Source organism: Streptomyces erythrochromogenes (assembly GCF_036170895.1).
Taxonomy (GTDB): Bacteria; Actinomycetota; Actinomycetes; order Streptomycetales; family Streptomycetaceae; genus Streptomyces; species Streptomyces erythrochromogenes.
Genome location: NZ_CP108036.1, coordinates 7,991,325 through 8,046,156, shown reverse-complemented (window position 1 = coordinate 8,046,156; position 54,832 = coordinate 7,991,325). Strand labels below are relative to the sequence as shown.

The 54,832-nt window shown below is 71.8% G+C and carries 57 protein-coding genes and 3 pseudogenes (2 of these 60 only partly in view); 33 read left to right on the top strand and 27 right to left on the bottom strand.

Features of this window, described 5'->3' with window-relative positions:
• Positions 1-297, top strand: partial view of a hypothetical protein gene (locus tag OHA91_RS37005; protein WP_031151758.1) — the end only. 714 nt of this gene lie to the left of the window's left edge; 297 of the gene's 1,011 nt are visible here — the last part of the coding sequence; its start codon lies off the left edge, out of view; the stop codon is at positions 295-297.
• A 14-nt stretch (positions 298-311) separates the two neighbouring features.
• On the opposite strand, the gene OHA91_RS37000 is transcribed toward OHA91_RS37005, so the two are convergent.
• Together OHA91_RS37000 and OHA91_RS36995 are read right to left on the bottom strand one after the other, a co-directional pair.
• Positions 312-956: an MASE1 domain-containing protein gene (locus OHA91_RS37000; protein WP_328740848.1), complete on the bottom strand. Its 645-nt coding sequence runs from the start codon at positions 954-956 to the stop codon at positions 312-314.
• Positions 957-1,084: 128 nt separating this feature from the next.
• A complete protein-coding gene (locus OHA91_RS36995; RefSeq protein ID WP_266504817.1) occupies positions 1,085-1,930 on the bottom strand; it encodes an SDR family oxidoreductase in 846 nt (281 codons plus the stop codon).
• Between the two features lie 91 nt (positions 1,931-2,021).
• On the opposite strand from OHA91_RS36995, the gene OHA91_RS36990 reads away from it, so the two are divergent.
• Positions 2,022-2,393: a winged helix-turn-helix transcriptional regulator gene (locus OHA91_RS36990; RefSeq protein WP_031151755.1), complete on the top strand. Its 372-nt coding sequence runs from the start codon at positions 2,022-2,024 to the stop codon at positions 2,391-2,393.
• Positions 2,394-2,487: 94 nt separating this feature from the next.
• Here the strand turns inward: OHA91_RS36990 and OHA91_RS36985 are convergent, their stop codons facing one another.
• Positions 2,488-2,895 carry a RidA family protein gene (locus tag OHA91_RS36985; protein WP_266504820.1) on the bottom strand — a complete coding sequence of 136 codons (408 nt, stop codon included), beginning with the start codon at positions 2,893-2,895 and terminating at the stop codon, positions 2,488-2,490.
• Positions 2,896-3,036: 141 nt separating this feature from the next.
• On the opposite strand from OHA91_RS36985, the gene OHA91_RS36980 reads away from it, so the two are divergent.
• Complete coding sequence (locus OHA91_RS36980; RefSeq protein WP_031151753.1) at positions 3,037-3,417, top strand: winged helix-turn-helix transcriptional regulator; 381 nt, start codon at positions 3,037-3,039, stop codon at positions 3,415-3,417.
• A 617-nt stretch (positions 3,418-4,034) separates the two neighbouring features.
• Complete coding sequence (locus OHA91_RS36975; RefSeq protein ID WP_308289122.1) at positions 4,035-4,808, top strand: tetratricopeptide repeat protein; 774 nt, start codon at positions 4,035-4,037, stop codon at positions 4,806-4,808.
• 217 nt (positions 4,809-5,025) lie between these two features.
• On the opposite strand, the gene OHA91_RS36970 is transcribed toward OHA91_RS36975, so the two are convergent.
• Positions 5,026-6,018, bottom strand: coding sequence for a helix-turn-helix domain-containing protein (locus OHA91_RS36970; protein WP_037632553.1), 993 nt, complete (start codon positions 6,016-6,018; stop codon positions 5,026-5,028).
• 510 nt (positions 6,019-6,528) lie between these two features.
• Here OHA91_RS36970 and OHA91_RS36965 point away from each other — a divergent pair.
• The 3 genes from OHA91_RS36965 (at position 6,529) to OHA91_RS36955 (ending at position 10,245) form a co-directional block, all read left to right on the top strand.
• Complete coding sequence (locus OHA91_RS36965) at positions 6,529-7,035, top strand: DoxX family protein (protein ID WP_328740847.1); 507 nt, start codon at positions 6,529-6,531, stop codon at positions 7,033-7,035.
• 381 nt (positions 7,036-7,416) lie between these two features.
• Entirely contained in the window at positions 7,417-7,908 is a 492-nt protein-coding gene (locus tag OHA91_RS36960; protein WP_328740846.1) for an SRPBCC family protein, read from the top strand.
• 1,605 nt (positions 7,909-9,513) lie between these two features.
• A complete protein-coding gene (locus OHA91_RS36955) occupies positions 9,514-10,245 on the top strand; it encodes a DUF1775 domain-containing protein (protein ID WP_328740845.1) in 732 nt (243 codons plus the stop codon).
• A gap of 78 nt (positions 10,246-10,323) precedes the next feature.
• Here OHA91_RS36955 and OHA91_RS36950 read toward each other — a convergent pair whose 3' ends face one another.
• Complete coding sequence (locus OHA91_RS36950; protein WP_328740844.1) at positions 10,324-12,231, bottom strand: copper resistance CopC/CopD family protein; 1,908 nt, start codon at positions 12,229-12,231, stop codon at positions 10,324-10,326.
• A gap of 330 nt (positions 12,232-12,561) precedes the next feature.
• Here OHA91_RS36950 and OHA91_RS36945 point away from each other — a divergent pair.
• Together OHA91_RS36945 and OHA91_RS36940 are read left to right on the top strand one after the other, a co-directional pair.
• Positions 12,562-13,195 (top strand): annotated as a pseudogene (locus OHA91_RS36945) (FAD-dependent oxidoreductase); the annotation flags it as partial.
• A gap of 44 nt (positions 13,196-13,239) precedes the next feature.
• Positions 13,240-14,241, top strand: coding sequence for a cytochrome P450 (locus tag OHA91_RS36940; protein ID WP_328740842.1), 1,002 nt, complete (start codon positions 13,240-13,242; stop codon positions 14,239-14,241).
• 6 nt (positions 14,242-14,247) lie between these two features.
• Here OHA91_RS36940 and OHA91_RS36935 read toward each other — a convergent pair whose 3' ends face one another.
• Positions 14,248-14,817, bottom strand: coding sequence for a TerD family protein (locus OHA91_RS36935; RefSeq protein WP_031151744.1), 570 nt, complete (start codon positions 14,815-14,817; stop codon positions 14,248-14,250).
• A 220-nt stretch (positions 14,818-15,037) separates the two neighbouring features.
• On the opposite strand from OHA91_RS36935, the gene OHA91_RS36930 reads away from it, so the two are divergent.
• Together OHA91_RS36930 and OHA91_RS36925 are read left to right on the top strand one after the other, a co-directional pair.
• Entirely contained in the window at positions 15,038-15,442 is a 405-nt protein-coding gene (locus OHA91_RS36930; RefSeq protein WP_031151743.1) for a BlaI/MecI/CopY family transcriptional regulator, read from the top strand.
• A gap of 1 nt (position 15,443) precedes the next feature.
• Positions 15,444-15,585 (top strand): annotated as a pseudogene (locus OHA91_RS36925) (M56 family peptidase); the annotation flags it as partial.
• A gap of 55 nt (positions 15,586-15,640) precedes the next feature.
• Here the strand turns inward: OHA91_RS36925 and OHA91_RS36920 are convergent.
• A complete protein-coding gene (locus tag OHA91_RS36920; RefSeq protein ID WP_328740841.1) occupies positions 15,641-16,285 on the bottom strand; it encodes a CatB-related O-acetyltransferase in 645 nt (214 codons plus the stop codon).
• Between the two features lie 345 nt (positions 16,286-16,630).
• Here OHA91_RS36920 and OHA91_RS36915 point away from each other — a divergent pair, with 345 nt between their 5' ends.
• The 3 genes from OHA91_RS36915 (at position 16,631) to dhaK (ending at position 20,273) form a co-directional block, all read left to right on the top strand.
• On the top strand, positions 16,631-17,962 hold the full coding sequence (locus OHA91_RS36915) for a hemolysin family protein (protein WP_266504849.1): 1,332 nt from the start codon (positions 16,631-16,633) through the stop codon (positions 17,960-17,962).
• The gene (locus OHA91_RS36910; RefSeq protein WP_031151740.1) at positions 17,959-18,984 is read left to right on the top strand and encodes a hemolysin family protein; all 1,026 of its coding nucleotides are present in this window, start codon (positions 17,959-17,961) and stop codon (positions 18,982-18,984) included. Before OHA91_RS36915 ends, OHA91_RS36910 begins: the two co-directional genes overlap by 4 nt.
• Positions 18,985-19,268: 284 nt before the next feature.
• Entirely contained in the window at positions 19,269-20,273 is a 1,005-nt protein-coding gene (dhaK, locus tag OHA91_RS36905; protein ID WP_328740840.1) for a dihydroxyacetone kinase subunit DhaK, read from the top strand.
• Between the two features lie 6 nt (positions 20,274-20,279).
• Here dhaK and OHA91_RS36900 read toward each other — a convergent pair whose 3' ends face one another.
• A complete protein-coding gene (locus OHA91_RS36900) occupies positions 20,280-20,837 on the bottom strand; it encodes a DUF2231 domain-containing protein (RefSeq protein ID WP_328740839.1) in 558 nt (185 codons plus the stop codon).
• A gap of 217 nt (positions 20,838-21,054) precedes the next feature.
• On the opposite strand from OHA91_RS36900, the gene OHA91_RS36895 reads away from it, so the two are divergent.
• The 3 genes from OHA91_RS36895 (at position 21,055) to OHA91_RS36885 (ending at position 23,031) form a co-directional block, all read left to right on the top strand.
• Positions 21,055-21,762, top strand: a complete 708-nt coding sequence (locus tag OHA91_RS36895; protein WP_037632551.1) for a scabin-related ADP-ribosyltransferase — start codon at positions 21,055-21,057, stop codon at positions 21,760-21,762.
• Positions 21,763-21,963: 201 nt separating this feature from the next.
• Positions 21,964-22,437 carry a hypothetical protein gene (locus OHA91_RS36890; protein ID WP_031151736.1) on the top strand — a complete coding sequence of 158 codons (474 nt, stop codon included), beginning with the start codon at positions 21,964-21,966 and terminating at the stop codon, positions 22,435-22,437.
• Between the two features lie 87 nt (positions 22,438-22,524).
• Positions 22,525-23,031, top strand: a complete 507-nt coding sequence (locus OHA91_RS36885; protein WP_328740838.1) for a hypothetical protein — start codon at positions 22,525-22,527, stop codon at positions 23,029-23,031.
• 21 nt (positions 23,032-23,052) lie between these two features.
• Here OHA91_RS36885 and OHA91_RS36880 read toward each other — a convergent pair whose 3' ends face one another.
• Entirely contained in the window at positions 23,053-23,493 is a 441-nt protein-coding gene (locus OHA91_RS36880) for a hypothetical protein (RefSeq protein ID WP_328740837.1), read from the bottom strand.
• 275 nt (positions 23,494-23,768) lie between these two features.
• On the opposite strand from OHA91_RS36880, the gene OHA91_RS36875 reads away from it, so the two are divergent.
• The 3 genes and pseudogenes from OHA91_RS36875 (at position 23,769) to OHA91_RS36865 (ending at position 26,648) form a co-directional block, all read left to right on the top strand.
• Positions 23,769-25,283, top strand: coding sequence for a hypothetical protein (locus tag OHA91_RS36875; protein WP_245240127.1), 1,515 nt, complete (start codon positions 23,769-23,771; stop codon positions 25,281-25,283).
• A gap of 180 nt (positions 25,284-25,463) precedes the next feature.
• Positions 25,464-25,823: pseudogene (locus OHA91_RS36870) on the top strand (nuclear transport factor 2 family protein); the annotation flags it as partial.
• Positions 25,824-26,084: 261 nt separating this feature from the next.
• Complete coding sequence (locus tag OHA91_RS36865) at positions 26,085-26,648, top strand: ribosome-inactivating family protein (protein ID WP_031151731.1); 564 nt, start codon at positions 26,085-26,087, stop codon at positions 26,646-26,648.
• 68 nt (positions 26,649-26,716) lie between these two features.
• Here OHA91_RS36865 and OHA91_RS36860 read toward each other — a convergent pair whose 3' ends face one another.
• Genes OHA91_RS36860 through OHA91_RS36850 form a run of 3 tightly spaced genes read right to left on the bottom strand, consistent with a single transcriptional unit; the run spans position 26,717 to position 30,356 of the window.
• Positions 26,717-29,059 (bottom strand): FtsX-like permease family protein, encoded by a 2,343-nt coding sequence (locus OHA91_RS36860; protein ID WP_031151730.1) that lies wholly within the window; start codon positions 29,057-29,059, stop codon positions 26,717-26,719.
• A gap of 2 nt (positions 29,060-29,061) precedes the next feature.
• Positions 29,062-29,853: an ABC transporter ATP-binding protein gene (locus OHA91_RS36855; RefSeq protein ID WP_266504864.1), complete on the bottom strand. Its 792-nt coding sequence runs from the start codon at positions 29,851-29,853 to the stop codon at positions 29,062-29,064.
• On the bottom strand, positions 29,850-30,356 hold the full coding sequence (locus tag OHA91_RS36850) for a PadR family transcriptional regulator (protein WP_031151728.1): 507 nt from the start codon (positions 30,354-30,356) through the stop codon (positions 29,850-29,852). The genes OHA91_RS36855 and OHA91_RS36850 overlap by 4 nt, the downstream gene beginning before the upstream one ends.
• 167 nt (positions 30,357-30,523) lie before the next feature.
• Here OHA91_RS36850 and OHA91_RS36845 point away from each other — a divergent pair, with 167 nt between their 5' ends.
• The 6 genes from OHA91_RS36845 to OHA91_RS36820 all read left to right on the top strand — a co-directional run bounded on the left by OHA91_RS36845 (position 30,524) and on the right by OHA91_RS36820 (position 37,749).
• On the top strand, positions 30,524-31,801 hold the full coding sequence (locus OHA91_RS36845) for an ABC transporter substrate-binding protein (protein ID WP_266504867.1): 1,278 nt from the start codon (positions 30,524-30,526) through the stop codon (positions 31,799-31,801).
• 210 nt (positions 31,802-32,011) lie between these two features.
• On the top strand, positions 32,012-33,715 hold the full coding sequence (locus tag OHA91_RS36840) for a glycoside hydrolase family 13 protein (RefSeq protein ID WP_078959343.1): 1,704 nt from the start codon (positions 32,012-32,014) through the stop codon (positions 33,713-33,715).
• Between the two features lie 90 nt (positions 33,716-33,805).
• Positions 33,806-35,137, top strand: coding sequence for an ABC transporter substrate-binding protein (locus tag OHA91_RS36835; RefSeq protein ID WP_031151725.1), 1,332 nt, complete (start codon positions 33,806-33,808; stop codon positions 35,135-35,137).
• 22 nt (positions 35,138-35,159) lie between these two features.
• Positions 35,160-36,542: an ABC transporter permease gene (locus OHA91_RS36830; RefSeq protein WP_328741215.1), complete on the top strand. Its 1,383-nt coding sequence runs from the start codon at positions 35,160-35,162 to the stop codon at positions 36,540-36,542.
• On the top strand, positions 36,539-37,519 hold the full coding sequence (locus OHA91_RS36825; protein WP_078959342.1) for a carbohydrate ABC transporter permease: 981 nt from the start codon (positions 36,539-36,541) through the stop codon (positions 37,517-37,519). The genes OHA91_RS36830 and OHA91_RS36825 overlap by 4 nt, the downstream gene beginning before the upstream one ends.
• Before the next feature lie 86 nt (positions 37,520-37,605).
• The gene (locus OHA91_RS36820; protein WP_158714789.1) at positions 37,606-37,749 is read left to right on the top strand and encodes a hypothetical protein; all 144 of its coding nucleotides are present in this window, start codon (positions 37,606-37,608) and stop codon (positions 37,747-37,749) included.
• 9 nt (positions 37,750-37,758) lie between these two features.
• Here OHA91_RS36820 and OHA91_RS36815 read toward each other — a convergent pair whose 3' ends face one another.
• Entirely contained in the window at positions 37,759-39,174 is a 1,416-nt protein-coding gene (locus OHA91_RS36815; RefSeq protein ID WP_031151722.1) for an amidase, read from the bottom strand.
• Positions 39,175-39,250: 76 nt separating this feature from the next.
• Positions 39,251-39,688, bottom strand: a complete 438-nt coding sequence (locus tag OHA91_RS36810) for a DUF4259 domain-containing protein (protein WP_266504882.1) — start codon at positions 39,686-39,688, stop codon at positions 39,251-39,253.
• A 220-nt stretch (positions 39,689-39,908) separates the two neighbouring features.
• On the opposite strand from OHA91_RS36810, the gene OHA91_RS36805 reads away from it, so the two are divergent.
• Complete coding sequence (locus OHA91_RS36805) at positions 39,909-40,370, top strand: isoprenoid biosynthesis enzyme family protein (RefSeq protein ID WP_266504885.1); 462 nt, start codon at positions 39,909-39,911, stop codon at positions 40,368-40,370.
• On the opposite strand, the gene ppk2 is transcribed toward OHA91_RS36805, so the two are convergent.
• Positions 40,360-41,151, bottom strand: coding sequence for a polyphosphate kinase 2 (gene ppk2 / locus OHA91_RS36800; RefSeq protein ID WP_031151719.1), 792 nt, complete (start codon positions 41,149-41,151; stop codon positions 40,360-40,362). The two genes, OHA91_RS36805 and ppk2, sit on opposite strands and share 11 nt — an antisense overlap.
• A gap of 119 nt (positions 41,152-41,270) precedes the next feature.
• On the opposite strand from ppk2, the gene OHA91_RS36795 reads away from it, so the two are divergent.
• Together OHA91_RS36795 and OHA91_RS36790 are read left to right on the top strand one after the other, a co-directional pair.
• On the top strand, positions 41,271-41,555 hold the full coding sequence (locus OHA91_RS36795) for a hypothetical protein (protein ID WP_209441505.1): 285 nt from the start codon (positions 41,271-41,273) through the stop codon (positions 41,553-41,555).
• A 266-nt stretch (positions 41,556-41,821) separates the two neighbouring features.
• Positions 41,822-42,640, top strand: coding sequence for a YwqG family protein (locus tag OHA91_RS36790; protein WP_031151717.1), 819 nt, complete (start codon positions 41,822-41,824; stop codon positions 42,638-42,640).
• Between the two features lie 21 nt (positions 42,641-42,661).
• On the opposite strand, the gene OHA91_RS36785 is transcribed toward OHA91_RS36790, so the two are convergent.
• From OHA91_RS36785 to OHA91_RS36775, 3 genes are read right to left on the bottom strand one after another with little or no spacing between them, the layout of a single operon-like run.
• Positions 42,662-43,120 carry a DUF5990 family protein gene (locus OHA91_RS36785; protein WP_031151716.1) on the bottom strand — a complete coding sequence of 153 codons (459 nt, stop codon included), beginning with the start codon at positions 43,118-43,120 and terminating at the stop codon, positions 42,662-42,664.
• Between the two features lie 34 nt (positions 43,121-43,154).
• Positions 43,155-43,871 carry a hypothetical protein gene (locus OHA91_RS36780; protein WP_266504893.1) on the bottom strand — a complete coding sequence of 239 codons (717 nt, stop codon included), beginning with the start codon at positions 43,869-43,871 and terminating at the stop codon, positions 43,155-43,157.
• Positions 43,868-44,395 (bottom strand): hypothetical protein, encoded by a 528-nt coding sequence (locus tag OHA91_RS36775; RefSeq protein WP_158714787.1) that lies wholly within the window; start codon positions 44,393-44,395, stop codon positions 43,868-43,870. Before OHA91_RS36775 ends, OHA91_RS36780 begins: the two co-directional genes overlap by 4 nt.
• 193 nt (positions 44,396-44,588) lie before the next feature.
• Between OHA91_RS36775 and OHA91_RS36770 the strand changes: the two genes are divergently transcribed.
• Entirely contained in the window at positions 44,589-45,092 is a 504-nt protein-coding gene (locus tag OHA91_RS36770) for an NUDIX hydrolase (RefSeq protein ID WP_266504896.1), read from the top strand.
• 160 nt (positions 45,093-45,252) lie between these two features.
• Here the strand turns inward: OHA91_RS36770 and OHA91_RS36765 are convergent, their stop codons facing one another.
• From OHA91_RS36765 to OHA91_RS36745, 5 genes are all read right to left on the bottom strand, one after another.
• Positions 45,253-45,699, bottom strand: coding sequence for a MarR family winged helix-turn-helix transcriptional regulator (locus OHA91_RS36765; RefSeq protein WP_031151712.1), 447 nt, complete (start codon positions 45,697-45,699; stop codon positions 45,253-45,255).
• Positions 45,700-45,749: 50 nt separating this feature from the next.
• A complete protein-coding gene (locus tag OHA91_RS36760) occupies positions 45,750-46,379 on the bottom strand; it encodes a hypothetical protein (RefSeq protein ID WP_266504899.1) in 630 nt (209 codons plus the stop codon).
• Positions 46,380-46,428: 49 nt separating this feature from the next.
• Positions 46,429-46,935: a hypothetical protein gene (locus OHA91_RS36755; protein WP_031151710.1), complete on the bottom strand. Its 507-nt coding sequence runs from the start codon at positions 46,933-46,935 to the stop codon at positions 46,429-46,431.
• 117 nt (positions 46,936-47,052) lie between these two features.
• The gene (locus OHA91_RS36750; protein WP_031151709.1) at positions 47,053-47,244 is read right to left on the bottom strand and encodes a hypothetical protein; all 192 of its coding nucleotides are present in this window, start codon (positions 47,242-47,244) and stop codon (positions 47,053-47,055) included.
• 139 nt (positions 47,245-47,383) lie between these two features.
• On the bottom strand, positions 47,384-48,622 hold the full coding sequence (locus tag OHA91_RS36745; protein ID WP_328740835.1) for a tryptophan 2,3-dioxygenase family protein: 1,239 nt from the start codon (positions 48,620-48,622) through the stop codon (positions 47,384-47,386).
• Positions 48,623-49,024: 402 nt separating this feature from the next.
• Here OHA91_RS36745 and OHA91_RS36740 point away from each other — a divergent pair, with 402 nt between their 5' ends.
• A complete protein-coding gene (locus OHA91_RS36740; protein WP_381732926.1) occupies positions 49,025-49,549 on the top strand; it encodes a GNAT family N-acetyltransferase in 525 nt (174 codons plus the stop codon).
• Here OHA91_RS36740 and OHA91_RS36735 read toward each other — a convergent pair.
• The 3 genes from OHA91_RS36735 to OHA91_RS36725 all read right to left on the bottom strand — a co-directional run bounded on the left by OHA91_RS36735 (position 49,506) and on the right by OHA91_RS36725 (position 51,970).
• The gene (locus tag OHA91_RS36735) at positions 49,506-50,534 is read right to left on the bottom strand and encodes an AraC family transcriptional regulator (RefSeq protein WP_051893207.1); all 1,029 of its coding nucleotides are present in this window, start codon (positions 50,532-50,534) and stop codon (positions 49,506-49,508) included. The two genes, OHA91_RS36740 and OHA91_RS36735, sit on opposite strands and share 44 nt — an antisense overlap.
• 43 nt (positions 50,535-50,577) lie before the next feature.
• Positions 50,578-51,432 (bottom strand): NAD(P)H-binding protein, encoded by an 855-nt coding sequence (locus OHA91_RS36730; RefSeq protein ID WP_266504906.1) that lies wholly within the window; start codon positions 51,430-51,432, stop codon positions 50,578-50,580.
• Positions 51,433-51,499: 67 nt separating this feature from the next.
• The gene (locus OHA91_RS36725) at positions 51,500-51,970 is read right to left on the bottom strand and encodes a barstar family protein (protein WP_051893205.1); all 471 of its coding nucleotides are present in this window, start codon (positions 51,968-51,970) and stop codon (positions 51,500-51,502) included.
• A gap of 247 nt (positions 51,971-52,217) precedes the next feature.
• Here OHA91_RS36725 and OHA91_RS36720 point away from each other — a divergent pair, with 247 nt between their 5' ends.
• Together OHA91_RS36720 and OHA91_RS36715 are read left to right on the top strand one after the other, a co-directional pair.
• Positions 52,218-52,724 carry a nuclear transport factor 2 family protein gene (locus tag OHA91_RS36720; RefSeq protein ID WP_328740834.1) on the top strand — a complete coding sequence of 169 codons (507 nt, stop codon included), beginning with the start codon at positions 52,218-52,220 and terminating at the stop codon, positions 52,722-52,724.
• Between the two features lie 123 nt (positions 52,725-52,847).
• Positions 52,848-53,441, top strand: a complete 594-nt coding sequence (locus OHA91_RS36715; RefSeq protein WP_031151702.1) for an NAD(P)H-dependent oxidoreductase — start codon at positions 52,848-52,850, stop codon at positions 53,439-53,441.
• Positions 53,442-53,447: 6 nt separating this feature from the next.
• On the opposite strand, the gene OHA91_RS36710 is transcribed toward OHA91_RS36715, so the two are convergent.
• Positions 53,448-54,832: the 3' portion of a glycoside hydrolase family 2 protein gene (locus OHA91_RS36710; protein ID WP_328740833.1), read on the bottom strand. Its footprint extends 1,366 nt past the window's final position; 1,385 of the gene's 2,751 nt are visible here — the last part of the coding sequence; the start codon falls outside the window, past its right edge — the gene reads right to left on this strand; its stop codon occupies positions 53,448-53,450.

The following is a 54,832-nucleotide window of genomic DNA, read 5'->3' as shown; positions in this document are numbered from 1 at the left end:
GGACAGCACCTGCGCGTGGCCTTCGACCTGTACCGCGGGCACCTGCTGGAGGCGGTGGGGCGCCCCGTCGGCGACGGCGACGAACGAGCGCACTGGGAGCGCCTGTGCCTCTTCTGGCACCGCGGCATCCTCCCGCACCACGTCGCCGCACCCGACCGACCCGCACCACCCAGCCCCGACACCCCGCCCGACCCCGCCGCCCAAGCCCGACCCGGCTTCTCCCCGTCGATCTCCCACCTGATGGCGGCCGCCTTCGTAGCCGCGGGCCTGGCGGGCGCGCTCACCGGCGCGGGCTGATGCCCCGCCGGGTGTCATGGCGGTGTGTCGTTCTCGGGCGGGTGCTCGTACGACTCGGGTCCCGGCTCCATACGGGACACCATCTCCGCGAGCCGCGCGCGGACCCGTTTGATCTCCTCGTGCGTCGTGTCGCGTTCGGTGATGACGGCCGCGAGGAGGAGTGCCGTCAGCGCCGTCGTACCGTTGAAGGCCTGCAGCGTGACCGTGTTCTCGAAGACGTCGGCACTGGCGAACGGGCCTCTTTCGGCGGCCGCAGCCATGATCGCCAGCGTCGACACCACGAGCGCGCACGGCGCCGCGCCCGCCAGCCGGAAGCGGAACGCCGCCCAGATCGGGAACGGCGACACGAGGAAGAGCAGGTTCGCCTCGGGCGCGCGCGTCGCCAGCAGTGTGACGAAGACCGTACCGAACGCCGGCGCCACCGCTTCGAGCCACCGGCCGGGCCCCGCCCGCGACGGCCACCGGGCCCTGCGCAGCACGAGCAGGAACGGGGTGACGATGCCGGGCCACGGGATGGGGAGAGCGCCGACCCGACCGAGATCCGCAACATGGCTCTCGTCGAGGCAGTCGTCCGGCTCGACCACCCGCAAAGCGCTGTCCCCAGCCCGGGATCGCCGGCCGCCGTGACGTGACGCAACCGCATCGAGCCCCTCCTCCATGGCGGTTGCGTCATGCCGGCCGGGTGCCAGGCGGCCATGGGTTCAGCCGGTGTGTGTCGCCGGGCCGGTGTCTCCAGCCCTGGTCACGACGGTCGAGGCTGCCGCAACTGCCACTTCGGCAACGCTGGTCAGTCTCGGCGGAACGCGGCGGCATTGCGGGCAGCCCAGTCGGCGAAGGGGCGCGGGGCGCGGTCGAGGACCCGCTGGACGTCCGGGCTGACGCGCGTTTCGGCCGGGGTCGGGGAACCGAGGATGTCCAGGGTGTCGTCGGCGAGCTCTGCCGGCATGCTCTGGCTCATGGCGGCCTTGGCTTCGTCCCGGGTGAGCTCGTGGAACGTCACCGGTGAGCCCAGCGCGGCGGCGATGGCCCGCGCCTGCTGGCGGGGAGTGATGACCTCCGGGCCGGTCAGCTCGTACACGCTGCCGCTGTGCCGGTCGTCCAGCAGGCAGGCCGCCGCGACTGCGGCGATGTCCGCCGGGTCGATGATCGGCACACCGACGTCGCCGAAGGGCGCGGCAACGGTCTGCCGCGCGCGGACGGACTCGGCCCACCACAGAGCGTTGGAGGCGAAGCCGCCGGGCCGCAGGACGGCCCACTCCAGGCCGGACCCGCGCAGTGTGTCCTCCAGCGCGCGCATGGCGATCCTCGTCGGGCCGAAGGGCCTGGTCGCCACGCCCAGCGTGGAGAGCAGGACGACCCGGCGGACCCCGCCGGCCGCGGCTTCGCCGATGATGTCGGCAGGGCCGGCTCCGGCGGAGTGCACATCGCCGGACAGCAGCAGGAACAGCGACTGCGCCCCGGTCAGCACAGGCCTGAGGCCGGCCGGCTCGGTGAGGTCGGCCACCACGTGGCGGACGCCGTCCGGCACCGGCGCCGTATGCCGCGAGACAGCCGTCACCTTCTGGCCCGCCTCCGCCAGCGCCTGCGTCAACGGTCGGCCGATGTTCCCGGTAGCCCCGGTCACCACGATCATGATCAGCTCCTCGTCGGAAGTCCTCTTCGGCCTTGACGCTAGGAGTCGGGCTAACCATTGGTAAGGACATACCTCCGGGTAAGCTCATCCCATGGTGGAAAGCGCGCAGCTCAACCAAACCGGGCCGGTGCAGCGGTATGACGTGTTTCACACGGACTGCCCCGCGCGCAATGTGGTCGACCACGTGACCAGCAGGTGGGGCATCTGGGTGCTGATCTCCTTGCGCAGCAACGACCTCCGCTTCTACGAGCTGCGCGAGAGCATCAACGGCATCAGCGAGAAGATGCTCGCCCAGACCCTGCGCACGCTGGTCCAGGACGGCCTGGTCTGGCGGGAGGTCGAGCCGACGACGCCGCCCCAAGTCACTTACGGGCTGACCGAGTTCGGCCGGGACCTCGGCGAGCCTCTGACCGAGCTGTTCGACCGGATCACCCGGCGGCTGCCGCCGCGCGGCGCGCAATAGCGGGGACGGCCGACGGTCCGTGTCGCCGCCCACGGCCGGCGCCGCGGTTCCGGCGTGCGTCTGTACGGCGGCGGCCAGGCGTGGGAGCACCCGTTCAGTCGATGACGGCGGTGACTTCGACCTCGACCAGGTGCTCGGGTACGTCCAGGGCCGCCACGCCCAGGAGCGTGGCCGGAGGGACCGGTACGGTCCCCAGTTTCGCGGCCGCCCGGGCGATTCCCTCCATCAGCAGGGGCATCTTGTCGGGGGTCCAGTCGACGACGTAGACGTTCAGTTTGGCCACGTCGTCGAGGGTTGCGCCGGCGTCGGCGAGGGCGGTGGAGACGTTCAGGTAGCACTGCTCGACCTGAGCGGCGAGGTCGCCTTCGCCGACGGTGACGCCGCCGACGTCCCAGGCGACCTGCCCGGCGACGAAGACCAGCTTCGACCCGGTCGCGATCGACACCTGCCTGTACGCGTCGATCTGCGGCAGTCCGTCGGGGTTTACCAGGGTGATGGCCATGATGTGTCTCCCTTTGCGATGAGCTCCCGCGTGCTCGTTTCCATGGAGCACGCCGCTTTCGCTCTCTTGTGGTTACTCAGGAACCGTAGGAGAGTGGCCGCTGACATGGAAGAACGCACTTTTCAGTGACTGGGGAACCTCATGGTGACCAAGCAGTACACAGGCCTGCCCGACGAAGCGGACCTGCGGCGCGCGGACTCTCTGGCGCGGGAGATCTTCTCGGACGTCGCCAACAAGTGGGCACTCCTGATCATCGAGACCCTGGGGGACCACACCCTGCGCTTCGGCGAACTGCGCGATCAGGTCGAGGGCATCAGCCACAAGATGCTCACCCAGAACCTGCGCATGCTGGAGCGCTACGGCCTGGTCGAGCGGACGGTGCACCCCGTCGTGCCGCCACGGGTCGAATACACCCTCACCGAGCCGGGCCAGGCCCTGCGGGTGACGATCGACGGGCTGTGCGGCTGGACCCACCGCTACATCGGGCACATCGAGGCCTCCCGGCAGCGCTTCGACGCCTGACGGATGGAGCACGCCCGCGCGTCGAACGTCTCCGTCCGGTCCGGTTCCTCGGGCCGGTCCGGACCGACTGTGAACGGGGCCATGCGGGTGGCATCGCTACAGGTCACACGTCCGCGACGGCATCGGCTGCGAATAAGGGCAAGGCCGGCGTGTGGGCGATCGGTCTGACGGCGACCGAGAGCTTGCGGGTCGGCGACCGCCTCGGCTTCGTCAAGCAAGGCCCCGGCTGAGCTGCTTGGAGCTCCTCGCCTGCGATAGTGCGGGCCGGTCGGTGCCGGGCCCGGCTGGAGCCGGCGTCCCGCGCAGTGCCGCACGGCCCGCGAAGACTGCACGGGTGACGCGACGGCAGCAGGTCCTGCCCGCGATCGGCAGCGCCACGGGGCTGCGAGCAGCCTGTCAGAAGGCGGCTCTGCGCGGTGACTATTGCATCCGCCCACCGGATAGTGCCTGGCGTGAGTGTCCGTGTGGCCGGGGTCGGTCTCTGAGTTGGCCCCCGTGGGCTCGAACCCACGCACCAGCCCTTGCCGCGCGGGGGTTCGCAGCCTTCGTATGCTCCGGGCATGAAACTCTTTCGGTGGCGTGGCCGACATGAAGCCGGTCAGACGACGAACAACCCTTTGGCCCAGGCCACGGCCCTGTACCAGGCGGGGCGCTATGCCGAGGCGGAGGCCGAGGCACGCTCCGTGGCCGCGGCTCGGTCCCGGCCGCGCGACGACACGTACGCGCCGCTGGCACTGGGCATCGCCGCGCTCGCTGCGGGCGCTCAAGGCCGCCATGCCGATGCCGTCACCACATACGACGCACTGCTGCCGGTCTTCGGAAAGACCTTCGGCCCCGAACACCCGCAGACCCTGAAACTGCGCTCGGACCGCGCTCAGGCGCTGAGCTCACTGGCCCGGCACACCGAATGCGAGGCAGAGTGCGCGGCCGTCGCCCGGGTCGCAGCCCGCGGCACAGGACCGGACATGCTCCTCATAGCAACGGCCGCCCGCAACGGGCAGGTCTACGCCCTCACCTCGCTGGGCCGCCACCCGGAAGCGGAGGCGCTGGCGCGCGAGGCACTTGCCGCCCGTCGCGCACCGGACCGCTTCACCTTGGTCCTGCGTCTGGGTCTGGCCCGCAGCCTCAATGGCCAGGACCGCCACGAGGAGGCTCTCGTCGAGGCGGAGCGCGCCGACGACCTGCGCCGTCGTCTGCCCCAGGAGCAGCTCCGCCCGGAAACCGGCGCCGTCGAGCTGGCCACGGCCACCGCCCTCCTCGGCCTGGGGCGTGCCGGCGAGGCCCGGCCGCTGGTCGCGGCCGCCCGAGACGCCTGCCTGGCCGCCTTCGGCCCGGACCACCGCCGCACCGCCGAGGCCGAGGCGTTGCTCGGCCGCATCGACGGCGCTTGAGCAGGCGCGCTGCACCGAGGGGCGGGACGCTCACCCGTGGCTGCGCACGCCAGTTGGCCGGTCGGGCCGACCCAGCCCACTCCTGCCCGTGCTCGGCATCCTCGTCGGCACCGGCATCCTCACCTGCCTCGCACGACACGACGCCGCCTGCTCCGTCGCCTTCTTTCCCCAGCGTCATCGCCAGTGGGAACTGGACCAGGCGCCGCACCGCACCCGGTCATGCGGGGGCCGCGTCGGAGCCCCGCGTGCGCGTTCCCGACGCCTCGTGCCGGAAGGAGCGGCGATAGGCGGCGGGCGTGGTGTGCACCAGCGCGTGGAAGCGCCGGCGGAGATTGGCGGCCGAGGACAGGCCGGTCCTGGCCGCGATCGCCTCGACGGCTAGATCCGTCTCCTCCAGGAGGGCCCGGGCCGCCATCACCCGCTGCCGCAGCAGCCAGTTGCCCGGGCTCGTACCCAGCTGCTCGGCGAACCTGCGGGCGAGCGTGCGCGTGGAGACGGCCCCGAACGCGGCCAGGTCGTCGACGGACAGCGGCTCGTGCAGACGCTCCGCGGCCCAGTCCAGGACCGGGGCCAGGGAGTCGGGGGTGCGGTCGGTGAGGGGGTGCGTGGCGTATTGCAGCTGGCCGCCTTCACGATGGGGCGGCATGACCATGTGCCGGGCGACCTGGTTCGCGTAGGCGGCGCCCTGGTCGGTGCGGATCAGGTGCAGGCACAGGTCGATGCCCGCGGCCGTGCCCGCACTCGTGGCGATGTCGCCCAGGTCGACGTAGAGCACGTCCGGCTCGACCTGGATCCCGGGATGCCGCGCGGCGAGTTCGTCGGCCAAGCGCCAGTGAGTGGTCGCCCTGCGACCCTCCAGCAGTCCGGCCTCGGCGAGCAGGAAGGCGGCGGAGCACAACGCGGCGATACGGGCGCCACGGCGATGCGCCCGCCGTAGCGCGTCCACGACGCCGGGCGAGGGAGCGCTCGCGCGCTGCACCCAGCCGGGGATGAGAACCGTCTGCGCGCGCTGCAAGGCCGACAACCCGTGCGTGACCGCCATGTCGTAGCCGGCCAGCGTCGGCAGGGGTCCGGGCCGCTCGGTGCAGACGTCGAACGTGTAACGGGCGGGCAGGCCGGGCCGGTTCAGGCCGAAGACCTCGGCTGCGCAGGCCAGCTCGAACGTGGACTGCGGCGGCAGGAGAAGACACACCACGCGGTGAAGACTCATGGCAGAAAAGTATCTCCGCATGTCAATCCTGACTCTGGGGCGGAGGCGGATCGGCCGCGAGCATGATCTTCGTGACTCAAGAACCCGACGTCGTACAGATCGTCCGCAGGCGCTCGCCCGGCACGGAGTGGGCGCGTGGGTGCGTGTACGCCCTCGCCCCGGGTGCGCAAGGGTCCGAGCGGACGTGCACGAGGCCGAGGACGCCACTACGTGCTGTCCGCGAGTTCATCGACTGCGGCCGACGCCCCGCGGCGGGTAGCCACGTGGTGTTCGCGCCGGGCGGCGCGCAACGCCCGCGCACGGAGATCGGAGCGCGCATGATCGGGATCACCGTCCTCCGGTGACGGCTCGGCCGCGCCCGGCGGGCGGGCGCGGTGTTGAGCCGGTCAGGTCGGGTCGGCGTCAGCCGGAGACGGCGGAACGCTTCTGTCCGTGCACATGCCCGGCATGGCACCTGCACCCCGCCCGAACGCGACCGGCAGACCCACCCAGTGAAGGGATTCTCCTCCCATGTTCGGCACACTCATGCTCATCGCCGTACCCAGCGTGCTGTTCCGGCTGCTCGGCGCGTTCGGCGTCGAGCGGTTCGCGACCTGGCGGGTGTCCGTCCTGCACGGCCTCGCAGTCATGCTGGTGTTCACGGCGAGCGCGCACTTCGTCCCGTCCTCCCTCGGCCCCGTGCCCGGCCACCACGACCTGGTCGCGATGGTCCCGACTTTCGTGCCGTTCCCCCGCCTCGCGGTCTACGCGACCGGCGTCCTGGAACTCCTCGGCGCCGCCGGACTCGTCCGGGAGGCCACCCGGCCGGCGGCCGGGCTCGGCCTCGCCGCGCTGTTCGTCCTGATGCTCCCGGCCAACATCCACGCGGCCGTCGAGCACATCCCGTTCAACGGAGAGCCGGCGACACCGCTGTGGTTCAGGGTCCCCGAGCAGGCGATCTTCATCGGCGTCGCGCTGTGGGCCTACGTGCCGAAGCGCGCCGCGGCCGCCCACCGGGCCGGCGGGGTCCCGGCCTAGAGGACCGTATCCTCCTGCGCGCCCGGACGACCGTCACAGGGCGCACCGTCCGAGCATGCAACACACACATCGACTACTCGTACAAGGTGATCGCCGACCCGGACCCCAAGGTTCCTGCGTGGCGCCGCCGCCTGGGAGCACTGTCGATGCCGTCGCCCAGCGGCCGCCGTTCACTGCGTTCTGAGCCCACCATGGGGAGTGGTTGCGCGCGCGGGAGTGAACACAACTACTCGGCGAACGGGGCCGACAGGCAGAGGCACTGGAGATACTCGCCCCGTACCTCGCTACCCTTTACTTTACGGGCAGGAATGCAGTGCCCTCAGCCGAGGAACACGACGAGCAGCACAAAAGCACGTTTTCTCAAAGGAAATGATGCGCACCATGAAATACACCGTCTCCATCGAGATCGTCCGGCGGCGGGAGGAGGTGGTCCAGTTGCTCGCCGACCCGGCCCAGCTGCCGAAATGGCTGCGGGGCCTGGTTCTGCACGAACCGCTGAGCGGGGAGCACGGGCAGGTCGGCACCACGTCGCGGATCGTGATGCAGATGGGCCAGCGAAAGCTCGAGTGCACCGAGACCATCACACGCCGGGAACCGGCAGACCTGCGCGAGATCCCGAAAACGACCGTCGTTCACTTCGACCGCGAGATCGTCGGCGAGGGCATGTGGAGCGCCGTGCGCGACCGGCTGACCGAATCCGGCCCGGAAACGACGCTCTGGGAGAGCGAGAACGAATACCGGTTCAGCGGCTTCATGATGAAGCTGGTGGCACTTCTGATGCCCGGCGCCTTCCGCAAGCAGTCGCAACAGCACATGCAGGACTTCAAGGCGTTCGCCGAACGGGGAGAGGACGTCCGCGAGGCGACGGACTGATCTGCCGTAACCGGTCAGGCGCCTGACGGCGCGCCGTGTTGCTCTTCTCCTCGTCCGTGGATGAGGCGTGCCGAAGGCGGCGAGGCCGGCGCTGCGGCGCGCGAAACGCTCCGCAGCCATCCAGGTGCCACCTGCCAGGAGCGCTCGCAGCCCAGCCGTGCCGGGGCCGTTCCTCTGTGAGCCGATGAAGAGGGCCAGAACGTCCCCCTGTGGCAGCCGGCCGCCGAGGGTGGCGTGGACCCCGCCGATTACCACACGTGAGTCACCGCCGAGCAGCTGCCCGGTGTCGACCTGTGCGGTATCGGCCCGCCCTCGCACCCGCGCTTCGGCGCCGGCCCGATGGGCGTGGCTGCTCGCGGCCGCACCTGCGGACGCCCGTCCACCGTCCACACCGAGGTCTGCCTGAACGACGCCGGCGGCGCGCACCCGCTGGGCGCGATGCGGCGCTCGCCGGTACAGCACCTGGCTGATGCTCCGGTAGCGGTGTCCACGAGGCCTGTGCCACACCCGCGGGCCCGGGCCGAGGCCTCGTCGGCGAACTGGACCACCCGGAGCTGGAAAAGTGCTCCGCAATTGACAGTTGGGGTCTGGCCGAACCTGCGTGCGATGGATGATGACCACGACATGGCCGGAGCCCGTGCAGGGATGCGCTCGCGTCCACAGCCCACGTGGCGGGGCGGACGCCTGCTGCGGGCTGTCGTGTTCGCACTGCTCAGCTCGGCGTTGGCCGTGGTGGGCCATCACCTCGCCTCGCAGGACTCGGTTTCCTGGCGGCGGACGACGGTCGGGGCACTGGCCGTCTTCGCTCTTTCATGGCCGGCGGTCCGTCCGTCCGTGCCTGCTCTGCACGTACTTGCGGCTACCGGAACGGCTCAGCTCCTCCTGCACGGGACCCTGTCCCTGTCCCTGTCCCTGCACGGGCACGTGCACGACGGTGCACTGGAGATCTGGCACACCTCACACCGCGCGGCGTGGGCCATGACAGCCACTCACGGCGTGGCCGCATGCGTGATGGCCCTGCTCATGCGCCAGGCGGATCAGGCATGGAGCCGTCTGCCCGCGACCTTGGGTCAATGGCGCAGGCGGCAGTTGCGGCTGCCGTCGTGGCATTCGGTGTCTGCTGCCGACCACGGGTTCCGCCTGACCTGCGGAGCGTGCGCGTCGCGCTCGGCGGGGTTGCCGTGGGGCCGACGGTGATGACGATGCTCTGGCACGCAGTGGTGCGTCGGGGGCCTCCCGCCGGACCTGACGGGCTCTCCACCTGCAGGGTGAGGTCCGGCCCTCGTACCGAGAGGGTTCCTCCATCTTGACACCCTCCCTGCCTCGAAGGGGGGATTCCGTCCGGCTACCGGTGGTCACCGAGTGGGTTCCCCGTACAACGGGCCGTACCCGGCGGGGGACTCCGTACCAGGACTTGCCGGCCCTCCAGGGCGTTCGGCCTCCCGGCGAAGCTCACGAACCAGCGGCCGGACGGGGCCTTGAAGGAGAACCGCAGATGCACGCAATCGCTCTACGAGCCCCCGCTGACAGCGCCGTTCGCCCGGTCGGCGAACCGGCTTTCCCCACCCCGCTACGCGGGCGCTTCGTTGCCTCCAAGGAGTCCCGATGAACAGGTCACACACCCGCCTCCAGCTCTCCAGGCCGGCCTTCACGGCCGCGTGCGCCGTGATGGTCGTGGGCATGGCTGCCGGGCCGGCCGCTGCGCACGCCGAGGTCACCGCCTCCGACCCGCGCGCGCTCGCCGAGAACGTCACGCTGTCCTTCACCTCAGAGGCGGAGTCGGACACCGCGGGCATCGCAGAGTTGCGCGTCGTGCTCCCGAAGGGCATCGCTCCGGACGCCGTGACGCTCAAGGACGCCCCCAAGGAGTGGAAGCTGGCGGCCACGCCGGACGGATACGCGATCGGTGGCCCGGCGCTGGCCACCGGCACGGATGCCCAGTACAGCATCACCGTGCGCCAGCTGCCCGATGAGAAGACCCTGGCGTTCAAGACTCTGGAGACCTACAGCGACGGAAAGATCTCCCGATGGATCGAAGTGCCCACCGACGGCGAGAAGGTCGACAACCCTGCCCCCGTGCTGGAGTTGAAGGCGGCGGCTCCCGGAGCCAAGCTCGTCGCCCCGAGCCCCTCGCCGTCCGGGACCCCGAGCAGCGCCCCGTCTCCCGAGCAGTCAGCGGCCCCGTCGGCTCCCGTCGCGTCCGCGAGCGCGCAGGCGACGAGCGCGGAGGAAACCGGCAGCAGTACCGGCGCCACCGTCGGCGTGGTCGCGGCCGCGCTTCTGCTCGTCGCTGCCGGCACCTTCTGGTGGGTGCGCCGCAGCCGTAGCCGGGCCTGACAGGAACGGCCGGGGCTGCCGCACCGCACGGCATGTGCAGTCGGCAGCCCCGGCCGCGAACCCAAGGTGCATGGAGGACTACGTGATGCGGATGGTCTCGCGCACGGTGACCTGATCGATGTCGGTGGTGCGCACGGTGATGTTCAGGGTCCAGGCACCGGCCATGGGCAGCTGCAGGTCGTAGGTGGCCCAGTACCCCTTCTGGTTCTTGAGCTTGGCGTCCAGCGGGCCGATCCCGAGGGCGTCCTGGGTCAGGGTGAGGCGGAGTTCGGGAACGGTGGCGAAGCCGCCGTCCGCCGTGTACACGACGGCTTCGACCGTGTTCTCGCCGACGCGACCCGGCTCCAGCGTGATCTGCACGGCGCCCTTCTGGTTGGCCGTCCCCATGTCGAACGGGACCGTGACCACCTTCGCCTGTGGCTCCGAGGCGGTCGCCGCGGCCGTCGGTGCCCCGTTGGCGGCGCGGCTGGGCTGGGTTCCGGTGAGCAGGGTCGTGATCGCCAGGACCACGACACCGAGTACGGCTTCGACGGCCACCGTGCGGCGCAGCCTGCGCCGGTGCACTTCGGTCCCAAGGGCGGGCGGCTCGGTGCCGTCTCCCGGCTCACCCCCGGCGGGTCCGTCCGGCGTACTGTCGGCGACCGATGCCAGGGGTGCAGACGGCGCACCGACCGTTTCCACGACCCTCACCCGCGCAGGCTCGGGCACCGCCTGCCGTTCTTCAGCGGCCGGCAGCGCCTCGTGATCGAGGCGGTCCGCCCAACGGCGGGAGAAGAACGCCACCGCCAGCACGAGAACGACTGCGGCGAGCTTCACGGCGAGGATCCTGCCGTACGACGTGGTGGACAGCGCCTCCCACGAGCCGACCTGCCGCCAGGACTGGTACATTCCCGTACCGACCAGAACGGCAATGGCCGTGAAGGCCACGGTGGAGAAGCGCCCGATCGCGGACGCGGGGACGTCACCGCCGCCGGGGGCTCGCCGCCGCAGGACGATCGCCAGCGTGATCAGGCCGCCCAGCCAGACTCCCATCGCCAACAGGTGCAGCACGGCGACGGGAACGGCCAGCGGCACCTGGATGCCCGCGGAGGCGTGCTCCGCGCCGGCCCAGGTGAACGCCAGGGCCAGGGCGAGCGCCGCCCCGACGACACGGACACGGGTACCGAGGTCACCCGGCGTCGTTCCGTCCTCGTGACGGTCCAGTCGCAGGGCCTGCCGTCTCAGCAGCACCGCGGCACTCGCGAGCAGGCCGAGCCGTACGACCAGTGCGATCCCGGGCCTCCCGGTGACGGTTCGACCCAGCTGGGACAGGTCGAACGCCGATGTCAGCGATCCGGCCGTCTCGTAGGGGCCGCGGAGCAACAGGAGGGCCACGGTGGACACCACCAGTGCCGCCCAGCCGACTGTCAGCAGCCTGCGCACCGGGCGGACCGCCGCGGCGGTGGGCCAGCACAGGAGGACGAAGGCGGCAGCCCCGACCAGCAGGGCCAGTCCGCTGTAGGCGACATGGCGGAGGAAGCCGTACAGGCGCGCGGCCGCCGTGTCCTCGAGGGAGTCCGTCGCCACCACGGCGGCGGTGCCGGACGGTTTGCCGATGGAGAAGATGAACGCGCCCGAGATCGGGTGGCCATCGGCGGAGACGACGCGCCAGGCCACCGTGTAGGTGCCCTGGGCGAGCTTGTCCGACAGCTCCACCCGTGCGGTGTTGTCCTTGCCGTCCACGTGCTGGGCCGGGCGTGGGTTCACACGCGCGTTCTCCGGAGACAGCACTCTGAGTGAGTCGTCGGAGAAGCCGACCGACTCCGTGAAAGTGAGCGTGACCTGCTTCGGAGCAGTCGCCAGGACGGAGCCTTCTGCAGGGTCGGAGCCCCTGAGGCCGGCGTGCGCGAAGGCCGAGCCTGCGCCGCCGAGGACCAGGGCGAGTATGGCGGCGACCAGCGCGAGGACCGTCAGGGAGGTCCTCGCGGGAGGCGATCCAAGGTGCATGAACAGTCAGTCTCCGAAGTGGCGGTCGTCAGCGGCGGCACCGCCGCCCGGAAATCGATCGTCTCGAGGTCATGACGGGATGTGGACGATAGTGCTGCCGGCCCCGGGACGGAGCTGGTTGAGCAACTTCGGCTAAAGGGCGGAACGGACGGCTCGGCTCGGGGCGTATTCCTGTATGGAGCGGGCAGCGGGCTGTGTCCGGGGGCCTCGCGGGCCGGCCCGGCGGGTTTGCGATGAGCGGCGCCTGCAGGTCGAGCGAGCTGCTGTGGCGTGTCCGGTGCAGGCGATCGTGATCGACCGCTTGGACGGCGCGGGGCGGGGCAAGACGTCATGGGCCTGCCGGCCACGGTGGCAGAGCTGGTGCGCGAGTTCAGGGCCAACGGCCGGATCGTCGCCGTCGGGGCATCTCTGGCCGGGCTGCGGGCCGCGGAGGCGCTGCGCGAGGAGGGCTTCACCGGTTCCTTGACCATCATCGGGAACGAGCCGTACGAGCTCTACGACCGTCCCCCACTGTCCAAACAAGTACTCAAAGGCTGGGTGGCGGCCGACCACACCAAGCTCCCCCGCATGCGAGAGGTGGATGCGGACTGGCGGCTGGGGGTGGCTGCCACCGGTCGGGATCGGGCCGGCAAGCATGTGCGCCTGGCCGACGGCGAGCAGGGCGGGTACGACCGGTTGCTCATCGCCACGGGCACCCGCGCTCGGCAGCGGCCGAACCCGACCGAGGCCGCCCTTCACGGGGTCCACACGATTCGCACGCGTGACGATGCCGCACAGTTGCGGAAGGCGCTGGCCGAGCCGCCGTCACGGGTCTTGGTGATCGGCGCGGGTTTCATCGGCTCGGAAGTGGCCTCCGTGTGCCGGGAGCTCGACGTCCGGTGACCGTCGTCGAGGGGGGTTCGGCCCGTTGAGCGGTGCGCTCGGCGGGGTGATCGGGGAGATCGCCGCGCGGATGCAGCGCGACGACTCCGCCTATCCTGCCGGTGACGGTGATCTGCAAGGTTCTGGGTGCCGCTGGAGGACGAGCCACGCTTCCACCACTGGTTCGAGACCGCCCTGAACGCTTGGGAGTACCGTCCCGAGACCGCCTCCGAAGAGTTCCAGAGCCGGCTGGCCACGGGCAATCAGGCCGTGCAGGACTTCGGACGGTTCGCAGCAGAGCTGTACGACAGGTACGCCGAACAGCCAGGACCGGGCATGCTCTGGGCGATGGTGAACGAGGACGGCCCCGAGGGACGGATGTCCAAGGGCCTGCTCACGGGCAATGCCCTGCTGCGGCACCCCGATGCGCTCGAGCAGTTGCGCCGCCGACCGGAGCTGACCGTGCCCGGGGTGGAGGAGTTGCTGCGCTTCGAGTCGTCGGTGCAGTTCTGGCCCACCCGCTCCGCCGCGGAAGGCATCGACATCGCCGGCACCACCGTCCCCAAGGGAGCGCCGATCTTCCTGGCGTACGGCTCGGCGAACCGCGACCCGGAACAGTTCACCGAACCCGACGAGTTGGACCTCGAGCGCCGCGACAACCAGCACCTCGGATTCAGTCAGGGCATCCACTTCTGCTTCGGCGCTCCGCTCGCGCGGCTCGAAGTCCAGAACCCGGTCGGCGAGTTCGTCCGCCGGGTGGAGAACCCCCGGCTCGTCGAGGACCCGCCGCCGTACCGGCGCAACCAGATCTTCCGCGGACCGCGGCACGTCCTGGTCGACATCGACGGCATCCGCAACTGCCCGATTCGTCGGGGGGGTTCCGGCAGGCCGGGATCCGAGCGCGGGGAGACGAGGCGGCCGGACCGTTCAAGCCCGCGCCCGTGCCCGCCCCCACGCCGTGGAGCCCGGCACCGTACGAGCACCCCCGGCCGTCACTGTCGAGCAGCACCACACCGCGGCCTCCCGTGCCGTCGGCCCCCGACCCGGCGGGCCCCTGAGGTCTTCGGGGCCGTGCGCCGCCCCCGGGTACGGCGGCTCGGGCGGGGTGCATACCGGCCCGCCCAGCCGCCCGTCCCCTTACACGCCTGACACGCCTTACACGCCGAAGTCGGCGGTGATGCCGGCCAGGCCGGAGGCGTAACCCTGGCCGACCGCGCGGAACTTCCACTCCGCGCCGTTGCGGTAGAGCTCACCGAAGATCATCGCGGTCTCTGTCGCGGCGTCCTCGGAGAGGTCGTAGCGGGCGAGTTCGGTGCCGCCCGCCTGGTTGACGACGCGGATGAAGGCGTTGCGGACCTGGCCGAAGCTGTGCCCGCGGCTCTCGGCCTCGTGGATGGAGACCGGAAAGACGATCTTCGTGACGTCCGCGGGGACGGCGGCGAGGTCGACCTTGATGACCTCGTCGTCGCCCTCACCCTCGCCCGTGAGGTTGTCACCGGTGTGCTCGACCGACCCGTCGGGGCTCTTGAGGTTGTTGTAGAAGACGAAGTTGCCGCTGGAAGCGACCTTCCCCGACTCCCCCACGAGCAGCGCACTGGCGTCGAGGTCGTAGTCGGTGCCCGTGGTCGTGCGGACGTCCCAGCCCAGGCCGACCAGTACGGCGGTCAGGCCCGGGGCCTCCTTGCTCAGCGATACATTGCCGCCCTTGGAAAGGCTCACACCCATGTCGCATCCCTCTCGTGTCCGGGCGCCGGAACGCGGTGGTTCCGGGCGCCAGTGCCGGAGCCTGAAATCTACATTGGTGTAGAAATATTGTGGGAGACCCACGCTGACGGCCGCGGACGCCGACAGCACACGGACACCGCACGACGGCGAGGGTTACCGATCAGTACGATGAACCGCTCCGCGACGGTCGGCGGAGCCGAGGGGCGGGGAGGGTGAAGGCATGACGGACCGGATCGCAGGCGGCAGCGCCCGGCCTTCCCGCCGCCGCGGCCAGGGTGAGCTGGAGGCGCAGGCATTGGCCGCCCTCCACGCCGCGCCCGGGCCGGCCAACGCGGCCTGGGTGCAGGAGCACCTCGGCGGCGGCCTCGCGTACACGACCGTGATGACCATCCTGACCCGACTGCACGCCAAGGGCGCCGTCGCCCGCCGGCGCACGGGCCGTTCCTTCGAGTGGACACCGGTCGCGGACGAGTCGGGACTGGCCGCGCTGCGGATGCGGAAGGTACTGGACGCCGAGGCGGACCGGGAGGCGGTGCTGGCCAGCTTCATCACCGCACTGCCGCCCGGCGACGAGCGCGTCCTGAGGGACCTGCTGGCCCGGACCCCCGGCGAAGGAGAAGACTGACCGCTTTCACCCGCGCGCCGCCGCCCGGCTCCGGACCTACGTCGCCACCGTACTGGCCAGTATGCAGCACGCCGTGCCTGGCGCTGCTGATGGTGGTCGGTACGGCCCAGTCGCCCGGGAACCCGCTGCCGGACGGCTGCTCTTGCAGGCGCCGACCGGGCCGCCCGCCGCACCGGATCGTGGACGCGACGGGAATGCTCAGCCTCGGGGGGCGACCTCTTCGAGGTCTGCGATCGTGCCGGACATGAGGGTCCGGACGTGTTCCGTGAGGTGCTCCGCGGGCCAGTCCCACCACGCCAGCGAAAGCAGGCGGGCGATGTCGTCCTCGCTGTAGCGGGTGCGGATGAGCCTGGCCGGGTTCCCGCCCACGATGCCGTAGTCGGGGACGTCGTCCACGACGACGGCACCGGAGGCGACGATCGCGCCGTGCCCGATGCGCACTCCGGGCATGACCATGGCGTGGTGGCCGAACCAGACGTCGTTGCCGACCACCGTGTCTCCCCTGACCGGCAGGCCGGTGAGCAGGTCGAAGTGCTCCGCCCAGGAGCCGCCCATGACGGGGAAGGGAAAGGTGGAGGGGCCGTCCATACGGTGGTTGGCGCCGTTCATGATGAACCTCGCCCCGGTACCCAGCGCGCAGTACTTCCCGATGACCAGCCTCTCCGGCCCGTAGTGGTAGAGCACGTTCCGGGTCTCGAACGCAGTCGGGTCGTCGGGATCGTCGTAGTAGGAGTACTCCCCGACATCGATCAGATCGGACGTCACCAGCGGCTTCAGCAAGACCACACGCGGCTGGTCCGGGAAGGGGTGGAGCACCGTCGGGTCCGGGGGGAGTCGGTTCACGGCAGTCGCTTTCGGTTCGACGATGACAGCGGCGCCCTCGGCGTCTCGGTTCCGCCGACGACTCCGGCCGCCGGGCCGGCCGCACCGGCGGCGCTCGGGCACTATCCACCCACATGTAGAAGCACAGGAGCGGCGGGGAGGGGCTCGGCCACCCGGACCAGCCAGGAGTTTTGCCCGCCCTTTACCATGGTCGGGCGGATACTGTCCCGCCGCGCGCAGCAGACCGGACCCGGCTGGGTCCGCCGATGGAAGAAGGAGCAGCAGACCCGCAATGGGTGAACCTCCCAGTACGAGCCGTGCCACGCCCTGCCCGCAGATTCCGAGCCGGGAAGCAGGGGTGGCACGGTGACCGAAGTCCTCCTGCTGCTTCTCGCGCTGGGCCTGACGCTGGCGTGCGCGGTGTTCGTCGCCGCCGAGTTCTCTCTCACCACGGTCGAGCGCAGCGAGCTCGAACGAGCCGCCGCGGCCGGCGAGCGGGGCGCCGAGGGCGCGCTGAAGGCCGCCAAGCGCCTCACGTTCCAGTTGTCCGGTGCCCAGCTGGGCATCACGCTGACCTCGCTGGTGATCGGCATGCTGTCCGAGCCGTCCGTCTCCGCCCTCCTACGAGGCCCGCTGGAGGCCGCCGGACTGCCCGCCGGGGCCGTCTCCGCCACCGCGACCCTGCTGGGCGTGGCCCTGTCCACGGTCGTCCTGATGGTGGTCGGCGAGCTGGTGCCGAAGAACTGGGCCATCTCGCACCCGCTGGCCGTGGCGAAGGTCGTCGCGGGCCCGCAGCGCGGCTTCACCGCCGCTTTCGCGCCGCTGATCCGGCACCTGAACAACACCGCGAACCGGCTGGTGCGCCGTTTCGGGCTGGAGCCCGCCGAGGAGCTGGCCTCCGCCCGTACGCCGGCGGAGCTGGTCGCGCTCGTCCAGCACTCCGCCCGCCAGGGTGCGATCGAGGCGGACTCGGCCGAGCTGTTCGTCAGGACCGTTCACCTGGCGGAGCTGACGGCGGAGAACGTGATGACCCCGCGGGTGGACGTACAGGCCCTGGAGGCCCGCGCCACCGCGGCCGACGCCGCGAAACTGACGCTGGCCACCGGCATCTCGCGCTTCCCGGTCTACCGCGACGCCCTGGACAACGTGATCGGCACCCTCCACATCCGCGACGTGCTCGCCCTGGAAGAGGAGAAGCGCGACGGCACCCCCGTCACGGACCTGATCACCGAGCCCCTGCTCGTGCCGCACTCCCTGACCGTGGACCGCCTGCTCGGACGGCTGCGCAGGGCCCGCACCATGGCCGTGGTCATCGACGAGTACGGCGGCACCGCGGGAGTCGCCACCGTCGAGGACATCATCGAAGAGGTCGTCGGTGAGGTCCGCGACGAACACGACCCGATGGAGGTCCCCGACCTCATCGAGGGCCCTGAGCAGGACGGCCGGAAGGTGTGGGAGGCGGAGGGGAGTGTCCGCCTCGACGAGCTGGCGGAGATCGGCCTGGCTGCGCCCGAGGGCCCGTACGAGACACTGGCCGGCCTGATCGCCACCCGCCTGGAGCGCATCCCCGTCGAGGGCGACACCGTGAGCGTCCACGGCTGGGAGCTGTCCGTACTGGACATAGAGCACCACCGCGCAGACCGGGTGTCGATCACCGCCCCCGCCGGTTCCCCCATCACCGAGGAGCAGGGCCGATGACCGCGATCCAGTTGCTGATCGGCGCCTTCACCCTGATCACCAATGCCTTCTTCGTCGGTGCCGAGTTCGCCCTGATCTCCGTACGGCGCAGCCAGATCGAACCGGCGGCGCTGAAGGGCGACCGGCGGGCGAAGACCACGCTGTGGGGGCTTGAGCACCTCTCCGCGATGATGGCGACCGCCCAGCTCGGTATCACCGTGTCCTCCCTCGTCCTCGGCGCGGTCGCCGAACCGGCCATCGCGCATCTGCTGGAGCCCCCGTTCCAGGCCATCGGCGTCCCCGAGTCGCTGATCCACCCGATCGCGTTCGTCATAGCGCTCACCCTGGCGACGTACCTGCACATGCTGGTCGGCGAGATGGTGCCGAAGAACATCGCGCTCGCCGCCCCGGCGCCGACCGCACTGCTCCTCGGCCCGCCCCTCGTGGCCCTCACCCGCACGCTGCGCCCGTTCGTCTTCGGCATCAACGCCTTCGCCAACGCCATGCTGCGCCTGTTGAAGGTCGACCCGAAGGACGAAGTCGGATCCGTGTTCACGGACGACGAACTCGCCCGCCTGATCAAGGACTCCAGCGCCGCCGGCCTCCTCGCTCCCGAGGACGGCGAACGCCTTCAGGACGCCCTGGAGCTCGGCACCCGGCCCGTCGGCGACATCATGACCCCCCTCGACCGGGTCGTCACCGTCGCCCACGACATCACCCCCCAGGGCCTGGAACGGGCGGCCGCCGCCCACGGCTTCTCCCGCCTGCCGGTCACCGGACCCGGCGACGAGATCCTGGGCTACCTCCACATCAAGGACGCCCTCGGCGCCGCCGACCGCACCGCTCCGTTCCCGCGCGGCGCCCTGCACACCGTCACCGAGGTCGCCCTCGACACCCCGCTCGACGACACCATGACCGCCATGCGCGCGGCCGGGACCCACCTCGCCGCCGTCACCGGCGCCCAGGGCACCGTCCTCGGCTTCGTCACCATGGAAGACCTGCTCGAAGAACTCGTCGGCGCCGCCCACGACGCCGACGCCTGACCCCGACCCGAGCAGCACGATGGCCGGCACCCCCACGGGGCGCCGGCCATCGGCCTGTCCCGCCTGCGACCGGGGCAAGTGGTGCCGCGTCAGGCGTGTGCCACGCCCGGATACTCGTCTGCCTGCATCTGCGGGGCGGACTCCCCTACCGTCGGAGTGCGCGGCACGCGGTCGGCGCGCCGGACGAAAGAGCGGAGGACCGCCCGGGTCAATATCGATCGTCGTTCATTCCGACCTGCAAAAACGCTGCTCAGAGAGTCACCTGTCACCCCCGGGAGATACACGTGAGAATGCTGATCAACAATCCCCAGACCGTGGTCGCCGACGCCCTGCGCGGGCTGGCCGCCGCCCACCCGGAGCTGGACGTGGATCCGGAGGCCCGGGTCGTCGTGCGCAAGGGCGCGCGCGAGGGCGGGCGGGTCGGCCTGGTGTCCGGCGGCGGCTCCGGTCACGAGCCCCTGCACGCCGGCTTCGTCGGCCCCGGCATGCTGTCCGCCGCCTGTCCGGGCGAGGTGTTCACCTCCCCCGTGCCCGACCAGGTCCTGCGGGCGGCCAAGGCCGTGGACTCCGGCCAGGGGGTGCTGTTCATCGTCAAGAACTACACCGGGGACGTTCTGAACTTCGACATGGCCGCCGAACTCGCCGAGGAGGACGGCATCCGGGTCGAGCGCGTGCTCGTCGACGACGACGTGGCCGTCACCGACAGCCTCTACACCGCCGGCCGGCGCGGCACCGGAGCCACCCTCTTCGTCGAGAAGATCGCCGGGGCCGCCGCCGAGGAGGGCGCTCCGCTGGAGCAGGTCGCGACGGTGGCCAAGCGGGTCAACGAGGCCTCCCGCAGCTTCGGCGTGGCCCTGAGCGCCTGCACCACGCCCGCCAAGGGCAGCCCCACCTTCGACCTGCCGGACGGCGAGCTCGAACTCGGCATCGGCATCCACGGCGAGCCCGGCCGTGAGCGCCGCCCGATGATGTCGGCCCGCGAGATCGCGGATTTCGCGGTGGGCGCCGTACTGGACGACCTGGCGAACGTGGCCCCGGCCGACGGACCGGTCCTGGCCCTGGTGAACGGGATGGGCGCGACGCCGCTGTTGGAGCTGTACGGGTTCCACGCGGAGGTGGCGCGGGTGCTCGCGGACCGCGGCGTACCGGTGGCGCGGACCCTCGTCGGGAACTACGTCACGTCGCTGGACATGGCGGGGTGCTCGGTGACCCTGTGCCGGGCCGACGAGGAATTCCTGCGGCTGTGGGACGCGCCGGTGCAGACGCCGGCCCTGCGCTGGGGCCGCTGACCGCCTCTAGGGAGTGTCCTGCCGGAAGGCGATGTGGCCGCCCAGAGCCCCGGTGACGGCCACCGCCGCCAGCCCGGCCCATCCCCACATCCTGCCCTTCATCGGGCGTCCGCCCAGGCGCGCCGCGAGGGAGACCGCGTAGCAGCTGACGGCGACCGCGTTGGAGGCCGCGTGGGCCAGGCCGACCCGGGCCTGCTCGGGCGGCTGGTCGGCCCAGTCCGCCCAGCCGGCGATCGCGGCGGGGGCCACACCCGCCAGGCCGACGGCCGTCAGGGTCGTGGCCCCGCGGCGCTCGCCGGGTACGACGTCCAGTACCGCGGCGGAGAGCCAGCATCCGATGGGCACCTGGACGAGGACGGGATGGAGGGGATGGCCCAGCGGCCTTCCCTTCAGCAGGTCCCTCACCTCGCCCAACGGGAGCGAGCGGATCCCCCGCTGGAGGACGCGGATCGCCGGGTCGGCCACTGTGGTCCGTTCGATGCGGCCCAGGGTCGTCAGCCACCGCCCGGAAGCGGCGTTCAGGGCGGGGGCGGCCTTCGCGGGGTCGAGCGTTTTCGTGTTCATGGATGGCGCCTACCCGGCTTCGGGCCTCCGCCCCACGTCGGTGTCGGCCGAGAGAGTGGACCGGGCCCTCGAACGTCACGCCCAGCCTGCTCGCAGCGTTGCCGGAACTCCCGATATGACTGATCCACCCATGCGAGTGGATCATCCGCCCGACCATGCCCGGCGGCCCGCGGCCCCTCTATATACAGGGGATGTCGCTCACCCCACCATTTGACTGATGGGTCGTCATGCCATGCTGAAGGTCGCTCTCCGAGTCCTCGCCGCCACGTTCCTGCTCTCCGCCGCCATCACACCGTCCGCCGCAGCGGCACCCGCCGCAGAGGACGAGACCACCGCCCCCTGTGGACCGGTCGTCGAATACCGCGCCATCGACTGGTGGCGCACCACCACCATTCCGCAGATCGCCCGCTCGGTCGCGGCCAAGGCCTCCAGCGAGCGCTGGCAGTGGCGCAACGACGTCAACACCCTGTGGCGCGGTGACACCCGGGAAACGGTCGAGGAGATCTTCCGGACGGGCTTCACCCCCCGCGGGGACCAGCTCACCCCGTTGGCGGAGTACATCGTCAAGGGCGGGGGCCAGCTCAGTGCCCACCTCAGCACCAGCTGCGACGTTTCGGTGGCGAAGAGGTTCGCCACGTACGGTGCGGAGCAGACCGGCTGGGTGTACGAGATCTACGCGCCCGGCGGCATCGACGTGAACGCGACGGCGCGGGTGAACAACTACCAGTCGCCGTACCTGTGGAACAAGGAGATCGACTTCCCCGGCGGCGTCGACGGCAACTTCATCAAGGGGGCGTGCAAGTACCGGCTGACCGGCACCGACCCGGTCACCAACGAGAAGACCTGGGAACAGCTCGGCTGCAAGGAGAACTCCGGCTTCGCTCCCTACAAGTCCGAGCCTGCCGGCTACACCTTGGCGCGCTGAACCCAGCAGCAACCCGTTGTGCCGCAAAGGCGCCACGGGAACACAGAAGGCCCCGCGACGCGGGGCCTTCTGCCGTGAACGCGAGGCTGCTGCCCGGGGCGGCAGGTGGCGGCGGGCCCGCTCCTGCTCACGTGTGCCGGGCGGCTGCTCGGGGCAAGTGATCATGGAGTGTGCTCCCTGCCCGAGAGGACCCAACACCCCATGTCCATATGGCCTTCGATCGTCGCCGTGCTCGGTACCCTCGCCGGCGCCCTGACCGCCGGACTTCTCCAGCACCGCTCGGCGCGCAGCGCACGCGCCGAGGAGCGCGCCGCCAGCCACCGTCAGGACCAGCTCGGCGCCGTCACCGAGTTCGCGGCCGCCTTGGACGCGCACCGATCGGCGATGTTCCACCGGGAGCGCCTGACCCTGACCGGGACCACCGGCACCGAGCACGAGCTGGAAGCCCAGACGAGGTCCCACGACACCCGGGCGGCAGTCACCGCGCCCCACATCCGCCTTCAGGTCCTGGTCCCCGAACTGGCAGTCGCCGCCCAGCAGGCCGCAGACGCCACGTACGCGCTGCGCAAGGCGGCAGACCGCACCGAGCTGGACGCACGGCGGCATGCTGCCAAGGAAGCGTCCGTCGCCTTCATCGCCGCAGCCGCCTCTCTGCTGAGCCCGGCCGACCGCTGACGTACCCCGTCCGTCACGTCCCCGGCAGCCCGAGCCCGCCCCGAACGGTTGGACAGTCCGTCCCGGCAGATGACAGGCTCGCGCACCATGGAGCCACTCGACGTCCTGACAGAACTCGCACGATCGGGACGGCTGGGCCCCGTCGCGAACGGCGCAGCCTGGGACACGGTCACCGCGATGCTCGGCGAGCCCTGGGAAGTGACCATCGGCAACCGTCGGTCGTGGCCGCGTCTGTTCGCCTACGGGGACCTCGAGCTCAGTGTCTGCCGCTGCCGGAGGATCGTTCTGATCTGCCTCCAGACCTGGCGCGATGTCATCGAACTCCCTGCCGGCCTGGCCGGCGGGGACACCGCCCCGGGCAAGCCCACGTACGCCGACGTGATCGACGCTCTTGACCGCGCACCCTGCGCCTGGGAGCCCTACGAACCGCTGACCTTCAGCGACCAGTGTTCGATCCTGGCGACGTCCTCCGGTGTCGTTTTCGTCTTCGAGATCCCGGACGGGGAGGAGCCCGTCCTCAACGTCGTGGGTCCTCCGCCGCACCGCCACGACTGCCCCGCGACAGCCGCAACGCCCGCGACACCGGGCGCCTGAAGCCACAGCGTGTGCGCCCTGCTATGCGGGGTGAAGTACGCACGTGATCCCGGCCAGGCTTGTGCGCAGTTCGCGAGCCCCCGAGGCGACCCGCTCGTCAGGTTCCCCCGCCAATTCCTCGCAGATCCGCATCGCGTCGTCACGTTCGTCGGCGTAGACGGCGAAAGCATCAAGAACCGCGGTGCGGATCCAATCGCCATGGTTCGGATCCGCGATCGCCAGGGCGGACGCGACCACTCTCAACCCGGACCTGTCCTGGCGTCGAAGCAAGGCTTCTGCGGTCGCTCGTGTGACGAAGGTGTTCTCGCGATCGAGCACCAGCGCCAGCAGCGGACCGACGGCCTCGTCCATCTCGGCGAACCCCGCCAGACCACGACCGGCGTCCGCCCGGTCCCCGGCTTCGCCTCTTCGACCGAGCTCGCCGAGCGCCAGGACGGCAGCACGCCGCAGGGTACTGTCCACCTGCTCACCAGACCCTTCAGCGGATTTCGGCCAAGGTAGCACCGACGTCACCACACCACGGACGATCGGGGTCTTCCCAGCGGCTGCAACCTCGTCAACTTCTTCATGCGGGTCAGGCCGACCGGGGTGGAGCCGGTCGATCGCGCCTGCGCCCTGGCCGGTGACACGGCCCGCCCGTGGGTGCAGAATCGAGCCTGCGACACCGGGCGGGGGCCCGGTCCGGGGGCGGGGGTACACCGATGGGGCGGGCATGGCGTTGGGGAATGAGCCTGCTGGTGGCAGGATTCGTGCTGTGGTACGCCTCCTACTACACGACGGTCGTGGTCTGGGAGCTGCGTAAGCTCCTCGCGTGGTTCGCCCTGCCCCTGCTGGCCGTGGCGTGCTGCGTCGCGACCGGGCTGGTGCTGCGGCAGATCCGACGGCGCACGGGGCGTTCGGTCGGCGGGGCGAACACGACCGCCGTCCTGGCGTGGCTCGGCGGTGTCTTCGGACTGGTGCTCGCCGTCGGCTGGCTGGTGTACGGGGCCTACCTCCAGGACCGCGCGTACATGGCCACCGCGCAGATCGTGACCGATCCGGTCCCCACGCTCTCCGCCCGCTCCCCGTACCTGGTCGGCAAGGCACAGGCCGCCCCGCACCTCGGCGATGTCACCGGCGAGATCGCCGACATCACCTACCTGCCCGACTCCGACCGCTTCGGCACTCTCGTCGAGCGGCGCGGCTGGCTCGCCGGGTACGAGGTGGGTCTCGTGCAGGAGGTTCCGCTGGGCGGCAGCGGTCGGAGCCAGGAGCGCTGTCCGTTCGACGTGGAGAAGGCCGACGCCCGCATCAGCGGCTGGTTCGGCCACAACCTCGGCCGGAAGATCTCTGCCGAGAAGCGGTGGGTCCGCTTCGAGGCCGACGACGCCTACGTGACCTGCTCGAACGGCACACCGGTCGTGGTGGTCCCCCTCAAGCGCCAGACCGGCCTCCTCGTCGTGACCGAACGCCCCGCCGGCGTGGCCCTCTACGACGGCAGGACCGGGAAGCTGACGGTCACCACCGACACGTCCGCGGTCCCCGGCCCCTCCTACCCGTTGAGTCTTGCCGCCCGCCAGCGGGAAGGCACGGCGGCGGTGGGCAGCTTCAGCGATTGGTGGTTCGAGCGCAGCGGCTGGGACGCGTCCGAGGACGGCGCCAACGAGGGCAACGAGGCCGAGTTCACCCTGCGCTACGGCGGCGCTGACGCGGGCGCCGCGGGCAGTGCCTACGTCACCCCCCTCACTCCCCAGGGCGAGGCCAGCTCGGTGGTGGCCGTCTCCAGGGTGCCCACCCGTCACCGGGGCGGCGCTCTCGCGCCGATGACCGTCCACCGCCTCGATCCGGCCTGGTCGTCTCCGAAGGCGCTGGTGGCGCTCATCAAGGCCGAGTACCGGGACGTCTGCTGCTACAACGACGACCAGGTGTTCGAGGTCGTCCCCACCGGGGGCAGCACGTGGACGGCCACCATCGGCAGCGAGCAGAACATCCGCTACCGCGTGGAGGGCAGGGGGCCGGTCGAAGGGCGCGAAGCCACCTGCCTCAAGGCCGCCGACGGCGCCCTCATCCGGTGCGCGTACGCGGCGCCCGGCTCTCCCGAAGATCAGGAGCTCAAACGCAGGGAGCAGCAGAAGCAGCAGGACGAGGCCGCGAAAGGCTCGGGAAGCGGCGGAGGAGCCCCGGGCGACCTCAAGGGCCTGACGGACGATCAACTGGCCGACCTTCAGCGCAGCTTGGGTGACGAGTTCCTCCGTCGCCTGAAGAGCGGCTGAGCCGACCGTCCGGAACGGGACGTGCGCAGCGACCAGCCGGTATGCGCATCACGCAGAGCCGGCCTGCGACATCTGCGCTTGTCGCAGCCCTCGCCGTGCACCAACGTGGCGGGCATGACCTCACCTCACACTCACGACACGGACCGAACTCACGTGCGTGGCGCAGCCGGTCCGGTCGGCAGCCCCGCCGTGCCCGACGCCGCGCTCGAACCGCTGCGCGCCTACGTCCGCGGACACGCCACCGGCGACCCCGCTCATTTCCGGGACGCATTCCTGCCCACCGCCCACATCGAAGGAATCCGGGACGGCGCATTCGTCTCGTGGCCCCTGGACGAGTACTGCGGCCTCTTCCCGGGCCGGCCGGCTCCCGACGAGCCGACCCGGTCCCGCCGGATCGACGCCGTCGATGTCCACGGCACCGTCGCGACCGCGACCATGACGCTTTCGCACGGCGCGGACACCTTCACCGACGTCTTCCTGCTGGTCCTCGTCGACGACGGCTGGCGCATCGCCAACAAGGCATATCACCGGCATTCGTGAGAGGTCCGCGACCGATCCGGCTCGCGAGTTCCCCGCGCTGATTTCTTAGCACGGGAAGCCAACAATTCTCCTGGCCCATTACTGGACGACTACAAAGGATCGCATCGGACCGAACCCGACCCCCGATGAGGGTAAGGAACCCGTCGGTGGTCGGAATGATGGCGAAGGTGGTGAGCGTATGCGTGAGTCCAGCCCAAGCGATTGCGGTCGGACCACTTACGACAAGTCCGGGTCCTGGATCTCTCCCCTGGCAGGCCGGCCATGCTGATGCCCATCCCGTTCTCGCCGGCGCAGGCTTCGGCCCACGAGTATCGATCCCTGACGTCAACCATCCGCGCGAAGGCGGAAGATGCGCAGGGTTTCTTCGGCGGAGCCGGGCGCAAGGAGGGCGAGATGCCGCACCTCCCCCTCCACATCAAACTCCGGGGTCTGTTCATCGAGCTCTTCATCGAGCTCCGCCCCCGCAACACGAGCCTGCGCATCGCCGGGTTCCGGAACCTCGTCGACAACGGCCAGGCCCCGCCGGAAGCGTCCGTGCACCGCGTGCGGGACGCGGTCGCGCCGCAGGGCATCGACCGGACGGAAACCCTGCCGTTCGGCGGAGACCGCGCCGACCTCGAAACGGCCGCCGCCGTCCGGCGCGCCGGGATCATGCTGGGGCGCAGTCACTTGAGCCTCGCCGTCATCCGGCTGCACCGGAACAACGATCCGCGGAGCACCGCTTACGGAATGCTCGTGCTATCGGAAATGCTCTGCGAGGCCGCACGGTACCCCGCCCTGGCCGATGCGATGTCACGCCTCTGGACGACCGGAGGACGGTTGTAGTCCCCAGGGTCCCGGTCCGGCCGGTGTGGCTGCCGCCGCGCCGGCCGGGCGGTATTCGCCCGAGCACTTCAGAGCGTTTCGCTGAGCGAGTCCGCGAGGCGGCGGCGGGCCGCCCGGGTCGCCGGCAGTGCCGCTGCCGCCACCGCACCCAGCACCGCCCCGGCGGTCACCGTCAACAGCACGGGCAATGGCGGGAGTTGGGCGATGCCCGCGCCGATGCCGCTCGACGCGCCCTGGGTGTCCACCAGCCAGGTGCCGGACAGGAGGCCCACCCCCGTGCCCACCAGTGCGGCTGCGAGCGCGGTCAGGCCGGCGGCCGTCACGATCATCGCGCCGATCTGCCGGGGCGTGAGCCCGATCGCCTTCAGGGCGAGCAGGTCGCGGCCCCGGTCGCGTACGCCGGTGCCGATCAGGGTCAGCAGTTCGATCAGCCCGATGAGGGCCAGTACGGCGATCAGGGCGCCGATCACCCCGCGTGCCGGTTCCAGCCGGTCGGCCGGGTTGGGTGTCTCGCGGATCTCCAGGGTTGCGCCGGCGGCCGTGGCGAGGGCGCCGCTCACGGCCCGGGGGTCCGCCCCCTCGCGCAGCACCAGGGCGTGGTAGGCGGGCCGCAGCTGCGGGTCGCGCTCGCGCAGTGCGTCGAGGGTCGTGGTGATCACCCGGCCGCCGGATTCGGGCTCGATGGTGCGGCCGACGAGGTGCAGGATCTGCGGCCGTCCGCCGACCGTCATCCGTACCCAGTCGCCGACCCGCACGCCGAGGAGGTCCAGCAGTCCCTGGCCGGCCACCGCCTCGTCGGGTCCGGCGACCGCCCGCCCCTCCACCACCGCGGAGGGGTAGGGCCGGCGGGCCGTACCCAGTCCGCGCAGCGTGATGGTGCCGGTCTGTCCGGGGACGAGCGCGGCCATCTCCGCGCCCGGATGGACGGCCTCGATGTCCGGGACCGTCGCGAGGGTCTCCTCCAGCTCCGCGTCCGACGGTCCGGCGGGCTGCTCGGCCCGTACGGTCAGTGCCGCGGCCAGCCCCATCTGCGCGGGGCGGCTGCGGAACTGGTCCAGGGTCGACCAGGCGACGAGGGCGACCGTGATGAGTACCAGGGGCAGCGCGAGCCGGGCCACCGGCACCAGCGTCCGGCCGCGTCGGGGGAACGCCGCGCGCCACCCCAGGACGAGGGCGGGCGGCACCCGTACGCCGAGCGCCCGCTTCCCGAGTGCGGTCATCGGCGCGGCCGACGGCAGCGCGGCCCGGGCCACCGGCACCGGGGGCACCCGCCCGGCCCGCCAGGCCGAGAGTCCGGTGGAGGCCGCGATCAGCAGCACCGCGCCGACGGGGATGCCGATCATCAGGGCGGTGTGGCCGGGCAGGTCATGCCACACGGCGGCGGCCTCCCCGATCCGCCCGGGTATCCGGGCGCCGAGCAGGGCGATCGCCGTGGTGCCGAGGGCCACGCCGAGGAGCGCGAAGGCCAGGTGCTGGACGAGGAAGCCGCGGGCCACCTGACCGGGCGTGAAGCCGATCGCCTTGAGGACGGCGATGTCCCGCAGCTGGCCCCGGACACGGGCGCCGATCGCTCCGGACGCGGCCAGGGCGGCCGCGAGCAGGGCGCCGAGGCCGAAGACGGCGAACATCGCGCCCAGGAGCCGGTCGTCGCCGCCCGCGTCGGCGCGTGCCTGCTGCCACTTGGTGACCTCGGCCACCCGGTCGGCGCCGAGTACGGTGACCGCGCGCTGGACGATGAAGTCCGTGTCGCCCGGATCCTCCAGACGCAGCCCCACGCTCTGTCCGGTGTCGCCCCGGGCGATCTCCTCAAGGGTGGCGGGGAGCACCCAGCCGATACCCGCCGCGCCGCCCGGCTGGTAGCGGGGCTCGGCGGCGTCGGCCGTCCCGCTCACCCGCAGCAGGTGCGGGGCGCCGTCGGGCCCGGTGACGCGTACGGTGTCGCCGGGCTCCGCCCAGAGGGCCCGCGCGACCGAGGTCTCCAGCACGACGGAGCCGACGCCCGAGCCCGAGCCCGACCCGGGGCCCTCGTCCGGCGCGGTGAGCCAGCTGCCCGTGCCGACGAGCGGCCGTCCGGTCTGCGGGGGCTCCACCGGGGCCGCGCGGAGCATGACCCCGGCGCGGGCGCCGCGGGACTCGACCGTGGTCGCCGTCGTGCGGTAGGGCCCCGACAGCGCCGCGACCCCGTCCACGCCGGACAGGGCGTCCGTGTCCGCACCGGCGCGGGTGTGCAGCCAGATGTGGGCGCCGTGGGACTGGTTGAAGACCCGCTGCCAGGGGTTCGCGGCGTAGCCGAACAGCGCGCCGGCCAGCAGGAGCGAGGCGATGACCCCGGCGCTGGCCAGGACGACGAAGAGGGCTTCGCCGCGGTGTGCGCGGAAGTCGGCCTGCGCCCAGCGCAGGGTGGCCCGCACGGTCACTCCTTCAGTTCGAGCACGCCGGAGACGCCGCCGGCCGGCCCGGGACGTCCGCCGCCGAGCTGTGCGTCGTCGGCTATTCGGCCGTCGAAGAAGCTGATGACGCGGTCGGCGGCGCTGGCCATCCGGGCGTCGTGGGTGACCATCATGATCGTCTGGCCGCGCTGGTGGAACCGCGTGAGCAGCCGCAGCACCTCTCGGGTGCCCTTGCTGTCGAGGCTGCCGGCCGGTTCGTCGGCGAGCAGCAGTCGGGGGTGGTTGACCAGGGCGCGGGCGAGCGCGACGCGCTGCTGTTCGCCGCCGGACAGCTCGCCGGGCATGGACCGCTCGCGGCCTTCGAGGCCGAGTTCGGCGAGGAGTTCGGCGCGGGAGTCGCGGGCGGCCTTCGGGGAGACGCCGGCGAGCAGGGCGGGCAGCTCGACGTTGTCGGCGACGGTGAGGTTGGAGACGAGGTTGAAGAACTGGAAGACGACGCCGATGCTGCGGCGCCGCAGCATCGCCCAGCGGGCCTCGCGGTATTCGTCGACCCGCTCCCCGTCGAGCCACAGCTTGCCGCCGTCGGGCCGCTGGAGGCCGCCGATCAGGTGCAGCAGTGTGGACTTTCCGGCTCCGGACGGCCCGGTGACCGCGACGAACTCGCCGGGCCGGACGGACAGGTCCACGCCGCGGACGGCGGGCACCGGTGCGCCCTCGCCGTGGTGCGTCTTGGTCAGGCCCTCGGCGCGGACGATCGGCACGGCGGGGCGGACGGTGGGCGGCACGGCTGGAGCGGCGGTGGCGTCGTCGCTCATTCCAGCTCCTCCTGACAGCGTTCCAGCCAGTCGAGGTCGGCCTGCAGGTGCAGCATGGCGCCCTCGATCAGCAGTTGGGAGATCTTGTTGTCGCGGTCCTCGGCGGCGGCCAGCTTCGACAGGTCCCGCATGGTGTTGAGGTACTGGCGCCGCTGCTTGTTGATCAGGGCGATCGGATCGGCCAGACCCGACTGCGGTGCGAGCGCCAGCTTCATGAAGAACTCGTCCCGTACCCGGGGTTCCTCTGCCGTTTCCTCGAACCACGCCAGTACGGCTTCGCGCCCGGCGTCCGTCAGCTTGTACGTGCGTTTGTTGGGGCGGCCCGACTGTTCGACGTCCTCGCCCTCGATCAGGCCGCTCTTCTCCAGCCGGCCGAGGGTGACGTAGATCTGGCCGACGTTCGGCTGAGGGTACGCGGCGCCCAGGAGCTTCTCAAGGTCCTGCTTGAGCTCGTAACCGTGCGCAGGGCTACGGGTGAGGAGCGCAAGGAGCGCCAGCCGCACTCGCTCCCCCTCCTTCCCGCTCCGTAGTCAACCGTTCACTGGCGCCCGGCCGTATGTCGGTGACGTCCGTCCTGTCTGCCTGGACGTCTAGTATCGCCCATGCCTAACGGGTATATATAGGCCACGATGGTCGGCAGTGCGGCCGGATCGTGTTCTGGGAGGAATCTATGCGGTGGATGCGTGCCGCGGGTAGAGCTCTCCTGGTCGTGGCGGTCGTACTGGCGGGGTACTCCGGTCTCGGCGTGCGCCCCGACGCGGGCGCCGCCGCCTCCGACGCCCGCGGCCCCCTGACGCTCGTGACGGCGGGCGACCTGACCGACTACCTCGGCCCGCTCCTCGACGACTGGAACGAGAGCCGTCCCGACGAGCGCGTGACTCTCGTCGAGCTGCCCGACTCGGCAGACGAGACCCGGGCCCAGATGATCAGCGAACTGCGATCGGGCCGCGACCGGTTCGACGTGCTGAACATCGACGTGGCCTGGACCTCCGAGTTCGCGGCGGCCGGATGGATCTCCCCGCTCGAACGGGACCGGTTCCCGCTGGACGCGTTCCTGCGGCCGGTCGTGGACACCGCGACCTTCGACGGACGGCTGTACGCGGTCCCGTACGTCACGAACGCGGGCCTGCTCTACTACCGCAAGGACATCCTGGACCTGGCGGGCGAGCAGCCGCCGCGGACCTGGTCCGAACTGGCCCGTCAGGCGCGCACGATCGCCCCGCAGCACGGGCTGGACGGCTACGCCGGCCAGTTCCTCCCGTACGAGGGGCTCACCGTCAACGCCACCGAGGCCGTGCATTCGGCGGGCGGTTCGATCCTGCGCGACGACGGCGCCCGCGTCACCGTGGACTCCGACGGGGCGCGGGCCGGGCTGCGGTTCCTCGCGGACGGGGTGCGGGAGGGCTGGATCTCCCGCGAGGCGCTCGGCTACAAGGAGGAGGAGTCCCGCAAGGCGTTCCAGGACGGCCGGCTGCTCTTCCTGCGGAACTGGCCCTACGTGTACGCGGATGCGAGCGCGGCGGGGTCGAAGGTCGCGGGCAGGTTCGGCGCCGTGCCGCTGCCGGGCGCCGACGGGCCCGGCACCAGCGTGCTGGGCGGCTCCAACCTCGCCGTCAGCAGCCACGCGCGCCATCCTGCGTCGGCGGCCGACCTGATCTCCTACCTCACCAGTGAACGGGTGCAGCGACGGGTCCTCACCGAGGGCTCGCTGCCACCGGTGCGCGCCGCGCTGTACGAGGATCCCGAGCTGGTACGCGCGTATCCGTACCTGCCGACGCTGCGCGAGAGCGTGCTGTCGGCGGTGCCGCGTCCCAAGAGCCCGCGCTACGACCAGGTGAGCCTGGCCGTGCAGGCGGTGGGGCAGGACGTGATGGCGTTGCGCCAGACGCCCGACGAGGCGGTGGCGCGGCTGGCGCGCGAGCTCGGGGCCATTTCCCGCACAGACTGATCGCACTTCTGCACCTTCCTGAGGGCTCCTACTTACATGTTAAGTAGGAGCCCTCTCTCATGCACGCGGTCATTCAGGGACAAACCATCCCAGCTTTCGCCTGTTTCTGGACACATCGTTGACACCTTCCAGTCTCCGCTACTTAACATGCATGCATAACAGCGCACCTGATCCAGGGCGCTCTCGCATTCAGAGACAGGTCGACGCGAGATGCTCAGCACCCTTCCGGCCGGTACCGGTCACCCCTCCCGCAGCGCCGCCCCTTCCGCCCCCTGGTGGCGCGACGCGGTGATCTACCAGGTCTACGTCCGCAGCTTCCTCGACAGCACCGGGGACGGCGTCGGCGACCTCGCCGGCGTGCGCGCCGGGCTTCCCTACCTCAGGAAGCTCGGTGTCGACGGCATCTGGCTCAGCCCCTTCTACCCGTCGCCGCAGCACGACCACGGCTACGACGTCGCCGACTACTGCGGCGTCGACCCGGTCTACGGCGACCTCGCCGAGTTCGACCGGTTGGTGTCCGACGCCCACCGGCTCGGCCTCAGGCTGCTGCTCGACATCGTCCCCAACCACTGCTCCAGCGAGCACCCGTGGTTCCGCGAAGCGCTCGCCGCGGCGCCCGGCGGCGCGGCCCGCTCCCGCTTCCACTTCGCTCCGGGCCGCGGCCCGCAGGGCGAGGAGCCGCCGAACAACTGGCGCGCCATGTTCGGCGGCCCGGCCTGGAGCCGCACCACCGCGGCGGACGGCACGCCCGGGGAGTGGTACCTCCACCTCTTCACGCCCGAGCAGCCGGACCTGAACTGGCGCGACCCCGTCGTGGGCGACGATTTCGAGCGCGTGCTCCGCTTCTGGCTGGACCGGGGCGTCGACGGTTTCCGCATCGACGTCGCCGCCGGGCTGTTCAAGCACCCCGAGCTGCCCGACTCGGACGACCCCGCAGCGGACGAGCGGGCCCGCGACGCCGTCAACCAGCTGGCCTGGAACCAGCCCGAGGTGCACGGCGTGTGGCGCCGCTGGCGTTCGGTCTGCGAGGAGTACACCGCCCGGGACGGTCACGAGCGGCTGCTGGTCGGCGAGGTGTCCGTGCCCACCGCACGCGAGCACGCCGACTACGTCCGCCCGGACGAACTGCACCAGGCGTTCTTCTTCGACCTGCTCAGCGCGCCCTGGGACGCCGACGCCTTCCGTACGACGATCACCGAGGCGATACGCGACATCGCGGGGACCGGCTCCACCGTGACCTGGGTCCTCAACAACCACGACCAGGTCCGCACGGTCACCCGCTACGCGGGCGAGCCCGGGGTCGAGGGCAGCGGACTGGGAGCCGCCCGCGCCCGCGCCGCGGCCCTCCTGATGCTCGCCCTGCCCGGTGCCGCCTACGTGTACCAGGGCGAGGAGCTCGGCCTCCCCGAGGTCCTCGACCTGCCCGACGAGGTCCTCACCGACCCGATCTTCCGCCGTACGGGCAGCCGCAAGCACGTACGGGACGGCTGCCGGGTGCCCCTGCCCTGGTCCGGGCACGCCTCTCCCTTCGGCTTCAGCCAGGAGACGGCCGGCGTCAAGCCGTGGCTGCCGCAGCCCGAGTGGTTCGCCGAGCACTCCACCGACCGCGCCCTGGCCGACACCCGTTCCTTCTGGCACCTCTACCGCGACGGCCTCCACCTGCGGCGCACCCTGCCTCAACTCGGCGACGGCACCCTGCGCTGGCTGGACGCGCCCGCGCAGGTACTGGCCATCGCCCGCGGCGAGGGCCTGATCTGCGCGGTCAACTTCGGAACGGAGCCGGTACCCGCGCCGGTCCCCGGTACGCCGCTGCTCGCCAGCGGTCCCTGTCCCGACGGGGTGCTGCCCGCGGCGACCGCGGCCTGGTGGGCGGGCGACCACCCGGCTCCCGGCCCGGCGGCCGCGCAGCCGTAACCCCGTAGCCCCGTAGCCCCGTAGCCCCTGTCACCCCGCAGTCCCCCAGCAGCCCCTCCCCAGTCCCGGACTTCCCCGAAAGGACTTCTCATGCGACGACCCGGCAAGACGACCCGCCGCAGTGCCGCCACCGCCACCGCGGCCCTCGCCCTCGCCCTCGGCACCACCGCCTGCGGCGGCGCCACCGGACCCGCGAGCGGCGGCGAGCTCAGCGGCCAGACCGTCACCGTGGCGGGTGTGTGGACCGGCGCCGAGCAGGAGAGCTTCAAGAAGGTCCTCGACGCCTTCACCCAGAAGACCGGCGCCAAGACGGTCTTCGTGCCCTCCGGCGACAACGTCTCCACCTTCGTCGGCAGCAAGATCGAAGGGGGCGCCGCGCCCGACGTGGTCATGGTTCCCCAGGTGGGCGTGCTCCAGCAGTTCGCGAAGAAGGGCTGGCTCCAGCCGCTGTCCGACCAGACCTCCCGGACGGCCGGGTCCACCCTCGCGCCGGTGTGGAAGAACTACGGCACCGTCGACGGCACGTACTACGGCCTCTACTTCAAGGCCGCCCACAAGTCGACCGTCTGGTACTCGCCCGAGGCCTTCGCCCAGGCCGGCGTGGGCGAGCCCAAGAGCTACAGCGACATGCTGAAGACCGGCCGCACCCTCGCGGACTCCGGCCGCCCGGCCTTCGCCATAGCCGGCGAGGACGGCTGGACCCTCACCGACTGGTTCGAGAACATCTACCTCTCCCAGGCCGGACCGGAGAAGTACGACCAGCTCGCCCAGCACCAGCTGAAGTGGACCGACGAGAGCGTCGTGCGGGCCCTGACCACCCTCGGGGAGCTGTTCAAGGACAAGCAGCTCGTCGCCGGCGGCGCCCAGGCGGCGCTGGGCACCGACTTCCCCTCCTCGGTCGCGCAGGTCTTCGGCCCGGAGCCCAAGGCGGGCATGGTCTACGAGGGCGACTTCGTCGGCGGCATCGCCAAGGGGCAGTTCGGCAAGAAGCTCGGGCAGGACGCCAAGTTCTTCCCCTTCCCCTCGGTCGACGGCGGCCGGGCGCCGGTGGTCAGCGGCGGTGACGCGGCGGTCGTCCTCAAGGACGGCAAGAACGGCAAGGCCGGCATGCAGCTGGTCGAGTTCCTGGCGGGCTCCGAGGCCGCCGAGGTCTGGGCCGGCGCGGGCGGCTTCCTGTCCCCGAACAACGAGGTCGACTTCGCCTCGTACGGCGACGACACCACGCGCAGCACCGCAAACTCGCTCATCGCGGCGGGCAATTCGATCCGCTTCGACATGTCGGACCAGGCCCCGGCCGCGTTCGGCGGCACCAAGGGCGCGGGAGAGTGGAAGCTCCTCCAGGACTTCCTGCGCGACCCCTCCGACCCGCAGGGCACCGCCGCCAAGCTCGAGGCCGAGGCCGCCAAGGCCTACGGGAACTGAGGCGACCCCCATGGCTGACACCATGACCGACCGCCCCGCGCCCGGCGGCCCCGCGCCCGGCCGCCCTGCGACCGGCGGCCCCGCGGCCGACGGGCGGCGCCTGGCCCGGCGCAGGAAGCGCCGCCTCGCGGTCGTCTTCGTCCTGCCGGCCCTGCTGCTGCTCGGCGCGCTGGTCGTCTACCCCGTCCTCTTCTCCTTCGGCCGCAGCCTCTTCGACGCCGACGGCGACCGGTTCGTCGGAGCCGCCAACTATGCGGCGATCGTGCAGGACCCGGCCACCCTCAAGGCCATCCGCAACAGCGCGGTCTGGGTCGTCGTCGCCCCCACCCTGCTCACCGGACTCGGGCTGATGCTCGCGGTCCTCACCGAGAAGGTGCGCTGGGCGACCGCGTTCAAGCTGGTGCTCTTCCTGCCGATGGCCGTGTCGTTCCTCGCGGCGGGCATCATCTTCCGGCTCGCCTACGAACAGGACCCGGACCGCGGTGTCCTCAACGCCGCCGCCGTCGCCGTCCACGACGGCTTCGACGACGCCGCCGCGTATCCGACGGCCCGGGCCCGGGAGGGCCACGGCCTGACGGGCGGGGCGGGCGGCCCGTACAGCACCGCGGCGACCGTACGGCCCGGGGGCTCGATCGGCCTCGGGTTCATCGGGGTCGCACCCGACGCGATGCCGGCCGGCGCGAAGGCCGCGTCCGATCCGGCCGGCCCGGCGGGCGCCGCGCCCGCCGCCGACGCGATCGGGGGCGTCGTCTACCTCGACTTCGCCCCCGGCGGGGCGGGCACGCCGGGCCGGGTCGACCCGGGCGAGAAGGGCCTGCCCGGCATGAAGGTCGAGGCCGTACGGGACGGCCGGGTGGCCGCCACCGCCACCACGGCCGAGGACGGCTCCTTCCGGTTCGCCGGGCTGGCCGACGGCGACTACACCGTCCGGCTGCCCGCGGCCAACTTCGAAGCCCCGTACCAGGGCGTGCACTGGCTCGGCCCGGCGCTGGTGACGCCCGCCATCATCGGCGCCTACCTGTGGGTCTGGACCGGCTTCTCGATGGTCCTGATCGGCGCCGGCCTCGCCGCCATCCCGCGCGACGCGCTGGAGGCCGCGCGCATGGACGGGGCCACCGAGGGCCAGATCTTCCGCAAGATCACCGTGCCGCTGCTCGCGCCGGTGCTCACCGTGGTCTTCGTGACCCTCGTGATCAACGTGATGAAGGTCTTCGACCTGGTGTGGATCATCGCGCCCGGACCGGTCCAGGAAGAGGCGAACGTGCTGGCCACCCGCATGTGGATGGTCTCCTTCGGCGGCGGCGACGACCAGGGCCTCGGCAGTGCGCTCAGCATGGTGCTCCTGCTGCTCGTCGTCCCGGCGATGATCTTCAACGTCCGGCGTTTCCGAAGGAGTGGAGCATGAGCGGCCACAGCACCGTCGAGCGGAACGGCCCGTCCCGGAGGGCGGCGACGGTCGGGGCCGCCGCCCCGTCCTCTCCCCCGCCCTCGTCCTCCACCCCGTCCCCTGCGTCCCGCGCGTCCGTGCCCGGCCGGCGTCGCGGAGGCCGAATATCGCGCCTCCTGGGCAGCTCCGCCGTCCAGGGCGTCCTGATCCTGGTCGCCCTCGTATGGATCACACCGCTGGCGGGCCTGCTCCTGTCCTCGATGCGCTCCGAACAGGACAATGCCACCGACGGCTGGTGGACGGCCCTCGCCGATCCCTCCCAGCTGTCCCTGGACAACTACACTGCCCTGCTGAAGGATTCCGGCATCGGGGCGGCCTTCTGGAACACCGTCCTGATCTCCGTGCCGACCACAGTCCTGGTCGTCGCCATCGCGGCACTGGCCGGATACGCCTTCGCGTGGCTGGAATTCCCCGGCCGGGACGGCGTCTTCCTCGTGGTCGTCGGGCTCCTCGTGGTACCGGTGCAGATCGGGCTGCTGCCCGTGGCGAAACTCTTCGGCGCAGTGGGGCTGTTCGGGACGATCGCGGGCGTCGTCCTCTTCCACGTCGCCTACGGACTGCCGTTCGCGATCTTCCTCCTGCGCAACTACTTCGCCGAGATCCCGCGCGAGATGCTGGAGGCCGCCCGGATGGACGGCGGCAGCGAGTGGCGGATCTTCTCCCGGCTCGTGCTGCCGCTCGGCCGTCCGGCCATCGCGAGCCTGGCCATCTTCCAGTTCCTCTGGGTCTGGAACGACATGCTCGTGGCGCTGCTCTTCGCGGACACCGCGTCGCAGCCGCTCACGGTCGCGCTGCAGTCCCAGATGCGGCAGTTCGGCAGCAACATCGGCGTCCTCGCGCCGGGGGCCTTCCTGTCGCTGGTGGTCCCCCTGGTCGTCTTCTTCGCCTTCCAACGGCACTTCGTCCAGGGCGTGATGGCCGGATCGGTGAAATAGCACCGGTCGGCCCGGGCTCCGCACACCGCCTCCGCATGGGTACTCGTACTCATGCGGAGGCGCCCGCGTGCCCGCAGGCTGGATCCATGAACCAGCCCGAATGGAAGCCCGCCGGTCACCGGCGCGGCGTGGAACGTGCCGGCACCGTCATCGTGGCCGTGGCCGCTGCCCTGGCGGCAGTCGTGGCCATCGGCCTCGCCTGCCTACTGGCGGTCTACGGCCTCGCCTGAGCCCGCCCGTCAGGAGTCGGTCAGCGGCGGGCGGCGGGCGGCCCACGGCCGGGCCTCCTCCAGCTGCGCCGCCACCCGCAGCACGGACACCTCGTCGTCGCGGCGGCCGACCAACTGCACGGCGAGCGGCAGCCCGTCCGTGCCCAGGCCCGCCGGTACGGAGGCCGCCGGGTGTCCGGTGACGTTCCACAGCGCGGTGTAGGCGACCATCGGGCGTGAACGCGCCAGCGCGGTCAGCAGCCCGGCACCGTCCAGCGCGCCCACCGGGCGCGGCCGGGCGGCGACGACCGGCGTCAGCAGCAGGTCCATGGAGGTGAACATCCGGTCGGCGCGCCCCGCCAGCCGCTCCCCCGCCCGGATCCCGCGTTCCACGGCGGATTCGGGGACCAGGCGGGCGAGCGCCAGGGTGCTGCGGGTGCGCGGCTCCAGCAGGTCGGGGCGTTCGACGGCGGCGGCCTCCGCGCGCACCCCGCCGCAGAACTGCGCCGCGAAGGGGGCCGTCGCGTCCGGGTAGCGGGGGTTGACCTCCCGTACGTCGTGGCCCAGTTCGCGCAGCGCCCGTACGGTCTCCCGCAGGGCTCCGACGTGCTCGGGGTGCGGGCGCACCCCGGGTACGGCGGGCTTGGCGGAGTAGCCGATGCGCAGTCGGCCGGGCGGGGTCTCCAGGGCCCGCAGCCAGCCGGTGGTGACGGGGCGGGCGCTCCAGCGGTCTGTGGCGGTGGTGCCGGCGAGGACGTCGTAGAGGAGGGCGGCGTCCCGGACGCTGCGGGTCAGCGGTCCGACGGTGCCGAGGGCGTACCAGAGGTGGGCGTTCGGGGCGGTGGAGACCCGGCCGCGCTGCGGTTTGAGGCCGAACAGCCCGCAGCAGGCGGCCGGGATGCGGATGGATCCGCCGCCGTCGCCGCCGAGCGCCGCCCCGACCAGTCCGGCCGCGACGGCCGCGGCGCTGCCGCCGCTGGAGCCGCCGGGGGTGCGGGTGGTGTCCCAGGGGTTGTGGGCGGTGCCGTGGGCGTCGGATTCGGTGAAGGGCCACTGGCCGAATTCGGGCATCGTCGTCTTGCCGATGACGACGGCTCCGGCGGCGCGCAGGCGGCGTACGGCCTCCGAATCGGCGGCGACGGGGGTGTGGTTGGCGACGCCGCCGAAGGTGGTGACCTGCCCGGCGACGTCGAGCTCGTCCTTGACGGCGATGGGCACGCCGTGCAGCGGGCCCCGCCCCTGCTCCGCCTCCGCGTCCCGGGCGTCGGCCTCGGCGCGGGCCTGCTCGGCGAGGACGACGCGGAAGGCTCCGAGGGCGGGGTCGAACCGGTCGATGCGGCGCAGCGCGGCCTCGACGAGGGCCCGGGAGGTGACCTTGCCGGTGCGCACCAGCTCGGCCTGCCGCTCGACTCCCTGGAACATCAGCTCCGCGTCGTCCCTGTCCATGCCCGCCCCTTCGCCCCTACCTACCGGTAACTCCGGGCAAGGCTGTCGCCCCACCGCCCCCACGTCAAGCACGGTTTCAGACGGCGAACAGGACTTCCTCCTGTGGCGGCACCGGTGGGTCGAGAGCATCACGGAGGCGGGCGACGCCCCGACGCCATCGTGGTCCGCTCGGTGCATCGCCCCACAGCTCGGCCAGCTCGGAGGCGGGGGCGACGACCCGGTCGAGCGCCTCGACGGCGAGCAGCCGGAGCTCTCCCGGCAGCCTGGGTACCGCTTCCGAAGGGCCGTACACCGAACACGCCGGCGGACCCTCCGGATGCTGTGCGACGACCAGGGCCGCCGCTGCCACGGCGCGCTCGGCATCCGGCGCGTCCAGATACTCGCCCGAGTCGGCGCACCGCAGGAGGGCGCCGCGGATCATCGGCAGGCGCTCTGCGGGAGCCGCGTCGTCGAGGTCTCCGGCGAAATCGGCGGCGGTGTCGTTGTCGAAGGGCCCGACGTCCCAGGTGCCCATGGTGTTCTCCTTCCGGGTGCCGACGTACGGATCCTCTCTGCACCCACTGACAGCGGCTCCGGGCAAGGCGGCATCTGCCCTACGCGTAGGCTGACTTGGAGGGACGCGCAGGGGGTGGTGCGGGTGGCGCATCGGGGTGAATCCGGGCTGCCGGGGGCGGGGCGCGGGAATGCTCCGGCCGCGCCGGGGCCCGGTCCCGGTGCGTGCGAGGGGGTGGGTCGTGTCCGGACCGTCGTCGGTGTCCCCGCCGCGCCCCCGGCTCTTCTGCCCGCTGCCCGGGGCGATCCACCCCGACCACCGTCAGGTCGAGGAGGGCACGCGCCGGTGGGCCCGTGCGGCCGGGCTCGACGGCCTGCCCGGCCACGAGGCGCTGCTGGGCCACCGGATGGGCGAGCCGGCCGCCCGGGTGCTGCCCGGGGCGGGCCGGGAGGCGGTCCAGCTCCTCGGCGACCTGGGGCTGTTCCACGTGGACGACGACTGCGAGGGCGGCCCGCCGGGCGTCCGGCCCGCCGGGCTCGCCGACCGCCTGAGCCGGCTGCTGTACGCCGCCGAGCACCCCGCCGCGACGCTGCTGCCGCGGGACCCGGTCGCCGACGCGGTGCGCGACCTCCGCCGGCGGACGGAGGCGTTGTTCGGCCCGCACGCCGGCGCCGCGTGGGACGCCGAAACCTCTAGCGGGTGAGGCCGGCCGCGTGGTCGGGGACGGCCTTCTGGAGGTCCTTGGGCGGGCGCACGTAGCCCGTCGACGGGGGCCGCGGCGGGAGGGTGAGCGATGGCAGGGCCACGTCCTCGTACGGCACCGAGGACAGCAGGTGGGCGATCATGTTGAGCCTCGCGCTGCGCTTGTCGTCACTCTCGACCACGTACCAGGGGCAGTCCTCCGTGTCCGTGTGGACGAGCATCTCGTCCTTGGCCCTGGAGTACGCCTCCCAGCGGGTGAGGGACTCCAGGTCCATCGGGGAGAGCTTCCAGCGCCGCAACGGGTCCTCCGTACGGCGGCGGAAGCGTTCCTCCTGGACGGCGTCGCTGACGGAGAACCAGTACTTGCGGAGCAGGATCCCGTCCTCCACCAGCATGCGCTCGAAGACCGGGCACTGGCGCAGGAAGCGCTGGTGCTCCGCGGGGGTGCAGAAGCCCATCACGTGCTCCACGCCGGCGCGGTTGTACCAGCTGCGGTCGAAGAGCACGATCTCGCCGGCGGCCGGCAGGTGCTCCACGTAGCGCTGGAAGTACCACTGGCCGCGTTGGCGTTCCGTCGGCTTCGGAAGGGCCGCGATGCGGGCCACGCGCGGGTTGAGGTGCTCGGCGACCCGCTTGATCGTTCCTCCTTTGCCCGCCGCGTCGCGTCCCTCGAAGACCACGACCAGCCGTGCACCCTCCGTACGCACCCATTCCTGGAGCTTGACCAGCTCCGTCTGCAGCCGCAGCAGCTCCTGCTCGTAGACCGCCCTCTTGAGACCCATGGCGCTCGCCTCCCCGTCGTGGTCCGATGTGTCGATCAAGTCAGTCACGGCGGGCATCCGGGCGCAACGACGTCCGTCCGGCCCGGGCGTGTCGGTACGCCCGCCGCCGTCGTGGTGCGGTGGCTCGGCGGCGGGCCGACGGTGCGGTCCGGGGCGCCCTCGATCCCTCCGGGGCGTCGGTGTTCGACGACATCGAGGGTGAGGTCGGCGGCCTGTTCAGCGAGGAGGACCTCGCGCTGACCGCCGAGGACCTCGTGCCGAACTCGTCCGCGGCGATGCTGGTCTGGGAGGACACCTGGGCCGCCGGTATCACCGGCGCCGTCCGCAGGGCGGGCGGTGAGCTCGTGGCGCACGAGCGCATCCCGGCGGCCGTGGTGGAGCGGGCGTACGAGGACGCCGCCTGATCCACTCGGCCCGCGACCGAAAAGGGCAAGGTGAGGACCATGCTGGGCCGCCCCCTGAGACGTGCCGGACGGCCGGGTGTCGTCCGCGTCGCCGCACGCACCGCCGTCGCCGCCGCCGGCACCGCGACCGCCGTGTCCGGCCGTGTCTCCCGGCACCAGGCCGAACGGGCCGCCGCGCAACACCCCGCAGTGTGCCGCCGCGTAGCGCGGCCGTGAACCGAATATCCCGTCCCACCTGCGGCGACCGTGCACGTAGCCTGTGCCCCATGACCCGCCGTACGCCTCCCCGCCCGCTGGACGTGGAGCAGTTGTTCCCCGAGGTCGCCCCGCTCCGGAAGCGGACGGTGCGGCTGCACCCCCGTGCCGGTGCTCCGACGTGCCGGGACAGTTCGGTGGGCGGTCCGCTGCTGTGGCCGCTGGAGGAGCCGTGGCCCGTGTGTCCGTACCACCACCGGTCTGCGATGGTGCCGGTCGTGCAGGTCCGCGCCGCCGATGCCCTGGGGCTCGTACCGTTCCCGGCCGGCCGTGATCTGTTGCAGGTGCTGTGGTGCCCGCGGCGTCACGACGGGTGCTGGGTGGTCCCCGAGGTGCACTGGCGGGACGCGGCGGCCGTCGGTGCCGTCCGCGAGGCACCGGCGGTCGGTGGCGAGGTCCCGTACGGGAAGATCCCGAGGCCGTGCGTCGTCCACCCGGAACTGGTCGAGGAGTACCCGAGCTGGGACCTGCCCTACGAGCTGTGGGACCTGCTGGAGCCGCGATTCGAGCAGGTGGAGGCGGAGACGGGCTGGGACTACCAGTACCACCTGTCCACCGCGCCGGGGACCAAGCTGGGCGGGTATCCCGGCTGGTGCCAGGATCCGCAGTGGCCGGACTGCTCGGGGTGCGGGCAGCGCATGGACCACCTGCTGACGGTGGAGAGCCGGGAGGCGGACGCCGCGTCCCGGCTGACGTGGACTCCCGTGGAGGACCAGGGTGTCCGGTACGAGGACGCCGGTCTGATGCTGGGTGACGCGGGCGGGGTCTACCTCTTCGAGTGCCGGCGCTGCCCGGGGCGGCCGGTGAAGGAACGCTTCGACTGTTCCTGAGCACCGGTCTGCCGCCCCCGGTCAGTCGGCAGGTTCCGCGCTCCAGGTGATGCGGGGCGGCACGACCCCGGCGCACAGGGGCGCCCCCCAGGCGTCGGTCAGGCCGAGTCGTCCGACGAGCAGCCCGGTGCGCACGGCCGCGTCCAGTACCGGCGCGGGGACCGCGTCGAGCATCAGCTTGGCCCGCCGGAACATGGTGAAGGCGCCCGCCTCGTCGACCGCGTTCCACGAGAGGTAGACGAACCGGGTGCCCGGACGGCCCTGGACGTAGGGGCCCTTGACGTCGGTCCCCGCCGGTGTGGCGACCGTCGCGCATTGCAGGGTCCACACCGCCGTCGGGGCGTCACCGGGCTGCGGGTCGAGGAGCTCGGCCGGGCGGTCGCGGCGCTGGACCGCCACGTGGACGTTGCGGTAGGGCTGCGCCCCGGACGGGGCGTAGGTGCGGCCGGGCAGGTCGGAGGCGTCGATGCGGAGGTGCATGCCGTGATTGTCCCAGCGGACGTACGGCGGGAGGTCACTCTTCGGCACGCTGTCGGGCGAGGACCTCTTCCCATACGTCGTCGCCGTCGGCCCAGGTCCACAGCCAGTGCCTGAGCGAGGCGGTGGCGTGCCGGAGGCCGTCGTGCGGGTCCTCGCCCCAGTCGGCGACCCAGCCGTCGGCGTCGTAGAGAAGTACGGGATGGTCGACGGCGGCCAGCGAGACGTACCACTCCATCGAGCAGCCGCCGCCGGTGAGGAAGAACCACGATGCGGGCACGCCGTCGACTGCGCGGTTGCGCTCGTGCACGTCCACTGCGGAGGTCCAGTCGTGGAGGTGTCCCGGTGCGCGGTTGCCCCGGGCGAGGGAGGCGAGTCCGCCGTCGGGGCCGAAGCCCCCGTCGGCTATCTCCGTGTAGACGCGGCGAAGCAGCCGGGGCAGGCGGCGGCCGAGGCTGCGTTCCGCCTCGTCGACGTCGGTGCGGGAGAGCGGGGCGAACAGGGGGCCGCGGGGAGCGTCGGCGAAGTAGGCGGTCACTTCCTCCCGCCGGGAGGCGAGTTGGACCGTGCCGTTGCTGCCGTACGACAGGATGTCGGAGCTGATCCGGTCCAGGTGGTCCGCTCCGTAGCTCTCGCGGATCCAGGCGGCGGGCAGGGTGGCCCGGTCGAGGCGGAGGCCCGGATCCCATGCGCGGGCGCGGAGCCGGGCGATGAGCGCGTCGTCGTCTGCGGCGGAAGGCTGCCCGCGCGTCACGGCCGGACCGCGCGTACGTGGGCGGCCGAGAGGTGGAGCTCGTACGGCATGGCGCAGTCGGAGGAGAGGGTCGCGACGAGGGTTCCGCAGGCGCACAGCTGGTTCATTCCGCCGTCCGGGCTGGCTCCGCAGCAGGCCGGGGCCGCGTGTTCCAGCTCCAGGCCGCGGGCGTCGTCCGGGTTGACGACGATGTTGCCCCGCGGGCCCCGCGACACCAGCGGCTTGCCGTCCGCATTCCAGTGCCCGCCGAAACGCGGCATCACCGGTCCCGGTGCCTCGGCGACGACCAAGGGGGCACCGTGCGGCTCCGTTTCGATCGCGTAGCGTCCGGACGGCACGGTCGCCGGCAGCGGACCGGGCTCATCGTCCTCCGACCAGGCGTGGTAGGGGGCTTCGGGCACCGCGGGCAGCGGGCTGAGCGGACCGGTCAGCGGGACACCGCACGCGGCGCACGCGAACACCACGGCCCCGGCTTCTGCGGGACCGCCGACGCTGCCGTGCCCCTGGTCTGTCTGATCACGCATGCACCGACCCTACGCGGCGGTCCGCGGCCCCCGAAGGCGCCCCCGGCCCGCCCAACCGGCCGCCTTCAGCTCACTCATGGACGCCTTCACCTCGCCCTCCCGGTAGCCGGTCAGCACGACACTCGCCGCCGCGGGCGTGTCGCCGCCCCGGAGCTCGTGGCTCCCAACGGGCTTGCGGCATAGGCTGCCGGGCATGTCCGTTCACAGGCCGTCATTCAGCGTCGACGCCGGCGTCGAGGTGCCCGTTCCCGCGGCGGGCGAGGTCTGGACCGTCGGCGCCGTCATCCTCGACCGCGACGGTGCGGCCTTCGCCCAGAAGCGGAGCGCGGAGCGGCGGCTGTTCCCCGACACGTGGGACGTCGTGGGCGGCCATGTCGAGGCCGGCGAGACGGTACTGGAGGCCCTCGCGCGCGAGGTCGAGGAGGAGACCGGCTGGCGCCTGCGCCGCGTGCGGCGGTTCCTGGGCACCACCACCTGGACGGGTGACGACGGCGGTGGGCTCCGTCACGAGGCCGACTATCTCGTCGAGGTCGACGGCGACCTGGACGATCCCGCGCTGGAGTGGACCAAGCACTCCGCCTACGGCTGGTTCGGCCGGGACGACCTCGTCCTCCTCAAGGAGAACCGCAGGCCCGGCGAGTTCCTGGTCCACGACCTCATCGCACGAGCGGTCGAGGTGCTTCCGGGCGAGGACTAGGCCGTCTCTTTCGGATCTTGTCGGTAGAGCCCGCGTCGTCCGGTGCCGTGCATCGCAAGGCGGAGGGGCGCCCGAGTACTGGACGTACTCGGGCGCCCCGACAACGCGGCGAGGTGCGGTGCCGGGCGGCGCGGGCCCGGCAAGATCCGAAAGAGAGGGCCTAGCCGTCCGCGGCCTGTTCCTCGTAGCGGTGCACCTCGTCGATCAGTCGGTGCAGGAGGCTGCGCGCGGCCGCGATGTCGGCCGTGGCGATGTCGGCGGAAAGTACCTGATGGATCGCGCTCGCGCGGTCGGTGATCCGCTCCAGTGTGGTGCGTCCGAGCGGGGTGAGGGTCAGGAGCGGTGATCCGCGGTGGTCCGGGTTCGGGTGGAAGCCGGCGAGGTCCTCGCGGACGAGGTCGTTGGCGACCCGCTGCACTCCCTGGCGGGCGATCCCCAGGCGGCGGGCGGCCCGGGCGACGGTCAGCGGCTCCTCGGAGACCACGCTGAGCAGTTGCCAGCGGGCCTGGGTCTGTCCCTCGGCCGCTGCGACGCCCTCCCCCATCTTGCGGAGCAAGCCGGCGGCCTCGAACACGTCCGCCACCAGCAGCGCCAGCTGTTCCGACACGTCACACCCTCCAGCAACCGACAGCACAATGACAGTTCGGGAACTTGTTGTCATTGTACGGGCGCAGGTACGGCCAGTGCGCGGGCCACGGCCGCGGTGGCGGCCTCGGCGTGACCGGGAACGTGACGGGCCGCCCACGGCTCGACCAGGTGCATGAAGTCCGCCAGGTCGCGCTCCGCGCGGGAGAGCAGGCCGCGCAGTTCTGTCACCGGCAGCTCGATCACCGGGCTGTCCTCCTGGTCGGCATCCACGGTCAACCGGACCCGTTCGCCGAAGCGTTCGGCGAACGGTGACGGGTCGTGGCCGAAGGAGGCCCAGCCGGAGCCGTCGACGACCTCGGCCCAGTCGGTTCGCTCGTCGATCCCGTTGCAGCAGCCCGGCACCAGCGTCCTGCCGTGAACCGTGTCGGTGACCCGCAGCCCGCCGGACGCGAACAGGTCGTCCATGGTGAGCAGACCGTGCAGGAAGGCTCCGAGCGGGTCGGCGGGCCGCGGCGGGCGCCCGTCGTCGGGGTCGCAGTCGTTGCACGCGGCGATCGACACGACCGCCGTACCGACTTCTGCCGGGGACAGCGCACCGCTGAGCGGCAGGAATCCGTACGGCTCCGCCTCGGCCACCGGCCAAAGGTCGAAGCCGTCACGCCTCGCCCGGATCTCCAGGACCGGCTGCAGAACGATCACCCGGGCAGTCTGCCCGATGCGTCCCCTCGCAGAGCCTCGGGGGGTGCCGTCAGGCCTGTGCCCGTGCCCACGTCTCCAGCAGGGCTTCCCGGACGGCGGGCTTGGGCGTGCCCTCCAGTGCGTGCTCGCGACCCCACGCTCCGAGGGGGCGCGGGTCTGCGGTCCCGGCGACGAAGCGGTCGAGCAGGTCCTGGGAGAGCGCGGCCTCCCGGGCCTCGTATCCGCCGGCCGCCGCCGCGTGCACGGTCACCTCCTGCGGCCCGGCCTCCGTCTCCAGCCGCAGCCGCATCTCGGGCGGGCCCTCCCCGAGGAAGGCCCCGACCGCGGCCGACACCATCGACCCCAGGAGCCTCGACACACGGCCGGGCGTGCCCGCGGTGGGCACGTCCTCGACGACGGCGGAACGCAGTTCGGCCCACGTCCACGCCCGGGAGCCGTCGGGGTCCACGGTCTCCAGCCCGTCGGAGGTCAGCCGGACGCAGCAGCCGATGGCGGTCGGCGGCGACCCCACGTACACGGCGTCCGCGGTGACCCAGAACAGTCCGACCATCGCCACAAGCCACGCTCCCGCTCTCGCCCGTCTCGCCGGATCGGACCCTGCCGCCGCCCCGGGAGTCCGCCCACCACCCCTACCGCGCGGCCGGACCGGGGCACGGCAGACACGCCGGTGGCCTCAGGCCAGGCGGGTGCTGATGCGGTATCGCATGTCGCCGGCGGCTCGGCGGATCTCCTCGGGCTGCCCGTCGTCCTCGAGCAGGCCGAGGAGCACGATCAGCGCCCGCGCCTCGTCCGCGCTGATCAGCTTCAGGCGGGGTTCCGTGACCCCGTCGAGCAGTGCGTCCAGCAGGTCCAGTACGTCATCCATGCCCCTACCAACGCACGACGCCCCGACGACGTCACCTGTACGCCGGTCCCGTCCGGGTGCAGGCGGAGGTGCCGCTGCGGACGCTGGAAGGGAGGGGCCGTGGGCATGCCCCCAGCGGCATCACCGGCGATGGCGCCGCTCAGCGGCTCAAGGGCAGTTGCCGGAACAGGCGATTCTCCAGGGCCCCGGTCAGGTACGGCACGCCGTCGGTGTGACCGGAACCGTGGGCGTCGCCGAGCATGCGCGCGGCGAGGCCGCGATGGGCCGACTTCCACCGCTGGTGCCTGGCCTCCAGTCGGCCGAGCGCGGCGTCGAGGCCGCTCCATGCCGCCCCGCCCGGCCCTCGCTCGTGGCGGAGGTCGAGGTAGGCGCGGGTGACGGTGTCGTGGCCGGGGTGCAGCGTCTCGGCCCGTACGGCGGGGACGCTCGTGAAGGCGGTCGAGTGCAGGCGCGAAGCGTGCGGCACGCCGCAGAGGCTCTCGAAGCGTTTGTACTGCTCGGACTGGATGGCGCTGGCCCCCTGGGTGTAATGGCGGAAGGTGGCGAAATGTTCCGCCCGCATCGTGGCGACCGTCCGGAACAGCCCGGCGGCCCGCTCGAACACCGCAACCGCGTCGTCTATTCGCTGGGCACATTCCTCCGGATACCCTTCCCGCAGTGCGGAGACGGCCGATTTCACATGCTCCGACATCGAGGTGAAGAGCATTTCATGTGCCTGGAGAATGCGGATGAAGAAGTATTCGTCGTGCAGTACGTAAACCGGCTGGACGGTCACGTCGAACCATGACCAGGCGTCCGTCGCCGGCGGCTGAGGCAGATGATCGGCGAGGCCCTCCAGACGCGACCAGCGACCGCCGTCCAGGCGTGACGGCAGGTCTTCGGCCCCGGATCCGCCGATACCCTGGGAGACGAACCTCAGGGCATGCCTCAACCGCGTGCTCACCGTCTCCGCATCCGGCCGGCCCCGGCCGGGCCCCTCCCGCGACCCGCCCGCAGCCGCTGCCTCGAACCGGATGACATCGGCCATGAGCAGGGTGGCCATCCGGTCCGCGCTCACTGCGGATTTCCGTTCGTCCAGGAGGAGCTCCAGAACGGGAAGCGAAAGATAGGTGCGATTCCAGAAGCGGTTTTCGTGTTTGTCCAGCACACATTCGAGAAAGGCGCGGAGAAAGGGGAGACCTGCCGTATTCCGGTGGCGGATTTCGCTCAGGCGGATCAGCATGCGTTTCGGCAGGAAGTGCTTTCCCGTGCGCCGCACGTGGTCGTTGACGGACCGGGCCAGGGCGAGGCCGTCGGATTCCACCGGTACCTGGTCGGCGGCCACCCAGCGTCTGACCGCCCGAAGGGTCGACGCACACCGCTCGTCCTGAGGAGCCATCGCCACTCACCTCTCCCGTGTCGCTGTGCGGCGGCACTGACTTCCACCAGACATCACCGCAGGACCGCGGGTCATGTCTCGGAAGTTCGTGTCTTGACAGCGGCGCAAACAGCGCCCGAGGGTGCTTGGACGTCACTCGTGGACGACGGTCCGGGCGTCGCCCCGGTGGGGATGCCGCTGCGGCGGTTCCAGTGCCAAAGCCGGCCGCGAGGGCCGCGGTCGCGGTGCCGAGCGCGACGACGGAGGGAAACTTTCGCATGGTCAGACCTCCATGGGGAGTGGGGAGTCGGTTACTCGCCCGCTGCCTTCAAGGTCTCAGCTCGTCCCGGTCCGCGGCCTCCCCCACCGGAGGGAACCGCCTCCCCCGGGCGGGGGAGGCGGCGCCGGAGTTAGGGTGAGGTCATGCCCGCCATGATCGTCCCGTCGCAGCGGACCCTGCGACTGGAACCCGTCACCGCCGACAACTTCGACGCGGTGTGCGCCGTACAAGTGCGCCCCGACCAGGCACATCTGGTCTCGCCCGTGGTCAAGTCCCTCGCCGAGGCGTACGTCCACCCCACCAGCGCCTGGCCACGGGCCGTCGTCGACGGCGACGACGTCGTCGGCTTCGTGATGGCCTTCCACGACATCGTCTGGGACCCGGCGGCCGATCCGACCGACCGGCGCAGCGGCATCTGGCGCCTGAACATCGACGCCGGCCGCCAGGGCAAGGGCTACGGCCGTTTCGCCGTTCAGGCCGTCGTCGAGGAGATCCTCCGGCGCGGCACCCACCGGGCTGCGCACGTCAGCTGGCACGTCGGCTCCGGCAGCCCCGAACCCTTCTACCTCGGCCTCGGCTTCACCCCCACCGGCGAACTCATCGGTGAGGAACGCGTCGGCGTGCTCACCCTCGACCGGACGGCCGCAGCCGCACCTCCGGCGCGCTGAGTACCACCGTGCCCCCGGGCCCCGACGCCAGTCCGGCGTCGGGTCCGGCCGTGCCCGCGCGGAACGCCTGCGGGCTCATCCCCCGGACCCGTTTGAAGGCCGCTGACAGTGCGAACGCGCTGCCGTACCCGACCCGGCGGGCCACCCTCTCGACCGTGGCGTCCGGCTCTCGCAGCATGTCCGCCGCCAACGCGAGCCGCCAGCCCGTCAGATAACCGACCGGCGGCTCCCCCATCACCTCCCTGAACCGGCGTGCCAGCGACGCCCGGGACACCCCCACCCGTACGGCCAGTTCCTCCACGGTCCACCCATGGGCCGGGCTCTCGTGGAGCAGCCGCAGCGCCGGGCCGACCACCGGATCGCCCTGGGCGCGGAACCAGGCGGGCGCGCTCGAATCCGCCGCCGAGGGCCACGCCCGCAGGACCCCGATCAGCAGCAGGTCCAACAGCCGGTCCAGCACGACCTCCTGGCCCGGCTCTTCGCTCGAGATCTCGGAGGCGAGCAGGTCGATCAGGGTCGCGTCCGCCGCTCTCGCCGGTCTGACCAGGACGTTCGGCAGTGCGCCCAGCAGCCGGCGGCCGATCTCGTTCGGCGCCTGATAGGTGCCGCTGAGCATCACCGCCGAACCTGCGTGCTGGTGGGCCGCTCCCCATGTCCGCACGCCCAGCGCCATGGACTCCGTGACGTCCTCGCCCTCCGGCGTGCTGCACCGCTGGTCGGGCCCCACGGTCACCGTCACCGGCGTGTCCGGGGCGTCGGCCACCGTGTACGCGTCGGGCCCGCGGACCACCGCCACGTCGCCCGGGGCGATCAGCACCGGCTCGCCCCCGTCGGGCAGCATCCACGCGGAACCGCGCACCATCGTCGCCACCGACAGCGGAGCCCGGTCCTCGATCCGCATGGCCCACGGCGGGTTCAGGACGGACTTGAGGAGGAAGGCACCCCGGGCCTGAGGGCCTTCGAGCAGACCGGTCAACATGTCCATGCGTACATCTTCTCCACTCCCGCCGTTCCGGGGTGACGTGCGGTCAGGCGGAGGGCGCGTCCCAGACTCCGGTGGCCGCCGCCTCGCGGGCGAAGTCCGCGAAGTCCCTGGGCGCCCGGCCCAGGACCTCCTCGACCCCGTGGACCAGGTGCGCGTTGCGCCCGTCCAGGATCAGCGTGAACAACTCGGCGAAGTCCTCCGGGAGACCGTGCTCCCGCAGCTCCGCACGGTAGGCCTCGTCCGAGACCGGCACGTAGGCGATCTCACGGCCGGTGACCTTCGACAGCTCGGCCGCGACGTCGGCGAAGCTCATGAGCCGCGGACCCGACAGCTCGTACGTCCTGCCGATGTGCCGGTCGTCGGTCAGCGCTGCCACCACCACGTCGGCGACGTCCCCGGTGTCGACGAACGCCTCGACCCCGTCCGCGGTCGGCAGGGCGATCACGCCGGCCAGCACCGGATCCAGGAAGAAGCTCTCGTCGAAGTTCTGGTTGAACCAACTCGCCCGTACGATCGTCCAGTCGGCCCCGGAGGCCTTCAGCTTCTCCTCGCTGAGCTGCGCGGCCTCCTCTCCCCGCCCGGACAGCAGCACGAGACGGCGTGCCCCTGCGGCCACCGCCACCTCGGCGAAGGCCCCCACCTGCTCGACGGCGCCCGGGAAGGCGAGGTCGGGGTAGTAGGTGACGTACACCCGGTCGACGCCTTCCAGCGCCGGCAGCCAGGTGCCGGGCTCGTTCCAGTCGAAGGCCGGCTCCCCGCTGCGGGAACCGACCCGGACGGGCCGGCCCTGGGCCGTGAGCTTCTCGGCGACCTTGCGGCCGGTCTTGCCGTTCCCCCCGATGACGAGGGTGATGGCCTGGTCCGTGGTCTGCGTGTCGTTCTTCGTCGTCTTCGTCATGACCTCAGTCAAGGCGAACGGACCGAGACGCAACATAGCCGAAACGCTCATCCGCATGCGCGAGCGTCTATGCGGGGGTGGCGATCAGCTCTTCCCAGCACGACTGCAGCCCTTCCTGGAGGAGCGGCACGGACGCGGGGTCGCAGCACAGGACCAGAACGAGACTGCCGAGTGCGGTGCTGTCGGGCTTCCGCGTGTACGACCAGCGCCTTCCGGCGCTCAGCAGGGTCCTGAAGAGCACCATCCGGTCATCGGGATCGTCCGGGAGCGCCGCGTCGGCGGCCTCGACGATCAGGACGCGGTGGTCCGCGGGCAGCCAGTGCAGATCACGCAGGCAGTCGGAGAGGGCATTCCAGTTCCACCCGAAGCAGTCGGGCAGCCGGAGCCCGTCGTAGAAGCTCTGGAAGACGGCGTCCATGTCGGCCATCTCCCGGCCGTCGAGACGCGCCACGTGCGTCGTGCCCGCGGTGGGGAGCAGGAGATCGACGGGCAGCGCGCCCCCTTCCGGAATGACGTGCAGCCAGGGCGGGTTGTGCACCGTCGCCCTCACCTCCTTCGACACGGGCCGTCGACGACGGCTGCCAACTGCGAGCTGCGCATTCTAGATCCGCACGAGCCGGGAGCGGCGTGGACACGTGTGGACAGCGGTGGTCAGTCGTCGGCGCCGCGGGGACTGGTGGGTGGACAGCGCTCGACGCGACGGTGTGTGACGGGTGAGGCAGCGAGCCAATGCGCTCGACCGGCACCCAGCCCCGCCCACCCACCCACTGACGAAGGAGTCCGTCATGACCTCCCGCCCGCTGCGTACCGTCACCGTGCTGGCCGCCGCCGCTGCCCTCTGCGGCACCGCCTCCACCGCCCATGCCGCGCAGGACACCAACCGGCGTACGCCGGGGATCGTCACGGCCTGGGCCGGCGCCTGGAACGGCACCGATCCCCGGGCCCTCGGCGCCCTGTTCACCGCCGACGGCACCTACACCGACGAGGCCGTGGCCGTCACCTTCCGCGGCCGCAAGGAGATCTCCGGGTGGAAGGCCCGCGCCGACTCCCTCATCGACAACGTCCACGTCACCGTGCGCACCACCCGCTCCGCCGGGGACCGTGTCACCGTCCAGGCCGTCTACTCCGGTCATCTCAAGGGCGCGCCCAAGCCGTTCGCCGTGCCGATGACCACCGTCCTCGACCTCGACGAGAACCGCTGCCGGATCACCTCCGACAAGGACCACTACAGTCTGGCCACCGTTCTGCGCCAGTCCGGCCTGCCCGCCGACTGGACCCCGCCCGCCAACTGACGCCCCGCCCGAACGCCGGTCCGCGGAGGGCGGGCCGGTTCGGGGCCGATGACGAAGAGGACGGCGCGCGCCGGTGGTCGTGGACAATGTCCGACGACTCAAGTCGTCTGGGGGGAACGGAACATGCGTGTCGGGGTGTACCTCGCTCATCCGCGGCCGGGCAGTTTCAACCACGCGGTGTTCGGCGCCGTCGTGGACGAGTTGCAGGGGCGGGGGTGCCGGGTTGTCGCGCACGATCTGTGCGCCGAGGGGTTTCCGCCGGTGTTGTCCGCCGAGGAGACGGGGACCGTCTCCTCGGCCCCCGGCGCGGACGATCCGCAAGTGGCCCTGCACCGGCGCGAGGTGGCCGCGCTCGATGCCCTGGTGTTCGTCCACCCGAACTGGTGGGGCATGCCGCCGGCCGTCCTGACGGGGTGGGTGCAGCGCGTCCTCGTGCCCGGCGTGGCCTACAAGCTGGGGACCGCCGACGGGGAGCCCGCGAGGCTGCTCCAGGCCGGCCGGGCCCTCGTGCTGAACACTTCCGACACCCCGGGCGAGCGGGAGGAGGGCGAGTTCGGCGACCCCCTCCAGAGGATCTGGGCGGCGTGCGTCCTGCCGTACGTGGGGGTCGCCGACGTGCGGCGGACCGTCTTCCGTACGGTCACCGACTCCACCGACGAGGCGCGCCTGGCCTGGCTCCGGCAGGCCCGGCAGGAGGCCGCCGCGCTGGTGGCCTGACCGTCGTCAGGCCGCCGGGACCGTGGCCGTCGGTGTGTTCCAGCCGGAGATCCGCAGTCTCGGCGCGGCACCGTGCAGGTCCGCCGTCCGGTACGTCGCCGTCAGCGTGACCGACTCCCCCGGCCAGAGGCTGACCTGGTTGTCGGTCCACCGCACCGGCAGCACCGGCGCTCCCTGCGCCCCCACGAGGTGGACGTCCGCGAGCAGGGCCGGGGTGCCGCCGGTGCCCGCGTGGCGCAGGGTCACGGTCGTCGTGGACGCCCCCGAGGCGTCCGCCGTCGTCGAGGCCGTGGCGGCGACCGCCGTCCGCGCCATGGAGTTCAGCCCGCGGAGGTCGGCGTAGGAGGTGGTGGGCGTGGAGTACCAGTCGCTGCGCTCGTAGTCCAGGACGTCCGCCTCGGTGGAGAGCCAGTAGACGTTGCGGCTCACCTCCCGTCCGGCGGCGTCGGTGAGGAGCAGCCTGGCCAGGTACGTGGTGGGCAGGCCGGGCACCGACCCGGGGACCGTCAGCGCGGTGCTGCTCGCGCCGCCGCCGGCGACGTTCAGGCCGGTCACCGTGCGGTCGTACACTTGCGTTCCGTCGGGGGCGAAGAGCGTCACCCGGGCCGTCAGACCGGTGGCCGGTGTGTTCCGGTTGTTGACGACGGCCACCGCGTGGTCGTCGTACCCGTACTGGACGTGCAGGGGCTCGTTCGCCTTCTTCGCGCCGAAGTAGGCACCTCCCTGGTCGAGGTAGCGGTCCACGAGCTGCCAGTGGAGCGAGGTCCAGCCGCTGTTGAACATCCAGTAGATGACGCCGGTCGACGGATCCTCGGGGTCCTTGGCATTGCGGGAGTACGCCTCGAACTGCGCGCGCACGTTCTCGTACTGGGCGAGCTGGGCCTTGCGTACGTAGTCCTCCAGGCTCGCCGGGGCTCCGTAGCGGGCGGTGAGGGCGCTGTCGTAGAGCTCCAGCGTGTCGAAGGTGGCGGACGGGGAGCGGTGGTACTGGACTGCGGCCGGGTCCTTCCACAGGGTTTCGAGCTCGGCCGGGGTCATCATGCGGCGGAGCGTGTCGAGGGTGGGGATGTCCGGGCCGGCGCTGGTCTCGGAGTTGAAGCCGCTCGCTCCGCCCTCGCGCTTGTCGTACCAGTAGCCCGGCGGGACCCAGTCGTACGGTCCGGTCATCTTCATGCCGGAGCGGCCGGTGATCGGGGACGCGGTGTCCGCGGCCGCGGGGATCACGGGGGCGGTCCAGTCGGCGGCCTTCAGCGCGTCGAGGTATCCGCGCTCGATCTCCTCGTTCGGGGCGGCGTCACTGCCGATCAGGAAGGAGATGACGCTGGGGTGGTGGCGCAGGCGGGCGGCTTCGGCGGCCATCGAGGCCCTCGCCACGGAGTGGTCCGCAGCGG

Coding starts and splice junctions, on each gene's coding strand:
- OHA91_RS37000 (WP_328740848.1), bottom strand. CDS start 956: ATGGAGGAGGGGCTCGATGCGGTTGCGTCACGTCACGGCGGCCGGCGA.
- OHA91_RS36995 (WP_266504817.1), bottom strand. CDS start 1,930: ATGATCGTGGTGACCGGGGCTACCGGGAACATCGGCCGACCGTTGACG.
- OHA91_RS36990 (WP_031151755.1), top strand. CDS start 2,022: ATGGTGGAAAGCGCGCAGCTCAACCAAACCGGGCCGGTGCAGCGGTAT.
- OHA91_RS36985 (WP_266504820.1), bottom strand. CDS start 2,895: ATGGCCATCACCCTGGTAAACCCCGACGGACTGCCGCAGATCGACGCG.
- OHA91_RS36980 (WP_031151753.1), top strand. CDS start 3,037: ATGGTGACCAAGCAGTACACAGGCCTGCCCGACGAAGCGGACCTGCGG.
- OHA91_RS36970 (WP_037632553.1), bottom strand. CDS start 6,018: ATGAGTCTTCACCGCGTGGTGTGTCTTCTCCTGCCGCCGCAGTCCACG.
- OHA91_RS36965 (WP_328740847.1), top strand. CDS start 6,529: ATGTTCGGCACACTCATGCTCATCGCCGTACCCAGCGTGCTGTTCCGG.
- OHA91_RS36960 (WP_328740846.1), top strand. CDS start 7,417: ATGAAATACACCGTCTCCATCGAGATCGTCCGGCGGCGGGAGGAGGTG.
- OHA91_RS36955 (WP_328740845.1), top strand. CDS start 9,514: ATGAACAGGTCACACACCCGCCTCCAGCTCTCCAGGCCGGCCTTCACG.
- OHA91_RS36950 (WP_328740844.1), bottom strand. CDS start 12,231: ATGCACCTTGGATCGCCTCCCGCGAGGACCTCCCTGACGGTCCTCGCG.
- OHA91_RS36935 (WP_031151744.1), bottom strand. CDS start 14,817: ATGGGTGTGAGCCTTTCCAAGGGCGGCAATGTATCGCTGAGCAAGGAG.
- OHA91_RS36930 (WP_031151743.1), top strand. CDS start 15,038: ATGACGGACCGGATCGCAGGCGGCAGCGCCCGGCCTTCCCGCCGCCGC.
- OHA91_RS36910 (WP_031151740.1), top strand. CDS start 17,959: ATGACCGCGATCCAGTTGCTGATCGGCGCCTTCACCCTGATCACCAAT.
- OHA91_RS36900 (WP_328740839.1), bottom strand. CDS start 20,837: ATGAACACGAAAACGCTCGACCCCGCGAAGGCCGCCCCCGCCCTGAAC.
- OHA91_RS36895 (WP_037632551.1), top strand. CDS start 21,055: ATGGGTCGTCATGCCATGCTGAAGGTCGCTCTCCGAGTCCTCGCCGCC.
- OHA91_RS36890 (WP_031151736.1), top strand. CDS start 21,964: ATGTCCATATGGCCTTCGATCGTCGCCGTGCTCGGTACCCTCGCCGGC.
- OHA91_RS36885 (WP_328740838.1), top strand. CDS start 22,525: ATGGAGCCACTCGACGTCCTGACAGAACTCGCACGATCGGGACGGCTG.
- OHA91_RS36865 (WP_031151731.1), top strand. CDS start 26,085: ATGCTGATGCCCATCCCGTTCTCGCCGGCGCAGGCTTCGGCCCACGAG.
- OHA91_RS36855 (WP_266504864.1), bottom strand. CDS start 29,853: ATGAGCGACGACGCCACCGCCGCTCCAGCCGTGCCGCCCACCGTCCGC.
- OHA91_RS36845 (WP_266504867.1), top strand. CDS start 30,524: ATGCGGTGGATGCGTGCCGCGGGTAGAGCTCTCCTGGTCGTGGCGGTC.
- OHA91_RS36840 (WP_078959343.1), top strand. CDS start 32,012: ATGCTCAGCACCCTTCCGGCCGGTACCGGTCACCCCTCCCGCAGCGCC.
- OHA91_RS36835 (WP_031151725.1), top strand. CDS start 33,806: ATGCGACGACCCGGCAAGACGACCCGCCGCAGTGCCGCCACCGCCACC.
- OHA91_RS36830 (WP_328741215.1), top strand. CDS start 35,160: ATGACCGACCGCCCCGCGCCCGGCGGCCCCGCGCCCGGCCGCCCTGCG.
- OHA91_RS36825 (WP_078959342.1), top strand. CDS start 36,539: ATGAGCGGCCACAGCACCGTCGAGCGGAACGGCCCGTCCCGGAGGGCG.
- OHA91_RS36820 (WP_158714789.1), top strand. CDS start 37,606: ATGAACCAGCCCGAATGGAAGCCCGCCGGTCACCGGCGCGGCGTGGAA.
- OHA91_RS36815 (WP_031151722.1), bottom strand. CDS start 39,174: ATGGACAGGGACGACGCGGAGCTGATGTTCCAGGGAGTCGAGCGGCAG.
- OHA91_RS36810 (WP_266504882.1), bottom strand. CDS start 39,688: ATGGGCACCTGGGACGTCGGGCCCTTCGACAACGACACCGCCGCCGAT.
- ppk2 (WP_031151719.1), bottom strand. CDS start 41,151: ATGGGTCTCAAGAGGGCGGTCTACGAGCAGGAGCTGCTGCGGCTGCAG.
- OHA91_RS36790 (WP_031151717.1), top strand. CDS start 41,822: ATGACCCGCCGTACGCCTCCCCGCCCGCTGGACGTGGAGCAGTTGTTC.
- OHA91_RS36785 (WP_031151716.1), bottom strand. CDS start 43,120: ATGCACCTCCGCATCGACGCCTCCGACCTGCCCGGCCGCACCTACGCC.
- OHA91_RS36775 (WP_158714787.1), bottom strand. CDS start 44,395: ATGCGTGATCAGACAGACCAGGGGCACGGCAGCGTCGGCGGTCCCGCA.
- OHA91_RS36770 (WP_266504896.1), top strand. CDS start 44,589: ATGTCCGTTCACAGGCCGTCATTCAGCGTCGACGCCGGCGTCGAGGTG.
- OHA91_RS36750 (WP_031151709.1), bottom strand. CDS start 47,244: ATGGATGACGTACTGGACCTGCTGGACGCACTGCTCGACGGGGTCACG.
- OHA91_RS36745 (WP_328740835.1), bottom strand. CDS start 48,622: ATGGCTCCTCAGGACGAGCGGTGTGCGTCGACCCTTCGGGCGGTCAGA.
- OHA91_RS36740 (WP_381732926.1), top strand. CDS start 49,025: ATGCCCGCCATGATCGTCCCGTCGCAGCGGACCCTGCGACTGGAACCC.
- OHA91_RS36735 (WP_051893207.1), bottom strand. CDS start 50,534: ATGGACATGTTGACCGGTCTGCTCGAAGGCCCTCAGGCCCGGGGTGCC.
- OHA91_RS36730 (WP_266504906.1), bottom strand. CDS start 51,432: ATGACGAAGACGACGAAGAACGACACGCAGACCACGGACCAGGCCATC.
- OHA91_RS36720 (WP_328740834.1), top strand. CDS start 52,218: ATGACCTCCCGCCCGCTGCGTACCGTCACCGTGCTGGCCGCCGCCGCT.
- OHA91_RS36715 (WP_031151702.1), top strand. CDS start 52,848: ATGCGTGTCGGGGTGTACCTCGCTCATCCGCGGCCGGGCAGTTTCAAC.